The following is a 57,671-nucleotide window of genomic DNA, read 5'->3' on the forward strand; positions in this document are numbered from 1 at the left end:
TCGGCAAAACCGATGTCTTTTGGCTTAAACCATAAAGTGGTCATATGAATACCGACGACGAAACCGGCTCCGACGATCGACATAAATAAGCGCGAGACGAATAGCTGGGTTGCCGAGTTACCAAACGCAAAAAACCACGTCGGTATCGCCATCACGACCATCAGGATAGAAAACACACGCCGCGGACCAAAACGGTCCAATGCCATGCCGACGATAACCCGCCCAGGAATCGTTAGCGCGACGTTGGCGATTAAAAATAATTTGATGTGGTCAGGGGTCAGATAGCTTTCTGTCTGTAGCATCGATGTTGCCAGCGGTGCCATATTAAACCAGACATAAAAGGTGAGGAAAAAAGCAATCCACGTATAGTGCAGCGCCCTGATATCACGGCGCTCAAGCTCAAGTAATTCTTTGGCATGCATAATAATGTCCCCATTATAAATTCTGATGCTGGTAATGGATACAAAATAGCAATAATGGGGCAGCATCACCATTGAGCGAAAGCAGTATAGGGCGTAGTTTGTATACTACTTATGGACAGGGCGACCGTTAATGGGGCGGCGATCGCATTTAAGGTGTTACATTTTTATAGATAGTCAAAACATACAAAGCTAGTAAAAGCTTTTAAAAGGTGCTATTTTATATTAATGATAATTATTCTCAATTGCGCACTTAACTGCATATTGGTTTTAAGGCAGATTGAGATAAAAATCTATACTCAGCAAACCAGCTAAGGAGTTATCATGAGTTCTGATACCCAAACCAATCCTAATCCCGTCATTCCAAGCCATTGGAAAATCAAACGTTCGACACACTTCTTCACCAAAGATAAAGTACCCAATGCTTTATTGACCCATCACAATACGGCTGAGGGCGTTTACGGCCAAATCTGCGTCATGCAAGGTACGGTGACTTTTTATGGTTTCGCTGACGAAGCGGCCACTGAGCCAGAAAAAACAGTCGTTATCAACGCCGGACAGTTTGCGGTCAGTCCACCGCAATATTGGCACCGCGTAGAGTTAAGCGATGATGCTCAGTTTAATATCAACTTTTGGACAGAAGGCGATACTGGCAATAAATCGATGTTTAACAGCTCGAAAATCCATAGTAAACCTATCGAAAAGTTATTTGATAAACCAGAGGAATCTTAATATCCAGCGTTATAACCAACTAGCGTTATTAGGCTATGACAAGCGCTTTTGTCGTGGCACAATAACGTTAAGTGTTTATATGATGAATATCTACCTCTAGGAATCGAGTATGTCACCTTCTAGCAATCAGTCTACCCATAAAAATACGGGTATCGATACCAATACTGAATCGCCAAGTTACCGAGCTGTTATCAAATCACTTGCTGATACCAAGACGTGGTTATTTGTGCCAGCAACGCGCATAGATCGGGTAGAAAAAGCCTTTGCTAGCGGGGGAGATGCAGTGATTGTTGATTTAGAAGATGCGGTTGCGCAAGCAGACAAGGCCCAAGCTCGTGCGGCATTAAAAGCCTACTATGCTGTTGAGCATGAGGCGCAAGGCTATCGCCCGATTTGGCTACGTATCAATCAAGCGAGTAGTGCTGAATTTGCCAAAGATTTGGTGCTATGTCAGCAGTTGCCAAAGCTGGCAGGCGTCCTATTAGCAAAAGCGGAGCAGGCAGCAGATATAGAGAAAGTTAACCAAGAAACGGGTCTGCCGGTGATTGCGGTGATAGAAAATGCTATTGGTTTATACCGTGCCAACGACATGGCAAAAGCGCGTGGTATGGTGGCATTTAGCTACGGCTTTTTAGACTTATGTAACGATTTGCAGGTACAGGTGGGCACAGCATCAGCGGATATCATCGCCAATCAAATTCGCTATCAGCTTATTTTAACCTCAAAAGTCCATCAACTGCTCGCACCGATTGATAGCGTGTATGTGGACTTTAATGACAGCGCGGGTCTGCACAAACGCGTACAACTATGGTCGCAAATGGGCATGTCAGGCATGCTTTGTATCCATCCTAAGCAAGTCGATATTGTTAAAGAAGCCCTGCAACCAACTGAGAGCGAGATTGAATTTGCGCAGCGGGTAGTCGCAGAATACGAAAGCAGTGGGCAAGCCATCTTTAAGATAGACGGTAATATGGTCGATGCGCCGGTGATTGAGCGCAGTTATCATCTGCTATCAAATCGTCTGAGTAATTAATAAGTGTTCCTAATAAAAAACTAGACAACTTTGAACTGACCCCCATAAGTCGGACACAACTTTTGGGGGTCGGTTCACTTCCATTATCTGGTTTTTTTATGTTTTTGCATTAGGTATAAGTAATATTTGGTTATAAATGAAGGACTTCACTCGTGATTTGATAAAAGTGAACCGCGCAGTTTATAAGAAACATAAGAATAAGCAAAAATAACTCTTAACATTCATATTAAATGAATGTTAAAATGTTTCCAATTTGATGCTAGATGTAAATATACATCAAATAGGTTTAGCGCATGAAGCGATAAAATCTATTCATTAACTCTAATGTCATCAAAGATTTAAGCCTTTAATCCCAGCTTTTATTGTACTTTATTCTTAATCCCAAGACTAAAGTATCACTCAGGCAGCAGGCTTAATATTCACCAGATGATTGATAGATTTATCGTAACAGGCAGCGGTATTAATCATTTATGGAATTATAATTGCGCTTATAAAAATTCATTTAAAATGAATGTTAAGCGTTCAGTTTATCTATCTAGCCAGTAGGAGCAAGATATGGGCGAATATAAAAAGTATTGGTGGGGCTTAATCGCCGTCCTCGTCATTACCTTTACCTTTTTAGGTTGGGGCGGCGTGGAAGTCTATCGCACCGCACCTCCTATCCCTGATCAGTATATTGATAGCAGCGGAAAGGCATTAATCACAGAAGAAGATATTTTAGATGGTCAATCTGCTTGGCAGCGCACGGGAGGACAGCAGCTTGGCTCGATACTTGGACATGGTGCCTATCAAGCGCCTGACTGGACAGCAGATTGGTTACACAGAGAGCTTGTGGCGTGGTTAGATATCCGGGCGCAAGAGTTATATGGACATGATTTTGCCGCGGCAACGAATGATCAAAAAGCGGTACTTAGCGCGCAACTGAAAAAAGAATATCGTGGCAGCAATACCAATGCTAACAATCAAGTGGTACTGTCAGATACGCGTATCGCCGCTATTAATGAAGTCGCGCCTTACTATATCGGTCTCTACGGTAATGAGCCTTCATTGCAAAAGTCGCGTGAAAATTTTGCCATGAAAAACAATACTTTGGCAGATATTGAAGACAGACAAAAACTGACTAACTTTTTCTTTTGGACCACTTGGGTTGCGTCTACCAACCGTCCGGGTACTGATGCGACATATACCAATAACTGGCCGCATGAGCCTTTAATTGATAACGTCCCAACCTCTGAAAATATCATGTGGTCTATCGCCAGTGTGGTGTTCTTAATCGCTGGGGTTGGTTTTCTTATTTGGGGCTGGTCGTTCTTACGTAAAGAAGAAGACGTCAAAGAAGCAACGGCAAGTTCTGATCCATTAACCAAAGTGGCGTTAACACCGTCACAAAAAGCCTTGGCAAAATACGGTGTACTAGTCGTTGCTCTATTCGTATTTCAGGTATTTATTGGTGGCTTTGTCGCGCACTATACCGTTGAAGGGCAAGAGTTTTATGGTATCGCCGTATCCGATTACTTCCCGTATTCGTTAGTACGTACGTGGCATATTCAGGCAGCACTATTTTGGATTGCTACTGCTTTCTTGATGGCAGGCTTGTACTTAACGCCACTTATCAATGGCGGTAAAGACCCCAAATACCAGAAATTGGGCGTAGACATCCTTTGGGTGGCATTAATACTCGTGGTTGTAGGCTCATTTGTTAGTCAGTACTTTGCGATTGCCGGTATTATGCCTGCAAAATACAACTTCTGGTTTGGTCATCAAGGCTATGAATTCATTGACCTTGGTCGCTTCTGGCAGATTTTAAAATGGGTTGGTATCTTATTCTGGTTGGTATTGATGACCCGTGGCTGTTTACCAGCGCTTAGAAGAAAAGAGGGCGGTGATAAAAATTTATTGGCCATCTTCTTTGCATCAGTCGTTTGCGTGGGTTTATTCTACGGTGCAGGCTTGTTCTACGGCGAGCGTACCCACTTAACCATCATGGAATACTGGCGCTGGTGGGTGGTACATTTATGGGTAGAAGGCTTCTTTGAAGTATTCGCCACCGTCTCACTCGCATTCATTTTCTACAACTTAGGCTTGGTCAACAAAAAAATCGCCACCGGTTCTGCCATCGCTTCAGCAGCCCTATTCATGCTTGGCGGTGTCCCAGGTACGTTCCACCATTTATATTTCTCTGGTACAACCACACCAGTCATGGCAATCGGCGCGTCATTTAGTGCTTTAGAAGTGGTACCTTTAGTGGTGCTAGGCTATGAAGGTTATGAGCATTGGTCTATGCAGCGTCAAGCGCCATGGATGAATAAGCTTAAATGGCCTATCATGTGTTTCGTTGCGGTCGCGTTCTGGAATATGTTGGGTGCAGGGGTGTTCGGCTTTATGATTAACCCACCAGTCTCATTGTTCTATTTACAAGGGTTAAATACTACCGCCACTCACTCACATGCTGCACTGTTTGGGGTCTATGGCTTCTTAGCAATCGGCTTTGTATTACTGGTCATGCGCTATATCCGTCCTGATTATGTGTTTAGTGAAAACCTTATCAAAACTGGTTTTTGGGCACTAAATGCAGGCTTGGTATTGATGATTGTCACTAGCTTATTACCGATTGGTATTTTCCAAGCGCACGCGTCAATGACCGAAGGTCTATGGTACGCACGTAGTGAAGGCTTCTTACAACAAGATTTCTTAGTAACACTGCGCTGGATTCGTACCTTTGCTGACGTGATCTTTATTACTGGTGCGGTTTGTGTGGCACTGCAGGTCGTCAAGTTTGCTTTTGCCAAACCCTCACATGCAAACTATCAACCTGATAGCCCTGTAAATTCAGATAACTTACCAACCAACACCGTACATTAAAAGGTAAAAATAGTAAAATCAATTAAAAGCAAAAGAAGCTCTGCAATGGCAGGGCTTTTTTGTGGCTAAGCAAGAAGGAGTTTGATACTGACCTCAAAGTAATAGCCGTCTTTTACCGTAATAGCTATTTTACCATTGTGGGCATTGACAATCGCATGCACAATTGACAAACCTAAGCCCGACCCTGCATGCATTGATAGAGTTTTATGATGGCGATAAAAACGCTCTGATAATTTATCCACCTCTGCTTGCGTCATCGGGGCGGTTAGACGGTTAGTAAAGGAGATTTGCAGGTATGAGGCTGGCATGCCTGATGAAGATAAAACCTGCCTATTTTCTGCAACCTTATCCGTAACAATTTTGCCATTAATATGAATAATACTATCACTGGCGGCATAATAAACGGCATTGGCAATTAAGTTAGCAAACAACCTTTGCAATAGGCTTGCATCGCCAAGTATGGTTTTAAAGTCACCTGTTTTTTTAAAGGTGATAGCGCGGTCTTCGGCTATCCATTCATAATACTCCATCATCTTAGTCAGCAGTAAATCGCTATCTACGCGGTTAAACTGCGAATGAATCAAGCCTTTTTGCGTTTTTGCCAGTAGCAGCATGTTGTTAATGAGGCTCGATAGTTGCGCTAAGGTGTCATGCTGATGATGCAGCTGCTCGATATACTCATTGCTGGCTCGCGGTTTGCTGAGCATGACTTGGGTTTGGGTGCTGAGGGTGGCAAGCGGCGTGCGCAGCTCGTGGGCGATATCGTCTGAGAAGCGCGACAACGTTTCAAAGTTATGCGCGAGCTTAACCATCATTGCATTATAGGATTCTGCAAGCGCTCGCAATTCACTGGGCATATCCGCTATCACAATTCTATCGTCGAGCTGGTCGGCATTGATACGGCTCATTTTTTGCCGAATGGTCGCAAGCGGTGCAAAGCCTAAATGCACACTAAAAGCGGCGATAGAGACTAAAAGAAAGGTAATGGCGATTAAGATAACAATCAGCTGACGGTTAAATTGCGCCAAATACTGATGATGAACATCGACGGGTAGGGCGATGAGTGCTAAGCGGCTGGCGTGCTGAATGACAATAGCGCGATAATGGCGGTCGTTAATTTTTAGATCGAACGGCTGTTCGTGATGTTTTTGCCACAACGCTTTGACCGCGCCATGATGACTCGACTGATTGATAAAACCAGTTGGCACACTGATAAGCACTTGCCCGTTATTATCGGTAATCACGGTTTTGACTTCATAGTCGATACTAGCGTTCTGTAAAGCGAGCGTCTGCTGAGAAAGTGGCTTTTTCTTAGTGTTACTAGTGTCAACTATGCTATTGCTATCCATATACTGGCGTAAATTAAACGCCGCATGGGTCAAAATCTCCGCATCCATTTGTTCAAAATGGTCATTAACCGAGCGCTGTATCCAGACATACAGAAATATCTGAGTGACGATGACGCACAAGCTTAAAAGCAGGATAGTGCGCCACAATAAAGATAGGCGACCATCCGTCGCAATCGGCGTCATACTATTTAATGATCGTAACATTATCGGCGCTGTCATTGGCATCATCATCTATATCTAGCCGATAACCCATGCCGCGCACCGTATGAATCAGCTTGGTATCGAAATCGTCATCGATTTTAATCCGCAAACGCCGTATCGCCACGTCGATCACATTGGTGTCGCTATCAAAATTGATATCCCAGACTTGCGAGGCAATCACAGAGCGCGGTAGCACCTCACCTTGGCGCTCAAGAAAAAATTGTAGTAGCGCAAATTCTTTAGCGGTTAGTTTAATAATCTGCTCGCCGCGTGTGACGGTACGCTTAGCAATATCCATTTTTAAATCGGCAATTTGTAGCACTGTGTTGGCGTAATCGGTTTGATTGATGCGGCGCAATAGGTTTTTGATTCTGACCAATAATTCAGCAAAGGCAAAGGGCTTGGTCAGATAATCATCGCCGCCGATTTCTATGCCTTTTACGCGGTCGCTTAAATCATCTTTCGCGGTCAAAAACAGCACTGGCGTCAGTTTGCCCGCCGCCCGATAATTGCGTACCAACTCAAAACCACTCACATCAGGCAACATCACATCCATGATGACCACATTAAAATCCTCAGTCATCAAAGCATGATAGCCACCAAGTCCTGTGGTTTGGTGCTCAACAATAAAGCCTGCTTCACTCAAACCTTTTTTAATATAATCACCAAGTGACAGCTCATCTTCGACCAATAGTATTTTCATAGCGTAATCGTGCCCGTTATTTATAATTTTTATGCGATTGCATCATATACAAGTTGCAAACCTCCAATCATAGAGCAATGCCAGCGCTATGCCTATGCCAGATGGCTAAGATGACAACATTGTCATCTTAGCGTCATCTCATTGTCAGGCTGATACTGCTATCATTTTTGGATAAAAATCAACAAGATTAATTTGCGCTATATAAAGCAATGCGTGCAAACAAAGACAGTACAAACCGAGTATACGCGGATGTTGAGTCTGCTAAGCAGTGGTTATAAGCTCATAAATACAATGAAAAACCTTTTAGTCATTGGCTAGCCTTTAAATAGCCTAAGCAATATAAATTAATAAAAAAAACATAAACAACGTAGCGGGAGACTACCTTATGCAGCATTCAAAAGAAGAAAAAATGAACCCGTATATCAGATTTTCATTGATGATTTTAACATCGACCATCGTCATGTATATCATGATGTATTTTAATACTTATCAATGGGATCACGTTTATTTTAGCGAAACCAGAGCTTATATGGCGCTATATATGGGCGCCGCTATGTCGGTCATCATGTTGGCGTTTATGAGCCATATGTACAAAAAAACCAAAGTCAATCTTATGATTTACGGGCTGAGCATCGTGATGTTCGCCGTCGGTCTTTGGGGCGTCAGATCCCAAGCGACCGTTGATCAAGTTGACTGGATGCAGGCGATGATACCGCACCATTCGATTGCTATCTTGACCAGTACCCGCGCCGATATCGACGACCCGAGAGTGCGTAAACTTGCCGATGATATCATCGAGGCGCAAGAGCGCGAAATTGGCGAAATGCAAGAGCTGATCGAAGAGCTTAAATAAATTAAAGAAATACATTAGCTTAGACGCTTAAAAACCCTAGAAGTTAAAGACCTTAGTTCTTAAAGCGCTAGGGTAAGTTAAGAATTCACTAAATATTTTAATAAATGCTCTTAGTTAAATGGCTGTATTTAACGCAGTCATTTAGCTATTTTTTTTCGGCAAATTTTCCTTAATTTGCCATTTTTATGCTTTATTTAAATAAAGGATACACCATGAAAATTATTAACCATTCACGCCTAGCATTGCTTAGTGCTAGTATCAGTGCTGCCTTGCTCATCAGCGCCTGTCAGCCTGCAAATGAAGGGGCTGCTAATAAAAACGCTGCGCCTGCTACAGAAGAAGCAATCGTCACTGATACGACAACCGACACAGTAACCAGCCCGCACGCCAATCATGATATGGCAGCGATGAGCACAGATACTGAGCACATGTCGGTGACGCATAAAGCGTACAATGATTCGATGGTAAAAATGCACGATGCGATGATGGTTGGGATGAATTACAACGATCCCGATGCCGCGTTTGCCCAAGGGATGCTCGGTCATCATGTCGGTGCGGTTGAAATGGCGGAGATTCAGCTAAAATATGGTACGGATAAAGAGATGCGTCAGCTAGCGCAAGAAATCATCGACGCCCAACAATCTGAGATTGAGCAGATGCAAAACTGGCTGGCCAGTCATCCTGATGCAGCTGAAGCCATGCCTGATACCAAAGCCATGCAACAAGCCTACGCTGATGGGATGGATGCTATGCACGATGAGATGATGGCGGGTATCGCGAACCCTAAACCTGATATGGCGTTTGCGCGCGGTATGTTACCGCATCATAAGGGGGCCGTTGATATGGCGGAAGTAGAACTAAAATATGGCAAAGATGCCGAAATGCGTCAGCTGGCGCAAGCGGTTATCGACGCGCAGCAGGCTGAAATTGAGCAAATGCAAAATTGGATTGCCAAAAATGGCGGTTAGTATTTTTATATAAAATGCGATGTTGGTTTAATATAAAAAATCTGTTCCTTAAATTAAAAAATCCAGCTAAGTAATCTTAGCTGGGTTTTTTTACGAATGATAATTTCTTAGATTTTAAACAATGATGGCATGCTATTAGACATTTTTACCATGCTGCTTTTGCTGAATGTCTTTTGCCAAGTTATAGCATTCATTGATATGGTCGGTGGCGATTTTTTTGAAAATCATATAGCCCATGGTCGCGGCGACCATTTGTCCACCTAAAGGAATGAACTTAGTCACTTGTTTGGCGGCAATACGACCACCGAAACCTTGGACGGTCTTTTTCACGATACCACGTGTCGCCATTAGTCCTGCAAAATCAACCGTACGGTCTTTTAGCGCTTGCCAATGGATGGCGCGTGATTCTAAATCAACGGCAGATTGACGCCCTTCAATCAGTCCAAAACGCTCACTGATCTCAGGTAGCAGGACGGTCAGCATGCTGGCATCAACTGCCACATCAAAAAATGGAATAGGTACAATAGCGACACCAGCAGAAAGCTTGGCGCGTTTTTTGACCAATTTTTCGCAGTCTTTTTTGACTTTATCTAGGTCTAAATTAGGGTCGATGGTATTAGGCAGTTTTTCAGCGGTTGGGGTGGTTTTCATAACGCGTCCTTAAAATGTTTAAAAAACAGAAAGTCATTAATATAGTAAAAGCAAATATGGCAAAAATGATGAGTATCTTATAATTTTCAAATAAGTCATCTTCGCATAACTCATCTTGAATGTTTACCATTTTATGGCTTTATAAGCGCCATACAATCATTGCTTTGTAGCAAAATGCAGAAAATTGCAGGCTCTCTGCACCGTTTTTGTAAATAAAGGGCAGGTTGGCAAGCAAGAGTTTAAAAATTCGTCATCAGTAACCTTTATTTTTCCTACATGATACGTCATATAAATTACGCCATAAGGTATAATTGGGCAATCGCCAAACCTAGACGATAGTGCTAAAAATTCCCATTGTGGCTATGTGCCAAAGTCAGTAGAATAGCACCATGCTAAATTTAACCCCCCGTTATACCTGCACTCGCATCGACGAGTTGCCCGCCGCGTTGCAACCACTGGCCGCCCAATCATTTACCCTTGCTAGGCTTTATGCCGGTCGCGGTATCACTGCGCCTGATGAGCTTGAAACAGGACTGTCTGGTTTATTACCTGCTGAAATGCTGCATGGCGTCACCGAAGCGGTGCGTTTGTTAGATGTCGCCATCGACGAAGGTCAGCGTATATTAATCGTCGGTGATTTTGATTGCGATGGGGCAACCAGTACCGCATTGATGATGCGCGCGCTGACAAAGATGGGCGCGGTGGTTGATTTTTTAGTACCTGACCGTTTTAAATATGGCTATGGTCTAACGCCAGAGATTGTTGAATTAGGTATCAAAACTTATAAGCCCGACATGATTGTGACGGTCGATAATGGTATCTCAAGCCATGACGGCGTGGCGCGGGCGCAGGCTGATGGCATCACTGTCATTATTACTGATCATCACTTAACCACCAAAGAAACACCGCCCGCCGAAGCAGTGGTCAATCCCAATCAGCTTGATTGCAACTTTAGTAGTAAAGCCTTGGTTGGCGTCGGCGTGGCGTTTTATGTGCTCGGACGCTTGGCGAAACTGCGCCGCGAAGCAGGCAAGTCTAGCGTGCAAGTCAGCCAATATTTAGATTTGGTCGCGCTTGGGACGATTGCCGATGTGGGTGTACTTGATAAAAACAATCGTATTTTAGTGCATCACGGTCTAAACGCCATTCGCCAAGGTCGCTGCTCGCTTGGGATATTGGCACTGCTTGAACAAGCAGGTCGCGACCCAAAACAATTACAGGCGCAAGATTTTGGTTTTGTTTTAGGTCCGCGTATCAATGCTGCGGGGCGCATGGATAATATGCGCATCGGTATCGAATGCTTATTGACCGATGACTGGAGTACCGCCCAGCGTTTGGCTCAAGAGCTTGAGCAGCTTAATCGTACGCGCCGTCATGTCGAAGGTGAGATGCGCGCGCAAGCAGATAGCATTGTGCAAGCGTTAGCTACTGCTGACTCTAATGCTAAGAATGATGCTGACGAGAGCGATGAAACTCTTATCCAGCCTAAAACTGAAAAGTCGGCTATTGATAATCAAAACCGCAGCATCATTTTATATCAAGACGATTGGCATCAAGGGGTTATCGGTATCGTCGCTGGTCGTTTAAAAGAAAGTCACTATCTGCCCAGTATCGTTTTTGCGCCAGCGGATACAGAACGCACGGGTGACGACGATGCCATCAAAGGCTCGGCGCGCTCTATCGCAGGCGTGCATATTCGTGATGCGATTGAGCAAGTGGCCGAACGTTACCCTGATTTAATCAGCCACTTTGGTGGTCATGCTATGGCGGCAGGTTTAACCATTAAACGGCGTCATTTCGATGGCTTCGTAACCGCGTTTAACGAAGTGATGGCGCAGATGGATGAGGAAGTCTTTGCCGAGCAGAAATTTACCGACGGACCCTTGCAAGCGGCTGACTTTAGCTTGTACTTTGCAGAGCATCTAGCGAATGCCAGTATATGGGGTCATGGCTTTGCGCCGCCGATATTTGACGGCGTATTTGAGGTATTGAGCTTTAAGATATTAAAAGACAAACATCTTAAATTGTCGTTACGTTATCCTGAGGTGCAATATCCAATTGAAGCAATCCAATTTAATTTTGATAGTAGTGCTTGGGATTACCGCGCCGAAAAAGTGCATGTATTATTTCAGCTAGACATTAACGAGTGGAACGGTAAACAAAGCTTGCAGTTGATGGTCAAAGATTTGACGCTGGTAAAAGAGACAGTAGAGGAAAGCGAGTAGTTGCTAGGCTTGAATACTTTAATATTTCCATTCAATGGTTGGAAATTGCCAGTCATAACGAATGGCAAGCATACGCAAAGTAAAAATCGTCGCCATTGCTGAGATATCGGCAATCCAAGCGCTTACGCCAAGATTGTGCAGGGCAAAATAAAGAATGCCGCCCGTTAAAGACGCACTGATATAAATCTCTTGCTGTAGCACCAGCGGAATCTCATTACAAATCATATCGCGGATGATGCCGCCGACAATAATCGTAATCACCCCGAGTAATAATGCCACCGGCACATTGGCGCCCATACTATCAGCAACCTTGATACCGATTAAGGTAAAGGCTGATAGCCCAATAGTGTCGGAGAGCTTGAGGAATTTATCAACGCGCCTAGAGTTGGGGTGAAAGAATATTTGCATCACCAATGACGAAACAGTAATAAGCGTCAAATAACTCATGTCCACCATCCAAAACAGCGGATGACGATCCAAAATCACATCGCGCACCGTACCGCCGCCGATGGCAGTCACAATCGATACCAGTAAGCAGCCAAAGACATCAAAATTCTTATGCTTGGCCAATATCGTCCCTGAAATACTACAAGCGATAATCCCAATCATATCAAACAGATAAATGAGTGAGCGCGGGTCAAAAGTAGTCATCAATTCAGAATCTAAAGCGATGGTGAGCATACATTTTTCTCATTAAAGCCCTTATATTAAAACATCAATATCAAAGCACTGCTATTTTTTGCCCATGAGGTTAAGCGGTAAAACAAATATTCAATCGACCAAACGAATAGAAGGCAGATGCCAATCGAATTTAAGCGCCAGCATACGTACGAAAAAGATGATAAATAGCATCATAAACTCATTGGTAACCGCATCAACGCCCCAGTAATCAAGCGCCAAATAGCTCAAGGATCCTGCAATACTAGCGGTGATGTAAATCTCACGCTGTAGCAGCAGTGGTATCTCATTACAGATAATATCACGCAATAAACCACCGATAATCGCCGTCCAAACTCCCATCATAACCGCAATAACTGGCGACATATCTTGCGCCAACGCCACTTTAAAACCAATAACACTAAAGGCCGCCAGTCCAATCGCATCAAAAAATTTGAGCGCTTTATCAATCTTATGATACAGATGAAAGAAAATTTGTAGAATAAGCGAGGTGATGGTAATGACGATGACATAGTTGAGGTCAGTCATCCAAAATAACGGATGGCGATCGAGCGCCATATCACGCAATGTACCACCGCCAATGGCATTGACCATAGAAACCAAAATACAGCCCGCAATATCAAAGCCTTTATGCTGCGCCAGCAAAGTGCCCGCGATGGCGCAAGCAACGACACCCACCATATCTAATAAATACAGCAGAATATCGGGGAAAATAAAGTGATTTATCATGACTTATTTTAGCCTCAACCGTCTTTTGCAAATAAAATCAGCCCTAGAATAATTAGCCCAATACCGACCAATCCCATTACTGATGGTATGGCATTATCCAACAATAGTATACCGCCAATCAAAGCAAAGATTACCTCGCTGGCTTGGGTCGAGTCAACGCCTGCGACTTCGCTTGAAGTCACCGCTTGCTCACGCGCATAAAAAAATATGCTCGTCGCCGCTACTCCAGCCAGTAATGCTACTAGCAAAGTATTAAATAATTGGGTGGTTGCAGGTGGTTCAGGCTGGATAAAAGCGCCTAAAATTAGCCAAAATGGAAAACTACCCAAGGTCATCAGCCAAACCTTGTTAAAGGCATTTTGTAATAAGCTCGTCTCGATAGCAGGAATGCGGGCAATGAGGTTTTGTAAAGCAGAAGTTTGGTTAGCACTAATAGTGCTACTGGTATTTAAAGAAATACTGCTGTGTGCAGCGTTAGAGGCAGCAGCAGATAAGTCATAAGCTTCTGAGACAAGTGCTTGGTTACTATGCTCGTGATGACTTTGTTCACTGTTGAGTTTCTTATCTTCTGTTACTTGTTGCTTTTTAGCCTTATCTTTATGAGGATAGTGTTTGCGTGAGTTATGGGAAACTTGCCAGACCAGTTGATTGCCGATTGGGTAACTAAAAGCCGCAATTAGCGCAGGTAGGGCACCGTAAAGTAGCATTTCTGCCATCGGCGCGCTATCAATGTCGGCAAGGGCAGAGGCGCGCAAGCCTTCGCTGACGTTGACCAATACTACCCCGATAAACACCAAAAAGGCATAAATAATAAATTTCTTATCAAACCTTTGTCCGAATGCCAATAGTACGAGCAAACTGGTTACGACGGTAAACATAAAGGTAGCAGCAACGACCCAGCCTGCCACGTGGTCGCCTGCATAGCAAATACCGGTATAAAATACCCCAAAGCCAATACTGCCGGTAAGACACCAAAAGCGCCAGTGCTGACGAAAAATGCTCGCAAGCGCTTGAATACGTCCAAAGCCATGTTGCAGGATAATAACGGCGCTGATAATCAGCCACATAAAGACATAGCGTAGGCTCGCTGACCAAAACCAATGGCCGCCAGCATTACTCATCAGCTCATTTAAAATAAATGTCGAGCTAAAGAACGCCCCCGCCAATAAGCCCAGTAAAATCAGTTTGACCATGTATGCGTCCTTGCAGTCGGCTGGTTAGCTATAGTCAGAGCACTTTTAAACCGCTACGGTGTTACCCGCCCTAGATGTACTCAATGTACTATCTGCGGTCGGTCGCCTTGTAGCGATTCTAAAATTCCTTGGCTATATTTAGAGGATGTTTAGTTTGGAATTTTTGTTGTTTGCTTATTTGAACTATTGATTTGTCCAATTTGCGCGAAGCTCATTCAATTATTTACCTTTAGCATCGGCCCAAATAATCTTATGCAGTTGTAATTGGAAGCGGACGGGAAGGGCGTCTGCCAGCATCCATTCAGCCAGCTCGCGTGCCAATACTGGCACATCGGGGCTGCTCAATGCTTCACTAGCAGCGACTTCTTCTGCGACAGTAAACATCGGTGAAAACCAAACCGTACCGACCAATTTATCAAGTTGATGCTCAAACAGTGTTGCCTTTGCCCACTCATAATCGGCGCGATTCATAATGACAAATTTGATTTGGTCGTGCTGGGTGAGATAGTCGAGGTTTGACCAAAGATTCTTATCGACTTCACCTGAGCTTGGCGTTTTCAGATCCATTACTTTGCTGACCGCAGGCGGTACATTTTTTACCGTCAGCGCCCCTGCGGTTTCAAGTGAAATCTCATAACCGTCATTTAACAAACGTTGCATCAATTCAACGGCGTTTGGCTGCGCTAACGGCTCGCCGCCAGTCAAGCAAATACGCTGACAAGGATAGCTTTTGATGGTCGCGACAATGGCTTCTAGCGATTGCCGCTCACCGCCACTAAAAGCGTACTCGGTATCACAATACACGCAGCGCAACGGGCAGCCAGTCAGGCGCACAAATATCGTCGGCAAGCCTGAGGTCAGCGCTTCACCTTGCAGCGAATAAAAAATCTCGGTCAAACGTAGCCCTGCTTCGGGATCAGTGACAGGAATTGCCGAGGTGCGTAAAGATAACTCACTCATAATATGTCAAATACAGATAAAGATTGATAATGCGGCGCGCATTGACCAAATAAAAAAGGGTTTAGTAGTTTGTTTAGCGCTAATATTTCTAGCGCCCAAACGAGGCAAGGATTATAACGTAATGTCTTGTATTAAGTTAAACTTAAACTGATATTGAACATTAAAAAAGATGCTGAAATTGGGTTTCAACATCTTTTTGATTGCCTGATATCTATGGAAGCTCTAGGAAAATTACATCACTAGGCCAAACGTAATAACTCATTGACCGAGGTTTTGGCACGGGTTTGCGCATCGACTTTTTTCACGATAATGGCAGCATATAAGCTGTGAGTGCCGTCTTCTGATGGCAAGCTACCGGGTACAACGACCGAGCCTGCTGGTACACGGCCGCGATGAATCTCGCCCGTTTCGCGGTCATAAATGCGCGTTGATTGCCCGATAAACACGCCCATAGAAATTACCGAGCCTTCTTCTACTATCACGCCTTCAACGATTTCAGAGCGCGCGCCGATAAAGCAATTGTCTTCGATAATCGTTGGATTGGCTTGCAGCGGCTCTAAGACACCGCCGATGCCAACGCCGCCTGATAGATGCACATTTTTACCGATTTGGGCGCACGAACCAACCGTAGCCCACGTATCTACCATCGCGCCTTGGTCGACATAAGCGCCAATGTTGACATACGATGGCATTAAGACGGCACCTGCTGCGATGTATGAGCCTTTACGAGCAACCGCTGGCGGTACCACGCGTACGCCAGCTGCTTTAAACTGCTCTTGAGTCCAGTCAGCAAACTTCGTCGGCACTTTGTCATAAAACTGCACGTGTTCGCCCGCCGCCTGGACATAGTTATCGTTTAAACGAAATGATAATAATACCGCTTTTTTAGCCCATTGATTGACCACCCATTCGCCATCTTTTTTCTCAGCAACACGCAAGCTACCGTTGTCTAATTGTTCAAGCACTTCGTTGATAGCGTCGCGTATGTCTTGTGGCATGGTTGCTGGGCTATAATCGTTACGATTTTCAAAGGCTTGCTCGATGGTTTGTTGCAATGTCATAAATATTCCTAAAGTTGGTGAAGGGTAAAAAAGATAATAAAAGTGGTCGTTTAAATTAATCAAGCATTTTGTTACTAGGCAGCAGTATTGCTATTTATCCAGTCTACAATATCTTGATAAACTTGCTGTTTATTTTGTTCATGAATCGGCTCATGGCGCATGTGCGGGTAGAGCTGTAGCGTGATATTGCTAAAGTTCTGTTTTTCTAAACGGCTGGCAATTTTGCGAATACCTTTGCCCATATCGCCGATCGGATCGTTCTCGCCACTGACCAGTAACATCGGAAAATCTTTGGCAATGGTCGTTGCCCAGTTTTTATTGAGACCCGCTTCCATTAAGCTAAACAAGGTTAAAAACCCATTGTTGGTAAAATCAAAGCCCGTCAATGGATCAGCTTCATAAGCTTCGATAGCTTGAGGGTCTTCATTAAGCCAAGCAAATTCTGAAGAAGAAATACGGTTATCAAGCTTGCTATTGAGTACCTTATTCATCACATTGGCAAAGACTGGGTTTGGCTTTTTAGGCGCCACTTTTGCCAGTACTTTATTAATAGGTAATAGCACTTTGGTTAATGGATTGGCATCAGCGGTACCCATTAAGATGGCCCCAGTAAAGTTCTGCGCGTGATGTTTGAGGACATTGCGCACGATAAACGAGCCCATCGAATGACCCATAACGAAATGCGGCACATTAGGATGTCGCACCTTTAGACTGTCCGCCATGATAATAACGTCTTTTAATAACGATTGCACCGGATGTTCTTCAGCAAAAAAACCCAAATCATTGGCTGATTTGACCGTCTGTCCATGACCTAGCTGATCGTAAGTGGCGACCGCAATACCGTTATCTGTTAAAAACTGCGCAAGCTCTGCATAACGACCGCTGTGCTCGGCCATCCCATGCACAATCAATAGGGTAGCAGTAATCGGCGTGGTATTATCGCTTGGCTCAAAAAAAGTATGGTGCAAATAATGGGTGTTGTCAGAGGAGGTGATTTGCTCGGTGTTACTCATAAACGAATCCTAATATTGATATAAAAGAGACAGAAAAAACTTTATAGTCAAAATTATAGGAATTTGACTATAAAGCATTAAATTTTTTCTTAGTATGCTGTCATTATAGTTTTACTTTGTCGGGCGCTGATAGATTATTTTACCTTCTTTAATGGTAGTGACCACATGAATATCTTTAAGCTTATCTGCATTTACCGTCAATGGATTGGCATCTAATATAACCAAATCAGCGAGCTTACCTTTGGTTAAGGTACCTTTGCTATTTTCCTCATAATACTCATAAGCGGCATTGGTTGTGATGGCTTTGAGCGCTTGATAAGGGGTTGCGCGCTCATTGGCGCCGATAATCTTGCCTGAGCGCGAGGTGCGATTAACCGCTGACCAAACGGTAAATAACGGATCGACAGGCGTCACGGTATCGTCAGAATGGTTGGTGTATTTTAACCCCATTTTATCCGCTGTCGCTATCGGACTTAAAAAATCAGCGCGTTTTTTGCCTAAATTCTGCACATGCACATCACCCCAAAAATAGGCATGATTGGTAAAAAATGACGGTAACATCTTATATTTTTTAAAGGCTTCTAGCTGATCGGGGCGCGCAAACTGAGCATGAATAGGCACCGTACGGCGATCTTTATCAGCGGCTTGTCCCGTCTTTTTGACTGCATATTCATGGGCTTTGATAATCATATCTGTCGCGCCATCGCCATTATTATGGATAAACAGCTGGTTATCGTGCTTATAAGCCTTGGCAAACATCTCATTGAGCGCATCTTGGCTGATACTCGGCAAACCGCGACAGTCTTTTTTGCAGTCTGGCACTGGCGTCAAATAAGGTTGACTTAAATAAGCGGTTTTACCTTGCGGCGAGCCATCAGCTATGATTTTAGTTCCTTGAACTTTAAAACCGTTTTGATAGGTCTTCCAAACAAAGTCTTTGTCCGCTAAGTTTTCATCTAAATCACTGCTACCTGCTAATGCGACTAAGTCGATTTTCAGCTTGCCAACATCGGCTTGTTTTTGGAAAAACTGAATAGTATTACGAGCTGTTGAACCGTTGTGGGCGGTAGTCAGACCATTTTTGGCATAATAATCTTGGGTTTGCTCAAAAAACTTAGCTTGATTGGGCTCTAATACCTCTAGCATTCGCCGCATAAATGGGTACATAGCGGTTTCTTGGACGAGACCATTTGGCTCGCTAGAACCCTTAACCCGTGCAATATTACCACCTTCTGGGTTTTTAGTATCTGCGGTAATGTTCAGGGCTGCTAAGGCTTGGCTATTGGCGACACCCATATGACCGCTGGTATGTTGCAGGTATACAGGGTTATTAGGCAATACTTTATCGATATCTGCTTTGTTTGGATGACGACCTTCTTTTAATTGACTCTCATCATAACCCCAACCGTAGATCCATTCACCATCGGCGATGTTATTGTCCTTTTTATAGTCTTTTAAGGCTTGTAGTAATTTATCCATACTATCTATCTTGCCAACTGGCGGCGGGTTTAAATTTGCCTGACCCATGGTGTTTGACACCATATCAAAATGACTGTGCGGATCGATAAAACCCGGTAGCAAGGTTTTGCTGTTTAAATTCACTTGAGCGGCATTTTTATATTTTGATTGCGCCGTATTTAAATCACCAACATAAGCAATTTTGCCAGCCTGCGTGACCAAAGCTTCGACCATCTGCGGTTGCTCACCTTCCATGGTAATGATATTGCCATTGTAATAAACCGTTGCTGAATCGCTTGTTTGTTCTGTATTTGGCTGTTTTGAGGTGGTTTGCAGGGCAGTACAACCGATCATACTCATCAGTCCAATACTCAGTAACGTCGGCTTAATAATACCTATAGTCATGGCGCTATCCCTAATAGTTTTTTATAGTTGTTTTCACATAAATAAGAGCTCTAACCAATGTAGCGATAAAGCTTTAAAGGGTCAATGTTATTTATGAATTTATCGTTGGCTAACAATATAGCAGGTTTAATATAAGGTCGATAAACAACTAACCAAGGACAATACTAAAGGCTAAGCTTATTTTTTTATAAAGTAACTACTTGCTGCAAGACTGGTAATAGAAGAAGAAAAGAGAAAGGTTTTTGCTATTTATAGGCTTATGAAATAAAACACCAGCCATAAAAAAACCCCCATCAAAGTGATGAGGGTCTTGGCAAATGCCATAATCGAATCAAAAATGATTCAAAAGATTTACAACTAAAATATGGCTCTCCAACCTGGGCTCGAACCAGGGACACACGGATTAACAGTCCGTTGCTCTACCAACTGAGCTATTGGAGAATAAGCGGTAAGGGTTTTATGACTTACGGCGAGCTTAGAAAGTCTCTAATGAGTTCTTGCTAAGTGGGGCGTATTCTAGCAAAGATAAAAAATACGTCAAGCTTTTTTTTGCAGATTTTAGAAAGATTGCGTTTTTACGTGGTAGATAGAAGGGTTTACATACCTTTTAGTCAAAATCTAATCATAAAACCATGAGAAAAATTATAGGCATCTGAATAAAAAATATCTCCTACACTCACTCTAACGGTCTTTATTTGCGATTTAGCAGAGGCTACTGTATAACGGATATTTAAAATAGACAGGTTTTACGATAACAGCAAGGAATATTATGTCGCAATATAACACCAGCTCTACTGCTAAAAGCGCCCCTTTAAATCATGAATTGTATATGTCGGTGCTGATGACGCCAGATATGGCCAATTTCATCGGCAACGTTCATGGGGGTGATTTGCTCAAGATGCTTGACCAAGTCGCTTATGCTTGCGCCAGTCGCTACAGTGGTAGCTATGTGGTGACGCTATCAGTCGATCAAGTGATGTTCCGCGAGCCTATCTACGTGGGCGAATTGGTCACTTTTGCCGCTAGTATCAACTATGTCGGTAGAACGTCTATGGAAGTGGGGATACGGGTTGAAGCGGAGGACGTTCGCGCCCGTACGATACGCCATACCAATAGCTGCTATTTTACCATGGTAGCGATTGATGATAACGGTAAACCGACGCCTGTGCCTGCGCTTGAGATTAAAAACGCCATGCAACAGTGTCGTTTTGACGCAGGCTTGGCGCGTAAAGAGCTACGCATGCAAAGCTCGCATCGCCCGAGCTGCGACATCAATCAAATGATTGGCGAAAGTCTAGGCGCTGATAAGATGACGGATAAAAGCGGCAACGACAATGATATGATTGGCGAGCTTGCTCAGCATAGCAATGCCAAATAAGGCGCATTTTACCTAGCAAAATCATCAATACTTAAACAAAGTCTCACGAAAACCTTACTGACCAGTGGTGGCTATTTGGTTAAATTTAATGATAAATAACGCAGTTAAAAATAGTTAGCGCTCATGGCTTAACTTTTTTGATGGCTGTTTTACTTCATTATATTAACCATTTATTGAGCCTCATATGAGTTCAAAAAACACTGAATCATCAAACATTCCTTCCAAAGATCAGCCAGCACCGCAAACCGTTCGTACCCGCGGTGCTGGCAGTGCGCGTTCTATTGCCAATTTGACCAAAGATACTAGCAATTCTAAAGACGGTATCAATCCTAACCTCAATTTCACTAACGTCACAAGCCCCGAAAACATTCAGGAGGACAAGAAGCAGGAAGACGAGAAATCCTCGTCGCTGGTTACTGTGCTCATTGCCGTAGGAGCGAATGTTATTATTGCCATTGCCAAAACCGTTGCGGCATTTATGACTGGCTCTGCTTCTATGATTGCTGAATCAGCGCATTCGTGGGCAGATGCCGGTAATGGCACTCTACTCATCGTGGCGGAGAAAAAAGCGGTCAAACCTGCCGATAACAGTCATCCGTTAGGCTATGGTAAAGAGTCATACGTATGGTCGATGATTGCCGCTTTTGGCGTTTTTATGGCAGGCTCGATTGTTTCTATCTATACCGGTATCACCGAGTGGAATGCGCCTGAAACAGAAACCAATTACACCATTGGCTTTATTATTTTGGCAGTGGCGTTTGTGCTCGAAGGTTTTTCTCTAGTGCAGGCGTATTTACAAAGTAAAAAGCATGGTCAGGCTATTAATGTCAGTGCGTTAGGTTATGTGGTGAATACTTCAAACCCAACGTTGCGCGGGGTATTTTTTGAGGATTTGGCAGCGGTCATAGGCTTGGTGGTCGCAGCAGCAGCGATGGGTATGCATGCCTATACAGGTGAGCCATTTTGGGATGCCCTTGGTTCTATTATCGTGGGCATATTATTGGGTATGGTGGCTATCTTTTTAATCAATCGCAATCGTGATTTTTTGGTTGGCTATAAAGTCTCAGAAAAGACCCACTGCTATATTTTAACGGAACTATTAAATCATCCTGATATCGACAGCGTCTCTTATTTACACTTAGAGTGGGTCGGACCCAAAAAAATATTTATGGTGGCAGCGGTCGATATCGCTGGTAATCAACAAGAACAGCAAATCGCGCAAAAATTTGAAGATATTGAAAACCAATTCCGCGCCAATCCATTATTTCAAGAAGCGATTTTGACATTATCCGTTCCCAATGCTGAGGTTTTACGTTTACCGGATGAGCAGTGTGCTTAATAAGATTTGCCGCATAATAAATAATCGTCACCTATAGTAATAAGAGTCTTATATGAAAAATTACCTAAAATCTTCCAAAAAAAATACCAGTCGGCGTCCTACTAGCATCAATCCATTACTTACTTTGGTGGTGACAACGCTTCTATCAGCACCTATCGTCAATGCCAATGCAGAATTGATTGTCCATAGTGAGCCAAATAGGGTTAGTAAGGGCACCAATAATATTGCCAAGCAGCAAATGAACAATCAAGCACCAACTGATGTGTCTATCATTAAACTGATGCAAGTGATGCATATCGACGAGCAGATTCAGTCTATCGTCAATGGTCAACAAGCGGCCATCGATGCCATTAATACGCAAACCAAAAACCAGAATCAAAGCAGTAATCAGCGCGCCAGTGACCAACAGTTAAATAAGCGCCAACGCGATCTACAAGAGCAAATTCAAAGCGTGTTAGGGCAATATGCTAAGATTATGACTGAGGGTATCGGCAATGCAGCCGACGCACAAACTTTGACGCAAGCTTATATCAGTGCCGCTAAGACTTACTATACGCAGGCTGAAGTCGATGCCCAGATTAAATTCTACGATACGGCAGTAGGGCAAAGTATCCTTGCCAAGCAGCCACAAATTACCGCGGCTTTTTTACAGCAATCCTTGCCTGAAGATACCAGCGAGACTGAAGCGCAATTAAGCGAGCTATTGCCGCAAACCAGCGAGACTGAAGCGCAATTAAGCGAGCTATTGCCGCAAATGAAGCAGATTATTAAAGGCGTATTTTAAAGTCATTATTTTTTAATCTAATTCTAATCCGTTTTAATACGCGTCTTTAAAATCAATTTTTCTAAACCTAATATAGTCAGTTCAAAACAAAAGTGTTATGGCTAGGACAAACATCATAAAATAATTTGGATAAGTCATTTTCCATCCACCCTTGGCGTAGAAACTTCACTTGAGCCCATTTTTTCTCAATAGGGTTCAAGTCTGGGCTGTACGGCGGCAGCCATAGGATACGATGACCATGCCTGTTCAGTAATTTTTGGATACGTCTACTTTTATGAAACCGAGCGTTATCCATGACAATCACGCATTTGGTTTTAAGACTTGGTATTAGCGTGTGTTTGCACCAATCGTAGAATATGCCGCTGTTAATGTTGTGTTCAAAGTAATCCAGTGCAAATAGCATCTTTTTATATAGAGCACCAATGACGTTGGTTCGCTTTTTACCTTGCCAGTTGTAGCTGTCGATACAGGGTTTGCCTATCGGTGCATAACCATGAGGACGAATGATCTGGCTTTCAAAACCGCTTTCGTCCATATACACAATGGGATAACCTTGCTGTTTAAAGTTATCAAGCTTACTCTGATACGCCGCTCTTTTTATTGGACACGCTTTTGGATGCTCTAAGGTCTTTTTTTTGACTGATGCCTAGGCGTTTTAAAGCCTCACAAATGGCTGGGGCAGTACAGTTGAACCGTCTTGCTCTCTCATAGTGATAGTCATCAGGGTAACGCTCAACGTCTTTACGTAGTGCATCATCTGGTATTTTTGATGGCGTAACATTGCGAGTGCTCTTACTATGCAGCCGTTTCTTCCACTTTTGAATGGTGGTTGGACTAATGTCATAAAAAGAGGCTGCCTCGGCAAAAGTCATGCCACCTGCTAAGCTTTTAAGAACTTGTTTGCGATAATCTAGTGAGTAAGTCATGATAACTGAGTATATCTATTGAGTTATTTTATCTTATAACACTTTTATATTTAATACACTATAGTAGTTTATAAGACTAAATTCTTTAGGCATAAAAAAAGGTCACCCTATAAGTGACCTTTTTCAAACAACATTTACTTATAAAGTTTTTCAGTCGCTGTTACTTTTTCTTTGGGGCATTAGCACCGATGAACCAAGCGTCTTTATCGACAATACGGCTTACTTCGGTCAACAAATCCGCCGTATCTTCATCCCCTGCATCACCCGCGGTATCAATACCTTCACGCAGTGAAGCAGCGATGGTTTTATAGCGATTGGTAAGCTCGCGTACGTGCTCATCAACTTCTGTGATATCAGTTGGATAAGTCTCTAAGATAGAGTCTTCGACCACACGCTTAGAGATACCGTTGGCTTTACCGCCAAGGATAACGATACGTTCGGCAACTGTATCAAACGCTTCAGTCAAACGCTCATAAGTCTCGTCTAGTAATTGATGTACGCCAATAAAGCCAGTACCTTGCAAGTTCCAATGGCACTGCTTGCTGTCCATACTTAGGTCAATCAGATTGGCTAAGTTAGCGTTTAACAATTCAACCATTTTTTCAGCGGTTTTATCATCAATACCACTTGCGTAACGTTCTCTCATAATTTACTCCATTATTTTAAGTTTTTATTAGTTGTTGGATTAATTTTTAAGCGTGTTGTTGCTTGTACTTATCGCTTCTTAATACTGCTTGTTCATTAATTCAGTACCCATAGTAGCAATTTATGAGCGCGATTGAACCCCTAGGTTTTAGGCTTTGTTAAGTGGTCGTGTAATGACTTTGTTAATCGTGAAAAGCTTTGTAAATTTAGCTGCCATTCTGTGCCTTTCCTATAAATAATAGACGTTAAATAAATAGTAGTCGTTTTAAAATTACCGTTAATAGCGCAAATTTTAGCCGTTAAATATGTGTGTAAGTAGAAAATGAAACCCATGATTATCCTTTAAAAACTGGGATTTAGACCCCATATTGTTATAAATCTAAACTCTTATAACCTTTTATAAATGTTAGGAAGAAAGCTATTATGCGAATGCCTGAACCGCGCTCGTCGCGTCAGTTAAACCAATTGGCCACTCAGCTGCAAGGCGAAGCTGAAATCAGTGGTGTCAATGCGTCTGGTACGCAAATATCAAGCCGCGCCTTTGAGATGGTCACCGACTTTGAGCCGGCAGGCGATCAACCACAAGCAATCGAAAAGTTAGTCAAAGGCATCAAATCAGGCATGGATGAGCAATTATTACTCGGTGTGACCGGTTCTGGTAAGACTTATACCATGGCAAAGGTCATCGCTGAATGCCAACGTCCAACCATTATTATGGCGCACAATAAAACCCTTGCCGCCCAGCTCTATGGCGAATTTAAAGCGTTCTTTCCAAATAATGCGGTTGAGTATTTTGTCAGTTATTACGATTATTATCAGCCGGAAGCCTATGTTGCGGCGAGTGATACCTTTATCGAAAAAGACAGTGCCATCAACGACCATATTGACCAAATGCGCCTATCAGCGACGCGGGCGCTACTTGAGCGCCGTGATGCGATTATTGTGGCTTCGGTCTCCTGTATTTATGGTTTGGGCGATCCGGAAAGTTATTTAAAAATGCTTTTGCATGTCGTCGTCGGTGACAAAATCGATCGGACGGCGACCATTAAGCGTTTGGTTGAAATGCAATATAACCGTAATGAGTTAGATTTTGGCCGTGGTACCTATCGCTTGCGCGGTGAGCTGTTAGATATTTATCCTGCGGAATCTGAGCAGCTAGCGGTGCGCGTGCATTTGTTTGATGATGAAGTGGAGAAAATTACTTGGTTTGACCCGTTAACCGGCAAAACCGTCCGAAGTGTGCCGCGTATTACCATTTATCCGAAATCGCATTATGTGACCCCGCGCAATAAACTGGAAGCAGCAAGTCATACCATTCGCGCCGAGCTTGAGCCGCGTCTCGAGTATTTTCGCGACAATAATAAATTGGTCGAAGCGCAGCGTCTAAAAGAGCGTACCCAGTATGATCTTGAGATGATTCAGCAGCTCGGCTACTGTAATGGTATCGAAAACTACTCGCAGCATCTGTCGGGTCGTCCGTCAGGGGAAGCACCGCCGACTTTGTTTGATTATATTCCAGAAGATGCGCTGTTATTTATCGATGAATCGCACGTGACGGTTTCGCAAATTGGGGCGATGTATAAAGGCGATAGATCGCGTAAAGAAAACCTCGTCAATTATGGTTTTCGTCTGCCAAGTGCAATGAATAATCGCCCGATGAAGTTTGAAGAGTGGGAGCGTATTAAGCCTAAAACCATCTATGTTAGCGCCACGCCAGCACAGTATGAGCTTGAGCATAGCGAGCAGGTGGTCGAGCAAGTCGTGCGTCCAACCGGTCTGATTGACCCTGAGATTGAGATTCGTCCAGTATTGACGCAAGTGGATGATGTGCTATCTGAGATTACCAAACGCCGCGAGCTTGATGAGCGCGTTTTGATTACGACGTTGACTAAGCGTATGGCGGAAGATTTGACCAGTTATCTTAAAGAATACGATGTCAAAGTCGCTTATCTGCATTCAGATATCGATACGGTTGAACGCATGCAGATTATTCATGAGCTGCGGACAGGCGTCCATGATGTGCTGGTCGGCATTAATCTCTTGCGTGAAGGTTTGGATATGCCAGAGGTATCATTGGTGGCAATATTTGATGCTGATAAAGAGGGCTTTTTGCGTTCTGAGCGCTCGCTGATCCAGACCATTGGCCGTGCTGCCCGTCACTTAAACGGTAAAGCAATTTTGTACGCTGACCGCATTACGCCGAGTATGGAAAAAGCGATAGAGGAGACTGACCGTCGCCGCGAAAAACAAGTCGCCTTTAATCTTGAGCACAATATTACGCCAAAAGGTGCGCGCCGTAGTATTACCGATAAAATTGATACGGGTGAAAACCTCGATGCCAATGACAATCAAGTAATCCCTGTAAAAAGCAATCTGCCTGATGTCGATATTAGCATTTTGCGCAGTCCTGATTTACTGGCCAAAGAAATCAAACGCCTTGAGAAACAAATGCAGCAAATGTCACGAGATTTGAAATTTGAAGAGGCAGCAAAAACGCGTGATAAAGTATTGGAATTAAAAGCGCATTTGATTTAATGGTTTAATTCCGACTGAATGTAGACGTAGAAAGGTGAGTTGCATAGGCTGCAGCTCGCCTTTTTTTATGGGATATTTAAAGTTAAACGTACTTCTATCTAGGTATATTAATAACTAATAATTTGCTATTAGATAACTTGTAATTATGAGAAATGCCACTTAAGATGATATGACGCAGCTGCATGCGCTTTATCATTCATGGACGACTTAGGCGGATTACCTATCATGCATAATACTATCGATAACAACAGTCATAAACTACTCAAGCTAGACTTCAATGAAAACTCTTTGGGCATGGCCGACTCTGCTAAAGAAGCCATCGCTAATGCTTTGGCTGGCGGCGCTCGCTATCCTGATAAACATCGCGCTACGCTGCTGAGCAAAGTAGCGGCTATCAACGGCGTATCTGAAAATCAGGTTTTATTGGGCAATGGCTCAATCGAGAGTATCAGAGCAGTGGTGCAAATGCTGCATGACAAAGCATTAAAAACAGATACAAGGTTTCAGCTAATCATTCCAGACCCAACTTTTGGCTGTGCAGAGCTATATGCACGCTCCTTAGGTATTCCAGTAGTCAAAGTGCCATTAACGCGCGATGATTATGATTTAGACTTTGATAATCTAAAAAAAGCTGCCGCTACATTTGACGGTATCAGTCTTTTTTATTTGTGCAACCCTAATAATCCAACGGCTATCATTACCGAAACGGATACGCTCAAAGCGTGGATAAAAAATGCGCCAAAAAACCACTATTTCTTAGTGGATGAAGCCTACTTTGGCTACATCACCGATCCCAGTTTTGAGAGTGGCGTTGAGTGGATAAAAGAGGGGTTATCCGATAACTTGATTGTCGTGCGCACTTTCTCAAAATTATTTGGGCTAGCAGGCTTGCGCGTCGGTTATGCGATTGCCAATCCACCGATGATTGCAGACATTGGTTCTTTGATGTCTACGGATAATATCAACATGTTAGGTGCGGTTGCAGCAATAGCAACGCTAGAAGACGAGACGTTTTTGGCGCATAGCTTACAAACCACCAATCAAGCAAGAAAAATGATGGAGACGACGCTTGATGAGCTGGAACTGCGTTATTTGCCCTCGCAAACCAACTTTATTTTTTATGAAGTCAATGGCGATGTACAAACCTATATTGATCGTATGCTCGAACATGGTATTGCCGTTGGTCGCGAGTTCCCTTCGATACTAGGTTTTAACCGCATCACACTTGGCACACCCGAAGAGATGACAGTCGTTATTAAGACGTTACAGTTATTTCGTGAAAAAGGCTGGGTATAATTACGCACAATCGTATGATTGGATTTACCAAAAAAGAAGGGACGCTTAGACGGCGTCTTTTTTACCAACATCAAACGCAGTTTTACATATTCTGTCTTAAAAAGTATCCGTACACCTTATAGGATAAGTTAATAAAGCACGATTTATCATAAGTAAATATGCGAGACGCATACCATAAAGACCATAAGAATAGACGTGCTAAAGGTTTTTAAAATTTTAAGACAAAGGGTGTATGTATGTTTGATATCAAATCTTTTTTTAAGAGAGAAGTAGAAAAAAAGCTCATGGATGTGGATGATTATATTTTTATGCCTGAGCGTATCGAGATGGCGCTTGAAGGCGGAGAGTTAAATTGTGTGTTAAATAGCGATGGCCGCGTCGATATTTTTTATAGTAAGCAGGGCGTGACAGAAGTCAGTTCGGCATCGCGTAAGCATCCTTTTACAGCGTTTGAGACCGAGTTATATCATGGCGTTTATGATGATGTCATCCATGCCTTAGTCAAAGAAGTGAATAAGATAATTGATGGCTCATCTAAGTATTTTCATCGCAGTAAAATATTGCCATCGACCGCGTCTTTACCCGTTCGTCCAACGCCTAGCAATGAGCTATAAATTGACCAGTCATAAGTACGTCGGTATTTTATAAATCCCATTAGCTAAATAAGCAATAAAAAAGGGTAAGTCATATGATTTACCCTTTTTTGTTGGCTACTATTTTTTACCTTAAGTGTGCAAAGTACTGTGCGGAGCGTATTGTGTTAAGCACCGCTTAAAGCGGCAGACTTTTTCACTGCAATGGATTTGTCAGCAGCAGAGAGGGCAGCGACGTTAGTAAGCGGGCGCGATTGACTGCCGTCAATCAAGTGGTTGGTTTGGGTTTGAGTAAGCAAACTTTTTGCAAATCTAACGCTATCATCTCGTTTTTTTAAGGTGTCCGTGTAATACCATTCACATTGAAATGTCTGCTCGGTGATATCAAGGAGCATATAACCACGTTCGGTCTGATTGTTAAATTTCTGATGCGGGTTTAGCTCAACCCCAGCGGTTTCAGGAAAGGGCAAAGACGTCAATGCCGGACAGACGAACTCTACGGCTAAAGAGCCTTTGCCGGTTAGAGGGTTATAGCTACTTGCTTCAAAAGGGTTTTTTGCAATATCAAAAGCAAAGGAAGCATGATAATCCCCAGTTAAGACAACCGTGTTGGAGATATTATTTTCTTCGATAAAGTTGAGCAAACGTGTGCGTGCACTGGCATACCCATTCCAAATATCGCCAGAATTGGTGGCATAAGTGCCTTTAAATGGCGCTAAAATAACTTGTTGGCCGAGCACTTGCCATGTTGCTTGACGGCGTTTACCCTCTAGCATCTTTAAATAAAGCCAGTTTTCTTGTTCAAGACCTAATAGTTGGCGTTCAGGCTCGTTACTGGCTTTGGCATCAAGCTTTTCGCGCCCAAATATGCGCGTATCTAGCATATTTAAATCGAATAATTTACCAAATTCAAAACGTCGATAAATACGTAATTGACTGTCTAGCTCGTTGCTACTGTCATCGCGGATAAGCATCCACTCATGATAAGCGCGCACGGCGGACATTTTGCGTTCTATATAGCTGCCTTTACTCTCAGTATGAAAGCCTGCGCCACCTTTCCATGAATTGTCTGCGATTTCGTGATCGTCCCAGACAGCGATAAACGGATGCTGACGGTGACATTCTTGCAAATCGATATCGGTACGGTAGCAAGCATAGCGGCGACGATAATCGTCTAAACTAATAATCTCGTTTTTTGGGTCTAACGGTCGCTCTTCTTTTAAATCGTTATCGCGATAAAAGCCTTCTGGATACTCATAGATATAATCACCTAAATGTATGACAGCAGAGAGGTCGGCTTGCTTGGCGATATTGGCATAGCCATTAAAGTAGCCAAAGCCATAGTTTGAGCAGGAAACCACTGCTAAGCGCACACGATCAACTTCGCTTGCTGGCAAGTCTGCTTGCGGTATGGTGCGTGTGCGACCGATAGCAGAGCGATAGCCCAGTGCTTCAAAAGCATAATAATAAGTGGTATTGGGTTGTAGGTTTTTAGGGTCGACCTTTACGGTGAAGTCGGATTGCGCTGTCGCTATTGCGCGACCTTGAGTAACGATGTTTTTCAGCGCTGGGTCTGTTGCCACCCTATAAGCAACAGGAATACTGGCGGCTTGGATACTACCGTCATTGGTAATTCGTGTCCATAGTATGACGCGATCTTGGAGCGGGTCACCGCTGGCAATACCATGCACAAAAGGTGCTGCGCCTTGATAGCCTAAATCATCCAAGTCATCTAAACCATCGATGTTATTTGGTGGCCTGACGTCATCATCATCTGATGAACAAGCACTGAGCTGAGTCAACACAGTACCGGCTATCGTTACCTGACCACCAAGTTTTATAAATGCACGTCTTTTCATCAGTCATCCTTGACATGGGTTAAAGATAAATTCCATTTGTCATTCACAATAGTAAATAATCTATATGAATAAGTTGGGTTGTGCAACGAATAACCCAACTTATTTCGTGAAATAGACCCTTTAGCCAAGTCGCCGATTCATCTATCTATTTGTCACCTACTTATTTAACAATGCTACCGTAACAACTCTGCAGCGTTTTCGCCACGACTCTAGTGACCAGTTGGGTGCGATAGTCGGCATCTATCGCCGCATTGCCAAGTTCAACGAGAGACACTTGCTGCGGCGCTTGCTCGCTGACGCAGCCGCAAACTCGACCTTTTATCTCTTCTTCTTGAGCGTCCGTCATTGCCACACTAGCAATGCGCCAAGCATTTTGTTTTTCAATCTGGCTGCGACATTGGTTATCAATAGCCGCTTTAAAAATATTCATCCCAATCTCGTTTGCCGAACCGATGGCCGTGCCAGCGTTGGTATTCATATCAGAAGTGGCACAGCCAGCTAGGACAAATGTAGTAAGGACGATGCTCGAAGCAAATAATTTTTTCATAAGTTTTCCTTTAAGGTTTGTCGATTCTATTGATGTTATTAGCGATTATATGTAATAGAAACCAATTATAGTAGTGAACAATTATAGATATCTACGTATTAGTAAAAAAGATAATTATTGGCAGTCAGTCTTCTTTTAACTATTATTTGCTCAAGCAATAATCACGCGTCGGCTTCGCATGGCAAGAATCAAAGTTATTTTAACAGTTAAGGGAAATGTTAGTAGAAGTTTACAAGGTCTATAAAGTCTGTTTAAATGGTCATAAGAATATGAAACTTAGTGCTGCACAGCGAAACAATAGCTGGTCTAATAATTTTGGTTTAGCAAATTTGAAGAGGTAAACTACGACTCATGAGTGCTGATGTTTGCTATCGCATAAAACAAGATAGCAATGTATGACACCTCATGCTTTAATTACATGGATCCTTTTGATCGTATCAATGGGACGCTACACTTTTCAAAAATTAATATAGTATACCCCACTCTCAACTTATTTTTCTAAGGTATTGGTTTACTTACTTTTTAAAATTTCAGTTAAAACAATTAGAATTTTAAATTCTATAAAAATCAAAAGCCTACGATAAGTTGAGATTGACGTATAGTATATAAAGCTTACAATTCAACACGGATTAGTTACTATTACAGTGACATGGTTACGTAATATTTTATAAATCCAATTCGCTTTATTTTATCAAGGATGAAAATAATGACGTTTTTTAGTAAAACTCCTCTACTAGCTGCAATTGTTGCCTTAAGTATGACGATGGTTGCCTGTTCAGACAACACGGCGACTGATACCAATGATAGCGCTACCACTGACAATACTGCTGCTTCAGCGGCGAGTGATAAGCTTGAAACCAAGTTTGTCACTATCGCAACAGGGGGCGCATCAGGTCCTTATAATATTATTGGCACCTCTTTAGCAGAAATCTACGCCAAAACCTTTGGCGTTAATGCTAAGACCCAAACCACAGGGGCGTCAGTAGAAAACGTCAATCTACTCACGCAAGGTAAAGTCGACATGGTGCTAGCACTTAGTGATGTCGTCACCAATGCGGTTGAAGGCACTGAAGACTTTAAAGAACCGATAACCAATATTCAACAAGTTGCCGTTCTATATCCAAATGTGATTCAGATAGTCGCTTCAGAAAAATCTGGTATCAAAAATATCGAAGATTTAAAAGGTAAGCGTATTGCGGTTGGTGATCAAGGTTCTGGAACGGAAGTCAATGCTCGGACGTTGTTAGAAGGTTTTGGTATCACTTATGATGATATCAAAGTCGACTATCTAGGGTTTGCCGATGCAGCCGATGCGATGAAAGCGGGTAAGATTGAAGCGGCGTTTTTTAGTAGCGGCTTACCAAACTCTTCACTGTTAGAGCTAGAGCAGGGCATCAAATTGCAGCTGGTCACCATCAATCAAGATAAGCTTAAACAAATTATCGAAAACAAGCCTTACTTTAAGACGTTCGAGATTCCTGCTGGAACATATGGTAACGATGCCGCCATTCCAACGACTGCCGTGATGAATGCGTTGTTGATTCGTTCTGACATCTCTGAAGAGGATGGCTATAAACTGACCAAAGCGCTGTTTGAAAACTTGGATGGCCTAAAAAATGCCCACCAAGCAGCTAATGATATCAGCTTAGAGACTGCTCAAGAAGGAATGGTAGCTCCTATCCATCCAGGCGCTAAGAAATACTATGAAGAGCAATCAGCTAAGTAAACGCTTAAGTTTAACAATCGGCGCAGCAGTGACTGTTGCGCTAGCGGTTTTAACATTCTGGGTAATTTTTACCCGCCAGTCTGTCATCGAGGTGCGCGTCAATGATGTTGCTGAATCTGATAAAAAAGTATGTTATTTCGTTGAGCCCAATTTTCAATTGCGCTGGATTCATTCTGTAGAAAAGCAATGGTGGGAGGAGCAATATGTTCGTGAGAATCAAGGTTTATTGCTAACCACTACTTATCTACAAGCTTTTGGGGCGGGAACCCCATCTACTGAAAATGTCGCTCCCATAAAAAAACCAGGCTATGTTGGCTATCAAATCAACGAAAGACTCCCGAGTCTCAACTGGGTAGTTTCAAGGCGCACCAAAGGTGAGATTGATTATGCAGGTCATCGTATTTTAATTCATCAATGGGTGCCTGATTATTCTGCAGTAACTATTACGCCTAAATCGTATAGTCTAATAGATAGATTTAATAAGGATTTTTGTCATGAACTCTCAAGTGATGGATCACAATAGCGGGACTACTGTCTCTAGCGATGAGGCTAAGTTGTCTAAGCAACCGGGCTTTCATGATAGCACTGATATCGATGACGACGTTGATCCTAACCTCACACAAGCAATACTAGAAAAGTACGACCGAGAGTCAATTACGCGTCATATCACTCAAGGGCCAGTAAAATATATTATCGCTGCGATTTGTATTTTATATTCACTTTTTCATCTATATATCACTTTTAATCCTATGCCATCATTGTTACAGCGTTCTGTGCATGTAGGTATTGGTTTTGCATTGATTTTTCTGATTTTTCCAGCCAGTAAGAAGAGCAGCCGCAAGCGGGTGGCTTGGTACGACTGGGTTTGGTTCGTGTTATCTTTATCTGGAATGGCGTATCTTATCTATGAGTATCAAGATATTGTGACCTCACGCGGCGGCATAGCCAATCAAACGGATGTATTGTTCTCTATTATCACGGTGATTTGTGTACTCGAGGGCAGTCGGCGTATTACTGGTTGGATATTACCGATATTGGCGTCAATATTTTTGTTATATCCATTTATCAGTCATATGAATTTTATGCCTGATCGGCTACTCACTCGTCCTTATGATTTTGGCGATATTTTTGGCCAATTATTCCTAAAGACAGAAGGATTGTATTCAGTTGCAATCGGTGCCTCGGTCACATTCATCTTTCTATTCATTCTGTTCGGGGCATTCTTGGCACGCTCTGGAATGGGGCAGCTATTTAATGATTTGGCACTGGCGCTCGCAGGCGATAAAAAAGGCGGCCCAGCAAAGGTAGCGGTTATCTCAAGCGGTTTTATGGGCAGTATTAATGGCTCAGCTTTGTCGAACGTGGTCAGTACGGGCGCATTTACCATTCCCTTGATGAAAAAGGTTGGCTATCATAAAGATTTTGCGGGCGCTGTAGAGGCAAGTGCATCCGTTGGTGGTCAAATCTTGCCGCCAATTATGGGTGCCAGTGCTTTTATTATGGCCGAGACCACAGGACTGCCATATAGTACGATCGCTCTGGCTGCCTTATTACCTGCTATCTTGTATTATCTGGGCGTCATCGCGCAGGTGCATTTTCGTGCAGGCCGCCGTGACTTAAAAGGTATGGCGAAAGAGAGTCTGCCACAGGTAAAAGAGGTGTTAAAGGCGCGCGGTCATATGCTGCTGCCGATTGTTTTTCTGATTTTTTTATTGATTAAGAATGTACCGGTAGGGTATGCCGCTGCCTATACCATTGGCTTTACTGTTGTCATCAGTATGCTACGTAAAGAAACACGCATGAGCTTTAAAGACATTTTGGGCGCGCTAGAAGACGGTGCGCGCCAGTCGTTAGCGGTCATGGCGGCCTGTGCGGTCGTAGGGATTATTATTGGGGTAGTCAGCTTAACGAGTTTTGGTACGGTAATGACCTCTTCCATTGTTACTTTAGGAGCAGGCTCATTATTGCTCACCTTGATTTTAACCATGCTGGCGTCGATGGTTTTAGGAATGGGATTACCATCGATTCCTGCATATATTATTACGGCAACGATGGCGGCGCCCGCATTAGCAGGATTTGATATTCCTATTTTGGCGGCGCATATGTTCGTATTTTATTTTGGCGTATTTGCCAATATTACTCCGCCAGTCTGCTTGGCAGCCTTTGCTGGCGCTGGTATCTCTGGTGGCGATCCTATGAAAACAGGGTTTCTGTCATTGAAGTTGGCACTGGCTGGATTTATCGTTCCATTTATGTTTATTTATAATCCTGCAATGTTGATGATTGACCCGACAGGTCTTGCGGTTACGGCAAAAGAATTCCCATTGCCACCCATCATCGATATTGTTACGGCTGTTGTGACGTCTGTGATTGGTGTAATTGGCCTTAGTGCAGCGTTAGAAGGGTATTTTAAAGGCAGTATGAATACAATCACGCGTATCCTTTTGGCAATTGGTGCTTTACTGCTGATTTATCCGGGTCTTATCACAGGTTTGATAGGCGGTGCCATGATCCTTGGTATCGCGTTGTTAAATATGAAAAACAGTAAAACAGCAGTCCAACCTCTAAATGTTTAACGTTATTTAGGGATTGAGTGTATAAGCATAAAAAAAGGGCGAATAGTAACTATCTACTATTCGCCCTTTATATATTTTAAGATTCGTCATCCTACTTTGATATAGTGACGAATATTACTTAACAGCCAAGTTTACCTTCTGCTTCAAGCGCTTTTTTGCTGCGGATAGGCGCTGGGCAATCTTCGCCATAGTATTGACGATCGGCAAAGTAGCTTGAGCGTACCATTGGGCCGGCCCAAATGCTAAAGAAACCAATCTTTTTGCCATAATCCATATAGCGCTGAAATTCATCTGGATGGACATAACGATCAACAGGCGCATGGTCTTTACTGGGTTGCAGGTACTGACCGATGGTAATCATATCGACGTCATGGGCTTTTAAATCATCAAGCAGCGCATAGATTTCTTCTTCGGTCTCACCCAGTCCAACCATAAAGCCGCATTTGGTGGCGATATCAGGGCGGCGCTCTTTATAGATTTTAAGCAAATCTAATGAATGCTGATAATCAGAACCTGGACGGAAGGCTTTATAGAGACGCGGCACGGTTTCGATATTGTGGTTAAAGACATCTGGCGCGGTTTCAGTCAATAAGTCTAAGGCAATCTCCATACGCCCACGGAAATCTGGCACCAGTATCTCAATCAAGCAATTTGGGCTTAGCGCGCGCGATTCATTTAACACTTCAACAAAATGTCCAGCACCGCCGTCTTTTAAATCATCGCGGTCAACTGAAGTAATCACTGCGTATTTTAGACCCAAACCTTGAATGGTCTCGGCGGTATGGCGTGGCTCGTCTTTGTCCAATTCATTTGGGCGACCATGACCGACATCACAAAACGGGCAGCGACGGGTACAGATATCACCCATAATCATAAAGGTTGCCGTACCATCAGCGAAGCACTGCGGCAGATTCGGGCAAGCGGCTTCTTCACAGACGGTATAAAGCTTTTGCTCACGCAGAGTGGCTTTGATACGCGCTACTTCCGCAGGTGACGACATTTTAACCCGAATCCAATCAGGCTTTTTCTTTGCCTCGACGGTCGGAATCACTTTAATTGGGATGCGCGCTACCTTGTCGTAGCCACGTAGCTTTTCGCCTTGGATGGCTTTTTTTGGTTTTGCACGGGCAGCGGGGACGTGGGTTTGTACGGCGTTTGTCATAATCAAATGTTCTCTTAACCCTTGATAGGATAAGGGTTTTTGGCATTATTAGAATGTTTTATGGATGCAGCTATTATAGCAGATAATGGCTCAAAGTTTTTTGGGCAATCTTGTTAAGACAATCAAAAAAGCTACTAGCGCTAAATAAGGTTTTATCACTAATAAGACTACTATGAAGCGCACCTTTACCCTAGTTTTATTTATTGATATCAATGTCCATGTCATTTAGCACATCTATGGCTGCGCGAAACGCTTCTTGGGTGGCAGGCGCGCCGCAATAAGGCAAGCTGTGCATCAGTACTTCTCGAATTTCAGCGACACTGGCGCCATTATTAATCGCTCCTCGGATGTGTCCCTTGAGCTCATTTGGGCTTTTTTGCGCAATTAAAAAAGCCATGGTAATTAAGGAGCGATATTTGCGCGGTAGTATGGTGTCGTCTTGCCACGTGCTGCCCCAAGCGTGTTCGATAATCCAGTCTTGCAGCGGCTGGGTAAATGGGGTCGCCGAATCGAGCGAGCGTTTGACATGTCGCTCGCCCATCACTTCGGTACGAACTTTTAGACCGTTTTGATAATTGGCATTATCGTCCATCTTATTATCCTTAATATTTATTGGCAAAGTGTGTTTTATCAAGTCGCATATAAAAATTCGCTAACGTAAAACATCTGATAAGTTCTGAGGTTGTCAGAGTATAGCAGGCACACGGTTTTTATTTAACCGCGTCAATCATATTGGTTATGGCACTATTTTTATAATAAATGTCCAATATGGCGTTATTCTGCGCCTTTTCGCGGCTCAGCCATTAACATTTTGAGCGTTTTGAGCTATGATTGCACGGATAATTATTCAATGCAGTACATCGATGTAGGCTGTCATCCTGACTACTCACGTGATGTACTGGTCACCAACCGACGAGGACGACTATTGTGTTAGAAGCTTATCGTAAACATGTCGCAGAACGTGCTGAGCTAGGGACTGTACCACTTCCATTAAATGAGAAGCAGGTAGCAGAATTGGTAGAGCTACTTAAAAACCCACCAGCGGGCGAAGATGCGTTCTTGATGGACTTGTTAGAAAACCGTATTCCTGCCGGTGTTGACCAAGCCGCTTATGTTAAAGCTGCATTTTTAGCTGCTATTGTTAAAGGCGAAGCGACTTCACCACTTATCAGCAAGAAAAAAGCCGTTGAAATTTTAGGCACCATGCAAGGTGGTTACAACGTTCAGCCATTAGTTGCCGCGCTTGATGACGCGGAAGTCGCACAAGAAGCTGCTGATGCGTTAAAGAAAACATTACTCGTATTTGACGCGTTCAATGACGTGACCGAAAAAGCCGAAGCTGGCAATGCTATTGCTAAAGAAGTGGTGCAATCTTGGGCCGACGCGGAGTGGTTCTTAAGCCGTCCTGAAGTACCAGAGAAAACTACTTATACCACCTTTAAAGTCACTGGCGAAACCAACACTGATGACTTGTCACCAGCGCAAGACGCGTGGAGCCGCCCCGACATTCCATTGCATTCATTAGCCATGCACAAAAACTCTCGCGACGGCATCTTTGCTGACGAAGAGGGTGTTGTTGGTCCAATGAAGCAAATCGAAGCGTTAAAAGAAAAAGGTCATCCACTTGCCTATGTTGGTGACGTGGTTGGTACCGGTTCTAGCCGTAAGTCTGCAACCAACTCTGTATTGTGGCTCATGGGCGAAGACATTCCGAACGTACCAAACAAACGTGGTGGTGGTCTAGTATTAGGTAACAATATCGCTCCTATCTTCTTTAACACTATGGAAGATTCTGGCGCCTTACCAATCGAAAAAGTGGCCGTTGATAACCTAAACATGGGCGATGTGTTTGACATCTATCCGTATGAAGGCAAAATCACCAAGCACGACTCTGACGAAGTATTGTCAACCTTTACGCTAAACTCGCCAACCTTGCTTGACGAAGTGCGCGCAGGCGGCCGTATACCACTAATCGTTGGTCGTGGTTTGACCAATCGTGCTCGTGAATATATGGGTCTTGGTCATTCAGACGTATTTGCTAAGCCAGAAGAGCCAGCTGATACCGGTAAAGGCTTTACCCTTGCACAAAAAATGGTTGGTAAAGCGTGTGGTCTAGAAGGCGTACGTCCGGGCATGTACTGTGAGCCAAAAATGACGACGGTCGGCTCGCAAGATACCACAGGTCCGATGACCCGTGATGAGCTAAAAGATTTGGCATGTTTGGGTTTCCAAGCGGATCTTGTGATGCAGTCGTTCTGTCATACCGCAGCTTATCCAAAGCCAGTTGACGTTGAAACTCAGCATACATTGCCTGACTTTATCATGAACCGTGGCGGCGTCAGCTTACGTCCTGGTGATGGTATCATTCACTCGTGGCTTAACCGTATGCTACTTCCAGATACCGTTGGTACTGGTGGTGACTCGCATACGCGTTTCCCAATGGGTATCTCGTTCCCAGCCGGTTCTGGTTTGGTTGCATTCGCAGCAGCAACTGGTGTGATGCCACTTGATATGCCTGAATCTGTTCGTGTCCGCTTCGTTGGCGAACGTCAACCTGGTATCACGCTACGTGACTTGGTCCATGCGATTCCTTATCAAGCCATCAAAGAAGGTTATTTGACCGTTGATAAGAAAGGTAAAATCAACGAGTTTAACGGTCGTATTTTAGAGATCGAAGGTCTAGAAGACTTGACCGCTGAGCAAGCGTTTGAATTGTCTGATGCGTCAGCTGAGCGTAGTGCTGCTGGTTGTACCATTACTTTGTCTGAAGAATCAGTGACTGAGTACCTAAACTCGAACATCACCTTGCTTAAATGGATGATTTCAGAAGGCTATGGCGATGCGCGTACCATCAGCCGCCGCGTTGAGCAAATGCAAGAATGGCTAGCGAACCCAAGCCTCATGCGTGCTGACGAAGATGCAGAATATGCTATCGATATGACTATCGATATGAGCGAGATCAAAGAGCCAATTCTTTGCTGCCCGAACGATCCAGACGATGCTAAAACATTGGCTGACGTCGCTGGTGATACCATTGATGAAGTATTCATTGGGTCATGTATGACCAACATTGGTCACTTCCGTGCTGCGGGTAAACTGCTACAAGACGTACCAGCGGGAAGCCTCAAAACTCGTCTATGGATTGCGCCACCGACTAAGATGGATGCGCGTCAGTTGATGGAAGAAGGTTATTACAACATCTACGCTCAAGCCGGCGCTCGTACTGAAATGCCAGGTTGTTCACTATGTATGGGTAACCAAGCACGTATCGCACCGAAATCTACGGCCGTTTCAACGTCTACCCGTAACTTCCCGAACCGTCTTGGTCAAGGCGCGAACGTTTATCTCGCGTCTGCAGAGCTTGCAGCGGTAGCAGCGGTACTTGGTAAATTGCCAACCAACGACGAATACCAGCAGTATGCTGGCATGCTAAACAGCATGGGCGATGAAGTTTATAAATACATGAACTTTGATCGTATGGAAGACTATACTGAAGAAGCGGATAAAATTAACGTTGCTCAGTTGACCTAGTTTTTCATTCGAAAGCTTCTTAATTTTTTGAAAACAAACCCCGTATCGTGATGATACGGGGTTTTTTACATGTTTGAAAAATATGAATAATGGTTTGCAAACTTTTATTGAGTGCTTATAATCAAAGTCGTTGATTAAATGTTTTAGTTGGCGATTCTACCGTTAAAGGTGAGTGATAATAAATCCTATGGAAAATAAAAATATGCTTGATAAAGTAACGCCGCCACCTTTACCAAATTCTGGGATGGTTAATAATCATAGTGCTGAGGCAAACTATGGCATTATGGACTGGTTTAAAAAAGGTCTAAGGAATTATGCCAATTTCTCTGGACGTGCTCGGCGTAAAGAGTATTGGTATTTCGTATTGGTGCAAATGGGATTGGTCATCATAGCGATGATTTTAGATGCGATTATCTTCAATTCAGAAATAGGGTTATTTTATATTGTTGTAGCGCTTGGTTTGTTCTTGCCGGGCTTAGCAGTGACTATTCGCAGATTGCATGATACTAGCCGTTCAGGATGGTGGTTTTTGATATCTATTTTGCCATTGATAGGCTCTATTATCTTACTGGTATTTTTAGCGAGCGATACCAAGCTCGAAATCAATCAATGGGGTCCGCCAGCAAAATAAGCTGCGACTGGTTTCTCTCATTATCTTATGTATAATATAGGGGCAGGCGGAAACCGTGGCTCTGCACTCTTTTCTCATTTCTATCTCGGGACGGACCGATACTTTACTAAGCAACTTTTTGTTTATACTTAAGTGCTAAGTGCTTTGGAGTCTTGGTTGATTACTTTACCCCCACTCAAACGTCGTATTGTCTATGTGACCATCTTTGAAATTATCGCTATTATTGCTTCTACCTTTGTGCTCATGAAACTTAGCGGCAGCGATGCGGCAGAGTCGTTACCCGTTGCGGTGATGGTGTCATTAGCCGCTGTGATTTGGAACTTTTTATACAATACGGCTTTCGAAGCGTGGGAACGGCGCAAGCAGGTTAAAAAGCGTACCTTATTAATCCGCAGCGCTCATGCGATAGGGTTTGAAGGTGGCTTGGTATTGATTTGCCTGCCACTTTATATGATTTGGTATGACGTTGGTTTAATCAAAGCATTTATGATGGAGGCGGCGTTACTGCTATTTTTCTTGGTTTATACCTTTGTATTTACCTTAGGTTTTGACAAGATATTCACCTTACCACATTACGATAAGAGTGCTTCTGCTTCTTCATAAATACAGAAATTAATCTTATTAAATGATCAACAGAAAGACTGCTATTAAATTAGGCAGTCTTTTTGTTGATAGTACAGAAGGTAGCGTTAGAAGCTTTTATTTACCTTGATAAACGGGCTTACGTTTTTCCATAAAGGCGGTGATGCCTTCGGCAAAGTCAGCGGTTTTTGCCATCATGGTTTGTTGGTCAACTTCCATATCGAGCGCTTCATTTAAACCTGAAAAAGCATGTACGTTAATCATATGCTTCATTGATGCCAAAGCTTTACCGGGTAAATTACTTAGGCGAGTTGCCAATGCCAATACGCTGGCGTCAAGCTCATCTTTGCTTACGACGCTATTGACTAAGTTTAGACGCGCGACATCGTCGCTAGTAAGCTTATCACCCAGCATCACAAGCTCAGTGGTTTTCGCCGCGCCAATCAATTGATTGAGCAAGTAAATACCGCCCGCATCTGGAATCAAGCCGATATTGACAAATGCTTGCACAAATTTAGCATTGTCAGCGGCAATACGGAAATCACAGGTTAATGCCAAGTTCATCCCAGCACCCGCGACGGCACCTTCTAATTTGGCAATAATGGGTTTGTGAATATTCCGTAGCTTTAAGCTTACCTCAGCCACTTCTCTGAGCATAAAATCAAGCTTTGCCACAAGTGCTTCTGATTCCATGCCATTCTCTAACATCTCACCGATATGACCGCCGCTAGAGAAATTATTGTTTGATCCTTGCAACACGATCACGCGTACGTCGGCATCTTGATCAGCCTTATCAAGCGCATCCATAATCGCGCCTTTTAATGGTGTGCTAAAGGCATTTAGCGTCTTAGGGTCATTCATGGTAATGGTGGCAATATGATTTTCGCTGTGATATTCGACCAAAGGTTGTGACATGGTTGGTTTCCTTAGTAAGAAGTTCTAGATAAGCATTGCGGATAACAATGAAGGTTATAATGGACAAAGTTGTAACAAGTCATGCAAGCTGATTACTATAGCAGCTTGTTATGATTATAAAAGCGGGTTTTGTGGGCGCTAAAGGCACGGACAAAAATGTTTGAGTTTTCCTTATTTTGTCTTATATTTGATTTAATAAATATATATTATCTGCCGTGCAAAAATAACGCTATGAAGTATCCGCTTGGTGCATTATGCTAAATGGCAGTAATGTTAAGGATTTCGTTAACCAAACAAGCAATCAACAAGCAACAAGCAACAAACAAGGAGGTAATTATGCCAATGATAAATGTGAATAACGTTGATATTTATTATGAAGACAGCGCGCCGGAGGATAAGCAAAAGCCAGTGATGGTCTTTGCGCATGGGCTACTATGGAATACGCGGATGTATGATAAGCAAGTGGAGTACTTTAAATCTGGCTGCCGCTGTATTGCGTTTGATTTTCGTGGGCAAGGTCAGTCGGAGATTACCAAATCAGGCTATGATATGGAGACGCTGACCGAGGATACGCTAGCATTGTTGGATGCGCTAGATATTGATAAATGCCATTTTTTAGGGTTATCGATGGGTGGTTTTGTCGCTCAGCGTATCGCGCTAAAACGTCCGGAGTTAGTGTTATCGCTGACCTTACTTGAAACGTCAGCAGACCCTGAAGACCCAAAAAACGTCCCGCAGTATCGCAAATTGATGAAGGCTATCCGCTGGCTGGGTATGAAGCGAGTCAGTCAAAAAGTCATGCCTATTATGTTTGGCAGTAGCTTTTTGAACGATAAGTCGCGTAAGGCTGATCGCAGAGCGTGGCTCACGATGTTACAAGGCAATCGTAAGGGCGGGGTCGTTAAGGCGACCACAGGTGTCATTGAGCGCTCGGGCACTTACGATCAGCTAGGCGAGATTAGCACGCCGACATTGATTATCGTTGGTGATGAAGATGTGGCAACGCCTTATTCAAAAGCGGAGCGCATGCATTTTGCCATTAAAGGCTCAAAGCTTGCGGTTATTAAAGGCGCTGGACATACAGCGACGGTAGAAGAGCCTGAGCAGGTTAATAAAGTGATTAATACCTTTTTAGCCCACTGTGTCTAACTTTGAGCGAGACTGGAACCAGTTTTGAATCAGACATAGCAATTAATAAAGTATTTATACGAAAAAAAGCCGTTAACTTAAATAGGATAACGGCTTTTTTATTGAAACCATTTAGCAGATTAACGTTAAAGCGGCAGTTTTAAAAAATACTATAAAGCAGTCAGGCTAACGTCTTTATTTATAAGCGGGTCGTATAGTCGCTATTAATATCATCAAGGGTGCCAAAGACCTCAGCGCGATTGACGATTTCGGTGGCCCATGCACGGTGCGTGGCAGGCTCAAGCATGGTATCGTTATATTTAAAGACCGCCTTTGCCTCGCTATGCAAGATTGCCTGCGCTTCATCCAAGGTGCTCAGCGGCACGCAATACGCCTGCTGTACCAACGCAATCTGGCTTGGGTGAATGACCGTTTTGCCGACCAGTCCTAAGTTCACATCACGCATCAGCTCTTTCATAAACAGCGTTGGCTGCTCTAAGTATTCAAATACTGGCGCGGTAAGATAAAAACCATGCGGTACAAAGCAGCCAAGCAGCTGATAGGCGAGCGTACCAATCGGGGTATCATAAACGATGCTATTTTTAGGACGGCGTAAACGCAGTGCGGCAAATAAGTCGTTACCACCGATACGCAGGGCAAAAACGGGTTGACTGAAGGCTTCTTTAAAGCCAATCGCCAATTCTTGATTGTGATGCGGGTTAAAGAGCGCTGCTGTCTCAAGCGTCGGCATCAATAGCTGCTCAGTGCTTAAATTCTGAGACGCCATACGCCAATTAGACAAACTATACATATCGACTTTTGGCATGACAAAACCGTCGACCAAATCAATATGCGCAAAATCTGCCAGCTGCTCTAGCATCGCCGGATGACGCGGACGAATAAAGACTAGTGGTCTGGTTGGTTGATTGGTGTGCGCTTTTGATTGAATGCCATTTTTTTTTGTTGGGTCATTAATGCTATCGACATGCGCCGCCCACGTATGTAGCAGCGTTTGTAGACGTATGAGCGCCAACTCAACATCGCTATGGCTGACCGCATCTTCTAAGCAGATAATAATACTGTTAATCGTCGGCAATTTGTCGCGTGTAATGACTTGCCAAATATCTTGCCGCGTTGCAGGCATATAAAGGCTAGCACCCAATTGATACGGATGATGGGTAAGCGGTTTGAGCATCGCATGACGCTCGGTAATTAGGTGGGCATAAGACTGATTGTTGTTATAAAGGTTGGACTCGTTGTGCGGTATATCGGACATAGTTGGCATCGTAAATAGTGATAAATGAATGGTTATAGCAAAAAATCATAGCGTAAGGACGTATGATAAAAACAGCGCTGCTGATGCAGGATTGATGCATTTCTTTCGTAATACATCAATACATTAATAAATCATGGACGGTTTGTTGACCGCTGCTTGATCAGCGTAATCGCTTGATAGGGGAGTATTTTAGCACCTAATACCGTGATATTGATATCGCGCTCGCTACATAAATGGCGCAATAATACGGTATCTGGGTGATCGGCGGTGGCCAGCAAGATGCGCTCAGGATCACGGCGTAATATCGCCCGTGTCGCCTCTGCAATGGTCGGCTTAATACGATTACGATTGTCAATGTCATAATCAATTGCCAACGTATCAATTAAATCCGCAGTCTGATAGCGTGGTTGCTTGAACGTTTGCAAGTATTGTGGAGACGTAGACAATGCAAGCCGCGTGCTATCAATATGATCAACAAAGGCTAGGCTATGGTCTACCGCAACCAAGTTATCATAAAAAACGCTACGATGTAGCCCCGATTGCGGCTCGGTATATAAACTGCGTGATATCAGCCCAGATACGGTACTGTTCAATAACCCCGATGGAATCAGCCAATCTTCCTCGCTTGCCGCTAACCAAGCAACGCTTGCGGGGTCAGCAAGGGTTAATAGAGGAATAACATTCTCACCCTGATGGAAAATATTGGCAAAATTTGGATGATTAGGGTTGCTAAAGATATCTAAGCTACGAGATAGCTCTTGATAAATCGCTCCTTTGCCCGTCCAGCCGTCGACAAATACGATGGCACTGTTTGGATGAGCATCCAATATCATCTGCAGCGCGACTGGATCAAGGCCGCGATCGCGAATGATACTGATACCATAATGCACACTTGGCAACGCATAGCTGCTATCAGCTACTAATGCACGCTGCAACAATACGCCAATGGGTAAACCTGCGCGTACCAAGCTGACTAATATTAATGGACGTTCAGTACTTACCGTTTGCCAAAAAATATGATGTAGCGTATAAGCCAAGTTAGCAATATCAGTTGCGGTTCTCGTGGTACCTTGCGCTAATGCCTGCTGATACAATTGCTCATGCATGGCAGTCGGCGTATGCTCTAGTGTCAACATATCAGAATAATGGCGCTGTCCACTTTGGATGAGCGCTTCTTTCTGGCTCACAGGTACATCGGCAACGGCGTCTTTATCAACGATATCAAGCAGCACAGTCACATCGCTGGCAAGATAGCTGCCTGAGCCATATTCCTGCATTTTTCGCATATTAGGGTTCGTTATAGGATGGGTCATAAGATGGTTTCTACTTAAAAAAATGAGTTCTACTACTACTACTATTGTTATTATTTAAAAACTATTACGAGCTAAAGCGCGCATGTAGCTGACCATGATTGGGCATGCCATACCAGTCAAGTAGTTGCAAAAATGGCAAATCGGCCAAGCTATCACCAAAACCAAAACTTGGACGCTGATGGTCTAAATGCTGGACTAATAAAAACTGTACCGCATGACGTTTATGAACCGCGTGCGGCAATATCGCCAGATTATTCGCATTCACATGCACATAAAAATCTTGCTCAAAGTCACGTATTAACGTTGGCAACTTTTTAGCGAGCTCTACTAACGCTTGATGGTCCTTTTGCGCATGCTTAATAGCCAGGTAAATAGTCAATTTTTCATTAGCAGAACCATTATTAAAGTGATCGATATGTGGTGTAAATAACAGCTGGCTATTGTCATTTTTACTGTGATTGGCAAATAATTGGCTAAGCTGCTGCAATTTATCCTGTAGTGGTGCAAGCTGACTATGCATACGCTGTTGCCACTGAGCTTGTAGCGTGCCGTCTCTAGCAAGAATAATCGCACCGTGGGTTAAGACTTGCCAACTGTCAAAAGGCAGCTTAACGCGTTTAATTTCACTGCGATCGCGTGCAGTGACCACTATCAGCTCAGTACTAGTAAGCAGCCAATTAAAGAATGCGGCTTGACGCTGACTCATAAAGCTTAGTGGCTTGCCTTGCTTGTTAATAGTCGCGCAAACTAAGTTTTTGGCTTCAGCAGTAGGTAAATCCCACGCATCGATTTTACGTTGGGTTTGAAAAAGTGTATCGTCCAAATCCATCAGCGCGTAGGGTTTGATAATATCGGGATTGGCTTGAAAAAATGGGCTAGTCATAGTATTTGCCATAAAAGCGTGCGTAAATGTGAAAAGTAAAGTAGGGTTTAAAGGATAGTTTTAATAGGACAGCCTTTGTAAGCTAGCTTTTATAAAATAGCTTAAAGTGTCGGACTCACCACCAGCACATTATCCAAATCTTTCCATATATCATCGACGCTATCCGCCGATGTTTCCACGCACAAGACAATCAAGTCCCAATCGCTAGGCTCAACATTATAAGTAAAGTTCGTCATACCAAGCCCATAGTTATCGCTAAAACTGAGCATCGTGGTAATCGCGCCACCAAGGGCAATCGGTGAGCGGGTTAAGGCGCTAAACTTAACCGTAGCGTTTTGAGCTTGTGTCTCAAGCCATTCCGCTAATAAAAACGGCAACCAAACAAACTCATTACTGCCCAATACTAAAATCCGCTTGGGCAACTGCTTTTTATCAAGTTGTCGTTTCTCAAGCTGTTCTTTCTCAAATTGGGCTTGCTGATTAAAAACGTTAAAAGCAGTTTGAAACTGCAAAAGGTAATTATCAAAACCATCGGTACTATCTAGCGTTGGAAAGCGTCCCCAATTGCCAGTTTCACCTAGCGTATGGTTGCCAGCCTCAGTGGTATCGACAGACGGCATGGTAATCGGCTCAGGATTGGGCGCATCGGTCCATTGCCATGCACCAGATAACAAGTGATGACGATGAAAGTCAATATTTGGCAATCGAATGGCAATCGTGTCTTCGGCAGAATCAGATTGGTTCTGACTTAAGGACCAATCTACCAATGTCGTTAGATGCACTTGTTCTAATTCGGTCAGTCCTGCGTTACGAAGGGCGGTGACGACATTGACGCAAGTATTGCCCGTTGACGCTTCATCATCAACCATAATCAAGGTTTTGCTCGCTAGTAGCTGCGCTTGCGTTACTTTATCTGCACTTTGATAAATCAGATGCTGGCTGGCGTGACTGTGGTCTTCGCTAAACGTGGTCAATAAAGAGTGGCTGCTTTTGTCATGATTGCCATCATGTTGCGCATGACGCGTAGAATTTAACAGTAGCGCATTGGGGTAACGCGTTTGTAGCGCTTGATGTACGCCCGCAGATAAGCCAACGGCAGTTTCGGCCATACCAATAACCAAAATGGGTTCAGGCAAATCATCTGGTACTAGGTTTGCCAAATCAGTAAAAGCATGACGCATGGTGCTAGGCGTGACTGGAATATGGCGACCTAAGACTTTTGAGACAAACAAAAATGCGCGTTTAGGGTTAATGCGCTGCGCAAATCCAAGCAAGTCTTCTAGCTCGTAGTTTTTACTGTCACCGCTAAAATTGGTTTGATAAGTTAAATCAAGAGTGCCGCGTGGTAGGGTGATGGTCGTACTGTGTTGCTTATTTGGCATTTATTTTCCTTCGGTCTTGCAATTTGTTAATCGTTATTTTTACTTACTCAGTAGCATCTTCTTCAATCTTTACGCTAACCATAATTGAGCGTACTTGGCAGGGAATGATTTGCTGTGCAATATCCACAAGCTTCGGTTTATCGGTTAAACCAAGCCAATAGCCAAACCCAACTTGGGTTAAATCGAGCCCGCTATGGGTGGTGTAACCGATACCCCCAGAGGGGCGACTATTAATCTCAAGTACGCGGTGCTGCCTGTCATCGTCGGCCTTGGTTTGTACGCTGACGATACCATCACAGCCAAACGCTTTAATCAGTGGAGTAACCACATCCATGACCGCTTGCTCGTAGCCGATATGCTGGATTTTACCCGTTTTATAGCGGGTAACAGCTGCCAATACTTCGCCGTATTCACAGACGACATCGATAGAGTATTCTTGCCCTGACAAATAAGGCATCAGCAACATAGGAATTGGGCGCTCGTGCACCATTAGGCTGTTGGCATAAGCATTGATAAACTGCGTGGTATTGATTTTTTTCTCTTCGGTAAAGTACAAATGTTCAAAGCTATCGTATCGTGCGTCAGCTTCCTTGTCGGTATCAAGTCGCCAAAACCCTTGAGCGAAAATACCAGTGACCGGTTTGACGCATAAAGGCTGATGACCGTGCCTAGCAAGGAGTGATTCAAGCTCTGCGACATTATCAAAGCGCCACGCTTCGGCGACGGGAATATCATGCTCATGACACTGCTGCATAAAGGCAAACTTATCATCTATCGCTTCTAACGCCGCCACACTTGTCGCGCCAGTCAATAAACGAATACCCGCCGCGTCAAATGCTTCCCGCTGCGCTTCATAATCAATGCCATTGCGCCCCGTGAGTAGCACTTTAACGTTATTATTTTTGGCTTGCTCTAAGACAAACTGCCAACGCGGCATTACTGGCTCAGCAGACTCAAGCTCTGCTTGCTCATCGCTATCTGTGGCACTTGCAGACGGCTCAATATATACGCTATCGGCAAATTCAAAAATCTCAGGTCTATTATGACGGTGTGAAGCAATAATGTTAAATGGCGTCTCAGATTGGGCTTTTAATGCTTGTAGGCTGGCGAGCATATCACGCTGGCTTGACTGACCTTCCGCTAACCAAACGGCAGATGGCGTAGTAGACGTTGTGTGAGGGCTTTGGTTAGCAGGGGATTTCATAATTCTCTCAGCGTTATTAAAATTTATAGAGTGCAACAACTAGAATTGAGTCTTGAAGAGGGTCAGTCGTTCAGCGCGTTATCATATTACCTAAAATAGAGGCTATTATATACAAATGCTAAGCGTTATAAATGCTGCTAACAAAATAGCATTAAGGATTTGTAAAAATGTTTTTGCCGGCTGGTTAACGCTTTGTTGAACGGGCGTGCGCTGTAAAAATCAGCTGTTATCCATGCTACTATAGTGCGATAGTCAACAGCATCCATATCAACAAATAATAAATAACCTAAAGGATAAATGATGAGTCAACCTCAAAAACTGATTGCTGGTGCCAATGCGCCGCTGCCAACCGATAACATTAGCATCCGTATTTTAAGCCAAAGCGCCATCGATTGCGCCGCTTATCGCCTGACGACTGACGGTAAAGTACGCGGCGATGGCGACATGATATTTTATGGGCAGACGCGTAGCGATGATGGCAGTGTAAGCTTCCGTGGACATGATAGCGATGGATTTTTTGATATTAATTTACCTGCGCAGCCAGCGAGTATCGACAAGATAGCCCTTGCGTTTTCTAGTGCGCAAACACTGGCGCAAGTCGGCGATGTGGATGTTCAAGTCTTGCAAGGCAGCCAAGTGCTGATGACTTGTCAGTTAAGTGCTGCTGGACGTAATGAAAAAGCCATTATCCTTGCAGAATGCTACCGTCGCCAAGGTAGCTGGAAGTTCCGTTTTATCGCCCAAGGTTTTGAAGGTGGTCTAAAGCCCTTATCTGAACATTTCGGTGTAGAGATTGCTGATGAAGCGCCAGCTCAAGCTCAACCAATCAATACGCAGAAGCCAATCAACACGCAAAAAGCGGGTAGTGCGCCGCAAACAACTACGCCGCCGCCAATTCCTAGCGCTGCTCAAAATCCGTCAATCAATCTCAGTAAAATCACCTTAACCAAGAACCAAACTAGCATCAATCTAAAGAAACGCGATGATTTTGGTAAAATCTCTGTCAACCTCAACTGGAATCAACGTCCAGATAATAGTACACGAGCGCCTAAAAAAGGCTTGCTTGGTGATCTGTTCAAACAGCATAAAGCTAGTGGTATTGACCTTGATGTCGGAGCGATGATTCATCTGAAAAATGGTGAAAAAACGCTGATTCAGGCCTTGGGCAATCGCTTTGGTAATTTACAATCAGCGCCTTATGTGTTGCTCCGTGCCGATGATAGAACCGGACAAGTCAGTGGCGGTGAGTGGCTCGATATCAACGGGCAACAGTGGTCGCAGATTGAAGAAGTCTTTATCTTTGCTTTTATTTACGAAGGCGTACCAAATTGGGCGCAAACCGATGGCGTTGTGACCATTCATGTGCCAGATCAGCCGCCGATTGAAACTCGTTTGACAGAAGGCACAGGTAACTTGCCCATGTGTGCGATTGCGCGTCTGGTCAATCAAAATGGCAGTATTAATGTTGAGCGGATCAATCAATACTTTAAAGGTCATCAAGAAATGGACAAAGCCTTTAATTGGGGCTTCAGCTGGAAGCGTGGTAGTAAATAAGGCTTTTTGATAATAAAGTATAATTTAAAAAAACAGCCCGTCTATTTATATAGACGGGCTGATTGCTTATAGATTACTAAAACTCTTAATTAAGATTGCTTAACCTATTTACGCATGCGGCGTGATAGCAGGCATCAAGTCATGGAAAGTACGACCAGAAGCAGTTTCGCCAATGGCATGCATTTTCCACTCGTTATTATGACGATAGACTTTTGCCATAATCATTGCGGTGTGTCCACCTTGCGCTGATAAATTGTAGCGGGCAACTTCCTGATTGTTATTGGCATTGACGATACGGCAAAAAGCGTTTTCTACCGTTTCAAAGGTCTGACCAGTAAAGCTATTAACGGTAAATACTAACGATACTACGTTCGCTGGCACTTTTGATAAATCAACGTTAATGACTTCGTCGTCGCCGTCGCCGTCACCTGTGCGGTTGTCGCCAGTATGGACGATGCTGCCATCTTTTGATTTTAGCTGACTGAACCAAATCGCATCGACCGCTTGTTTATTGGCATCAAACATAATGCATGAAGCGTCTAAATCGATCGAGTCGCCGCCCGTACCGCCGCCAAATAACTTGCCTAAGAAGCCGCCTTTTTTCTCTTGTGGTCCTTGAAAGACGTCCCAGCCTAAACCCAATTTTACTTGCGTAAGCTCACCGCCAGCTTCTTTGCTGAGGGAGATTTTTTGACCCTTTTGTAAACTAACTGCCATGGTAAAATCCTTATAATAATTGTGAGGGGATTAATGAATTTTTAGTGTTTGTTTTTAGTTCTTCATTTCTGCACTGCTTTAGAGCTTCAATCTTGGCGATGACTTTAATGATAGAATGCAACTTCAATTATAAAATATTATCTAAAAAACCACCGCTGCCACCGCGACCGCCTGAGCTCGTACCTAAGATGCTTTGTAACCAGCCTTGATAGCTGTCACGATTACGTGAGCAGATGATAACTTTGCCCGTTCCTGAGAAGTTTAAAACCATGCCTTCACCACTGGTGACCGAATTGATAATATTGCTCATGATGCCTTTTTTCTTACTGGTCGAGACTGACAGCTTATAATCAAGGTTTGAATCCCAACAGACCACATGGCCATTATCAATGATGACGTCTTTATCAGGCGTCACATCAATCTCAAATAGCGAACCAAAACCAGAAACGACAACTTGACCTTTACCTTGGGTTTGCATCACCATAAAGCCGCCGGTATCACCAAAGACCGCACCGCCGAGGTTACGCTGGATATTGGCTCTGATGTCGATGCCCGTTTGTGCGGCAACGAACGCGCCATCGCTCAAGGTGTATTGCTGCGCACCGCAATCGATGATTTGCATATCGCCATCAAGCGTCGGGGCTAGCAGACAATCACCTTCACCATTGACCGCTTCAATCTGCTGTTGAAATAAGGATTCATCGTTGGCAAAGCGGCGCATCAGTGATTGCATAAGACCGCCCTGTAGCTTACCTTTAAGCTCAAGGTTCGACTCCATCATCACCATGGCATTGGCTTCACAATAAATCGAATCGCCTTTTTTTAAGTTACAATGCAAAAAAGGTTCAATGGTGCCGATTAAGCTAAACGTCGCTGCCATGGGGTGTAAATCCTTATTCTAATATCTTGAATGTTTTTTTATAAAAAATGAGCATCTGTAATTTAAGCCTACCAATTACATTTAAAGCCATCAAATGCTTTAGACAGGCACACCTGATGGCTTATTGATTATTGCAATCAAATAGTCGATTGCGATAGTAGTCTTACAAATATCTTATAGAGCGTTAAACGTTGACGCCATAAGAAGAGGCTAATGGGCCTAGACCACCACTAAAGCCTTGACCAACAGCGCGGAATTTCCAGTCGCCGTTATGACGGTATAACTCACCAAAAATCATCGCTGTCTCAGTGCTACCATCTTCTGATAGGTCATAACGGGCGATTTCGGCTTGACCATTATCATTGACTACACGGATATAAGCGTCGCCAACTTGGCCAAAGTTTTGGTTACGCGCTTGACCTTCATAAATGATGGCGCAGATAGCGACTTTACTCACATCTGCTGGAATACTAGCAAGATTGATTTTGATTTTTTCATCATCACCGTCGCCTTCGCCCGTACGGTTGTCACCTGTGTGCTCAACCGCGCCATTGTCCGACTTTAGATTGTTAAAGAAAATAAAATCTTGGTCATTACGCACTTTGCCTGCTTCGTTTACCAAAAAGGCAATGGCGTCTAAGTCAAATTCTTGACCATCAGTAGCGCGTGGATCCCAGCCAAGACCAACGGTAATGTTGGTTAAGCCTGGGGCTTCTTTTGATAAGTTTACGTTGCCGCCTTTTGTTAAGCTAATAGCCATATAAATATCCTTTGGATTAATAATTAAGTGGATTTGATTTTATAAAATAAAAATAGGGCAGTCATGCTATTTACGCGTAAGTATTTCAGCGCAAAAGGTCAGTAAATCGACCTGTACGCCATAACCTGCCTATCATTACGTTTTACTATACTAAGCGTTTGCTTACTAAGCAAGGTGTATTTTGTGTGCCTATCTGACAGTTATATTTTTGCTTATATAAGAGGATGTTACGAGCATGTCTGACCTATTTTAGCTATTTATCTTATTATCATTTATAATAGCGCGCTCAGGTTCCCTCCACCCTGACTCAAAAAAAGGCCTCCTTTATGAATACCTGTATCATTTCGACCAATCCCGCTTCATCCATTCGTTATAGCCGTGCGTTGTTCTGGCTTGTCAGCCTGCATATCTTTATCATCGCCATTAGTAATTATTTAGTGCAAATACCGGTCGGGCTATTTGGCTTTATTACGACATGGGGGGCGGTCACTTTTCCTTTTATATTTTTGATTACAGATTTGACCGTACGTATCTTTGGTCAACATCTCGCTAGACGCATTATTTTCTTTGCCATGCTGCCAGCGCTCGCCATTTCTTACTATTTTTCGGTCGTATTTGCTGATGGACAGTTCGTCGGTCATGAACATCTGCTCGATTTTAATTTATTTGTCTTTCGCATTGTCCTCGCCAGCTTTAGTGCTTACGTCATTGGACAGCTGTTAGATATTAAAGTTTTTAATAATTTACGTCAGCTTAAAACGTGGTGGATTGCGCCTCTAGCATCGACGTTTATTGGTAATCTGGTCGATAGCTTCTGCTTTTTTGCCATCGCTTTTTATAAAAGTCCAGATGCTTTTATGGCAACGCACTGGGTTGAGATTGGCGCGATGGATTATCTGTTTAAGATAGTCATGGGTGTGCTTATCTTTTTACCTTTATATGGCGTGATATTGGCAAAATTGCAAAAGATGCTCGCTGATAAGTAGAGCGAAAATCAATAGCCTAAGCTAATCCCTGCTCGCAATTCTATTCTTCATAGCCCCTATAAAAAAACAGGTCATAACCAATAATGATGATGACCTGTGATTTAACAATCTGAATAAGTCTAAGTATTACGTCGACAATTATTGCGTTATTCAAGCGCTTGGCGTTTACGATAATTGAGTGACGCGACAAACGCCCAACCAATAAAGGCAATACCAATCAGACCAGTGATAATCTCTGGTACATGGAATTTCACCGACAATAGCATAATGATGGCTAGAGCGCCGATGGCATAATGCGCGCCATGTTCGAGATAGACAAACTCATCAAGCGTGCCTTTATCAACTAAGAAAATAGTCATCGAACGCACGAACATCGCACCGATTGCTAGACCGAGCATAATCACGATAACGTCATTGGTAATCGCAAAGGCGCCAATCACGCCGTCGAAGCTGAATGAGGCATCAAGGACTTCTAGGTATAAAAAGCCGATAATACCACCTTTCATAATCGCGCTAGTTGCTGCTGCACCTGAGCCAGCTTCAGCGTTTTCTAAGTCTTCTTCAAGGTCGCCTTCTAGCATACCCGAGACCACTTGGACGCCAAGATATACCAAGATACCCCAAACGCCAGCGATTAGGACCGCGGCTGACTGCTCAGGGTTGGCAAATGATACCGCAATCATCAACACGATAAGGGCGACAAACACGCTCATGGCATCGACTTTACCCAGTTTGACCAAGCGGCTCTCAAGCCAATCAAACCAATGTACTTCTTTATCATCAAAGATAAAGTTTAAGAACACGAGTAATAAGAAGATACCACCAAAGGCTGAGATTTCAGCATGGTGCGCCAATAGTCTGGCTGAGTATTCTTTAGGATCGTTTAAGGCCAAATCGACCACTTGCATAACCCCAAGGTCAGCCGTCACTGCTACGATAACGATTGGGAATACCAAGCGCATCCCAAAGACAGCAACTAAAATACCAACGGTTAAAAATATCTTTTTCCAAAACTCGTCCCAGCCTTTGAGGACTGAGGCGTTGACCACCGCATTATCGAATGATAATGAGATTTCCATGACGGCCAAAATAGCGGTAATAGATAAGGTGGTTATCATACCGCCTATACCGCCGTGTGAATATCCCCACCATGCCGCGACTGCTAGGGCAATAATGGTGAAGATAAAGTCTAAATAAAAATGTCTCATGACATATCCTGTCTGGTTGCATAAAGCTAAAGTCGGTCTATTATAAACACAAACCACAAAAAAAGTGGTTATTGCTAACCACTTTTTTGCCTAATTTTAAACGAAACTTAAAGCATTACCAGTCTTTTAGCTAGGAATAATTGTGACTATTTTGCAACCATATTTTACTGGCAGAATGGCAAGGGATAGCGCTGCCATATTGCTCTAAGTTTCGGCGGTGTTTATGTCTAGGCATTGTTTTTAGTATGGGCTAAGTTGTTGGCAGAGGTTAATATCGAGTTAGATATTGACGCCATACTGATGACACATGGCTTGTAAGCCGCCTGAATAGCCTTGACCAACGGCGCGGAATTTCCACTCACCGTTATGACGATAAACTTCGCCAAACACCATTGCCGTTTCAACAGAGTAATCTTCTGCTAAGTCAAAACGTACCACTTCTGTGCCTGTTTCTTCATTGACCACACGGATAAAAGCATTGGCGACTTGACCAAAGTTTTGGCTACGAGCAGCAGCATCATGAATCGTGACCGTAACGACGATTTTATCGACATCAGCAGGCACTTGGGTCAGGTTTACTTTGACGACTTCATCATCGCCGTCGCCTTCGCCCGTGCGGTTATCGCCGGTATGTTCGATTGCGCCATTGTCAGATTTTAGCTGGTTGTAAAAAATAAAGTCATGATCGCCGCGTACTTTACCAGCGGTATTTAGCAAAAACACGCTGGCATCAAGGTCGAACTCAGCGCCAGAGGTTGCGCGCTCATCCCAACCAAGACCGATAAGTAGCTTGGTTAAATTTGGGTCAGTTTTGGTGAGCGATAAATTACCGCCTTTATTTAATGATAAAGCCATGAGATTATCCTTGTTATTAGAGTGATTAAGGGTTTGATATTTTGTATATAAATCAAAACGCTAGCAAAAGTGGGATTAAAGCGGTTAAAAATCTGTCGCTTAACGGTTGCTAGTAACGTTCTATCATAGCAACAAAAAATGACCCAATCAAAGCTGATTGGGTCATAGTTATGTGTACGCTAAGACTGACTGGAAAAGACTGGGCTTAAATGCTGCTTTTATATTTAACCAAGCAGCTCTAACGATGGCGAATCTCAAAACTTTGATGAATCGGCTTTTTGATATTAAAATCAAAGCCTATCGTTTGTGGCGTGATATCGATAATGTCGTAGCGTTCGGTTAACTGCTCATCGAGCTCAAAGCGGGTGAAATTGTTTGAGAAATATAACACACCGTCAGAGGTTAAGCGGTTCATCGCGCGGTTGATAAGAGCAGCATGGTCACGCTGGACATCAAAAGTACCTTGGAACTTTTTTGAATTTGAAAAAGTTGGTGGGTCGATAAAGATAATATCAAATTGTTCCGTATTACCCTTAATCCACTCAAAAATATCAGCGGCGACAAATTGATATTTATTGCTGCTGACATTTAAACCATTTAAAGCAAAGTTTTGCTTGCCCCAATCAAGATAGTTTTGCGACAAGTCAACGCTGGTGACTTTTTTCGCGCCAGCCAGTGCTGCGTGGACGCTCGCCGTGCAAGTATAAGCAAATAAGTTCAGCACCGATTTGCCGCGGCTGTTGTCTTTGATACGGGCGCGCATATTGCGGTGGTCAATAAACAAGCCTGTATCGAGGTAATCGGTAAAGTTGACGTACAGATAGGCGCCATTTTCGCGCGCAACATAAAATTTACCGCGTTTTTCGCTACTGCCTTGCTTGCTATATTGGTCATTGCCCGATTGGCGTGCCCGAGTTTTGATAAAAACTTGTTCGCGGTTAATATTGAGCACTTCGCGAATGCCCATCAAGGCCAAATTAAAACGTTTTTTCGCGGTCTCTACCGGA

The 57,671-nt window shown here is 43.5% G+C and carries 51 protein-coding genes and 1 tRNA gene (2 of these 52 cut by a window edge); 21 read left to right on the plus strand and 31 right to left on the minus strand.

Going from position 1 to position 57,671, the window contains the following annotated elements; genetic code table 11:
* Positions 1–422 carry the beginning of an MFS transporter gene (locus JFC07_RS01175; protein WP_191690535.1) on the minus strand. Its footprint begins 1,057 nt before the window's first position, so the window shows 422 of its 1,479 coding nt (coding positions 1–422); its start codon is at positions 420–422; its stop codon lies off the left edge, out of view.
* Between the two features lie 321 nt (positions 423–743).
* Between JFC07_RS01175 and JFC07_RS01180 the strand changes: the two genes are divergently transcribed.
* The 3 genes from JFC07_RS01180 to JFC07_RS01190 all read left to right on the plus strand — a co-directional run bounded on the left by JFC07_RS01180 (position 744) and on the right by JFC07_RS01190 (position 5,046).
* Positions 744–1,151 (plus strand): TehB family protein, encoded by a 408-nt coding sequence (locus tag JFC07_RS01180; RefSeq protein WP_144297173.1) that lies wholly within the window; start codon positions 744–746, stop codon positions 1,149–1,151.
* A gap of 109 nt (positions 1,152–1,260) precedes the next feature.
* Positions 1,261–2,184, plus strand: a complete 924-nt coding sequence (locus JFC07_RS01185) for an HpcH/HpaI aldolase/citrate lyase family protein (protein WP_198327888.1) — start codon at positions 1,261–1,263, stop codon at positions 2,182–2,184.
* Positions 2,185–2,739: 555 nt separating this feature from the next.
* Positions 2,740–5,046, plus strand: coding sequence for a nitric-oxide reductase large subunit (locus tag JFC07_RS01190; RefSeq protein WP_191690539.1), 2,307 nt, complete (start codon positions 2,740–2,742; stop codon positions 5,044–5,046).
* A 65-nt stretch (positions 5,047–5,111) separates the two neighbouring features.
* Here the strand turns inward: JFC07_RS01190 and JFC07_RS01195 are convergent, their stop codons facing one another.
* Both JFC07_RS01195 and JFC07_RS01200 read right to left on the minus strand, forming a co-directional pair.
* Positions 5,112–6,599 (minus strand): ATP-binding protein, encoded by a 1,488-nt coding sequence (locus JFC07_RS01195; RefSeq protein WP_227678203.1) that lies wholly within the window; start codon positions 6,597–6,599, stop codon positions 5,112–5,114.
* A complete protein-coding gene (locus tag JFC07_RS01200; protein ID WP_198327889.1) occupies positions 6,580–7,299 on the minus strand; it encodes a heavy metal response regulator transcription factor in 720 nt (239 codons plus the stop codon). Before JFC07_RS01200 ends, JFC07_RS01195 begins: the two co-directional genes overlap by 20 nt.
* A 385-nt stretch (positions 7,300–7,684) precedes the next feature.
* Between JFC07_RS01200 and JFC07_RS01205 the strand changes: the two genes are divergently transcribed.
* On the plus strand, positions 7,685–8,152 hold the full coding sequence (locus JFC07_RS01205) for a DUF305 domain-containing protein (protein ID WP_225211589.1): 468 nt from the start codon (positions 7,685–7,687) through the stop codon (positions 8,150–8,152).
* Between the two features lie 212 nt (positions 8,153–8,364).
* The gene (gene copM, locus JFC07_RS01210; protein WP_191690543.1) at positions 8,365–9,120 is read left to right on the plus strand and encodes a CopM family metallochaperone; all 756 of its coding nucleotides are present in this window, start codon (positions 8,365–8,367) and stop codon (positions 9,118–9,120) included.
* 135 nt (positions 9,121–9,255) lie between these two features.
* Here copM and JFC07_RS01215 read toward each other — a convergent pair whose 3' ends face one another.
* The gene (locus JFC07_RS01215) at positions 9,256–9,771 is read right to left on the minus strand and encodes a hypothetical protein (protein ID WP_068408032.1); all 516 of its coding nucleotides are present in this window, start codon (positions 9,769–9,771) and stop codon (positions 9,256–9,258) included.
* Between the two features lie 389 nt (positions 9,772–10,160).
* On the opposite strand from JFC07_RS01215, the gene recJ reads away from it, so the two are divergent.
* Positions 10,161–11,996, plus strand: a complete 1,836-nt coding sequence (gene recJ, locus JFC07_RS01220) for a single-stranded-DNA-specific exonuclease RecJ (protein ID WP_191690545.1) — start codon at positions 10,161–10,163, stop codon at positions 11,994–11,996.
* Between the two features lie 18 nt (positions 11,997–12,014).
* Here the strand turns inward: recJ and JFC07_RS01225 are convergent, their stop codons facing one another.
* The 8 genes from JFC07_RS01225 to JFC07_RS01260 all read right to left on the minus strand — a co-directional run bounded on the left by JFC07_RS01225 (position 12,015) and on the right by JFC07_RS01260 (position 19,934).
* Positions 12,015–12,677, minus strand: a complete 663-nt coding sequence (locus tag JFC07_RS01225) for a trimeric intracellular cation channel family protein (protein WP_198327890.1) — start codon at positions 12,675–12,677, stop codon at positions 12,015–12,017.
* 90 nt (positions 12,678–12,767) lie between these two features.
* Entirely contained in the window at positions 12,768–13,403 is a 636-nt protein-coding gene (locus tag JFC07_RS01230; RefSeq protein ID WP_102077838.1) for a trimeric intracellular cation channel family protein, read from the minus strand.
* A gap of 14 nt (positions 13,404–13,417) precedes the next feature.
* Positions 13,418–14,596 carry a multidrug resistance efflux transporter family protein gene (locus JFC07_RS01235; RefSeq protein WP_198327891.1) on the minus strand — a complete coding sequence of 393 codons (1,179 nt, stop codon included), beginning with the start codon at positions 14,594–14,596 and terminating at the stop codon, positions 13,418–13,420.
* Between the two features lie 219 nt (positions 14,597–14,815).
* On the minus strand, positions 14,816–15,556 hold the full coding sequence (gene queE / locus JFC07_RS01240; RefSeq protein ID WP_198327892.1) for a 7-carboxy-7-deazaguanine synthase QueE: 741 nt from the start codon (positions 15,554–15,556) through the stop codon (positions 14,816–14,818).
* 239 nt (positions 15,557–15,795) lie between these two features.
* Complete coding sequence (gene dapD, locus JFC07_RS01245; RefSeq protein WP_198327893.1) at positions 15,796–16,617, minus strand: 2,3,4,5-tetrahydropyridine-2,6-dicarboxylate N-succinyltransferase; 822 nt, start codon at positions 16,615–16,617, stop codon at positions 15,796–15,798.
* Positions 16,618–16,691: 74 nt separating this feature from the next.
* Positions 16,692–17,630, minus strand: a complete 939-nt coding sequence (locus tag JFC07_RS01250) for an alpha/beta hydrolase (protein WP_198327894.1) — start codon at positions 17,628–17,630, stop codon at positions 16,692–16,694.
* A gap of 111 nt (positions 17,631–17,741) precedes the next feature.
* Positions 17,742–19,493, minus strand: coding sequence for an amidohydrolase (locus tag JFC07_RS01255; RefSeq protein WP_198327895.1), 1,752 nt, complete (start codon positions 19,491–19,493; stop codon positions 17,742–17,744).
* 365 nt (positions 19,494–19,858) lie between these two features.
* A tRNA-Asn gene (locus JFC07_RS01260) sits at positions 19,859–19,934 on the minus strand.
* Positions 19,935–20,262: 328 nt separating this feature from the next.
* Between JFC07_RS01260 and JFC07_RS01265 the strand changes: the two genes are divergently transcribed.
* The 3 genes from JFC07_RS01265 to JFC07_RS01275 all read left to right on the plus strand — a co-directional run bounded on the left by JFC07_RS01265 (position 20,263) and on the right by JFC07_RS01275 (position 22,994).
* On the plus strand, positions 20,263–20,871 hold the full coding sequence (locus JFC07_RS01265) for an acyl-CoA thioesterase (RefSeq protein ID WP_144297161.1): 609 nt from the start codon (positions 20,263–20,265) through the stop codon (positions 20,869–20,871).
* Between the two features lie 184 nt (positions 20,872–21,055).
* Positions 21,056–22,210, plus strand: a complete 1,155-nt coding sequence (locus JFC07_RS01270; RefSeq protein ID WP_227678211.1) for a cation diffusion facilitator family transporter — start codon at positions 21,056–21,058, stop codon at positions 22,208–22,210.
* A 52-nt stretch (positions 22,211–22,262) separates the two neighbouring features.
* Entirely contained in the window at positions 22,263–22,994 is a 732-nt protein-coding gene (locus tag JFC07_RS01275; protein ID WP_198327896.1) for a DUF2059 domain-containing protein, read from the plus strand.
* 76 nt (positions 22,995–23,070) lie between these two features.
* On the opposite strand, the gene JFC07_RS01280 is transcribed toward JFC07_RS01275, so the two are convergent.
* From JFC07_RS01280 to dps, 3 genes are all read right to left on the minus strand, one after another.
* Positions 23,071–23,595: an IS630 family transposase gene (locus tag JFC07_RS01280; protein WP_198327936.1), complete on the minus strand. Its 525-nt coding sequence runs from the start codon at positions 23,593–23,595 to the stop codon at positions 23,071–23,073.
* Positions 23,570–23,920, minus strand: coding sequence for an IS630 transposase-related protein (locus JFC07_RS01285; RefSeq protein ID WP_198327897.1), 351 nt, complete (start codon positions 23,918–23,920; stop codon positions 23,570–23,572). The genes JFC07_RS01280 and JFC07_RS01285 overlap by 26 nt, the downstream gene beginning before the upstream one ends.
* Before the next feature lie 160 nt (positions 23,921–24,080).
* Positions 24,081–24,566 (minus strand): DNA starvation/stationary phase protection protein Dps, encoded by a 486-nt coding sequence (dps, locus tag JFC07_RS01290; RefSeq protein WP_068406213.1) that lies wholly within the window; start codon positions 24,564–24,566, stop codon positions 24,081–24,083.
* Between the two features lie 422 nt (positions 24,567–24,988).
* Between dps and uvrB the strand changes: the two genes are divergently transcribed.
* The 3 genes from uvrB to JFC07_RS01305 all read left to right on the plus strand — a co-directional run bounded on the left by uvrB (position 24,989) and on the right by JFC07_RS01305 (position 29,010).
* A complete protein-coding gene (gene uvrB / locus JFC07_RS01295; RefSeq protein WP_144297158.1) occupies positions 24,989–27,100 on the plus strand; it encodes an excinuclease ABC subunit UvrB in 2,112 nt (703 codons plus the stop codon).
* 225 nt (positions 27,101–27,325) lie between these two features.
* Positions 27,326–28,396: a pyridoxal phosphate-dependent aminotransferase gene (locus tag JFC07_RS01300; RefSeq protein ID WP_227678213.1), complete on the plus strand. Its 1,071-nt coding sequence runs from the start codon at positions 27,326–27,328 to the stop codon at positions 28,394–28,396.
* Between the two features lie 236 nt (positions 28,397–28,632).
* Positions 28,633–29,010, plus strand: a complete 378-nt coding sequence (locus JFC07_RS01305) for a hypothetical protein (RefSeq protein WP_102077848.1) — start codon at positions 28,633–28,635, stop codon at positions 29,008–29,010.
* 146 nt (positions 29,011–29,156) lie between these two features.
* On the opposite strand, the gene JFC07_RS01310 is transcribed toward JFC07_RS01305, so the two are convergent.
* The gene (locus tag JFC07_RS01310; protein ID WP_198327898.1) at positions 29,157–30,848 is read right to left on the minus strand and encodes an alkaline phosphatase D family protein; all 1,692 of its coding nucleotides are present in this window, start codon (positions 30,846–30,848) and stop codon (positions 29,157–29,159) included.
* Positions 30,849–31,008: 160 nt separating this feature from the next.
* Positions 31,009–31,395, minus strand: coding sequence for a hypothetical protein (locus JFC07_RS01315; RefSeq protein WP_193031199.1), 387 nt, complete (start codon positions 31,393–31,395; stop codon positions 31,009–31,011).
* 706 nt (positions 31,396–32,101) lie between these two features.
* Here JFC07_RS01315 and JFC07_RS01320 point away from each other — a divergent pair.
* From JFC07_RS01320 to JFC07_RS01330, 3 genes are read left to right on the plus strand one after another with little or no spacing between them, the layout of a single operon-like run.
* Positions 32,102–33,121 carry a TAXI family TRAP transporter solute-binding subunit gene (locus JFC07_RS01320; RefSeq protein WP_193031201.1) on the plus strand — a complete coding sequence of 340 codons (1,020 nt, stop codon included), beginning with the start codon at positions 32,102–32,104 and terminating at the stop codon, positions 33,119–33,121.
* The gene (locus JFC07_RS01325; RefSeq protein WP_193031203.1) at positions 33,099–33,644 is read left to right on the plus strand and encodes a DUF1850 domain-containing protein; all 546 of its coding nucleotides are present in this window, start codon (positions 33,099–33,101) and stop codon (positions 33,642–33,644) included. The genes JFC07_RS01320 and JFC07_RS01325 overlap by 23 nt, the downstream gene beginning before the upstream one ends.
* Positions 33,616–35,697 (plus strand): TRAP transporter permease, encoded by a 2,082-nt coding sequence (locus JFC07_RS01330; RefSeq protein WP_198327899.1) that lies wholly within the window; start codon positions 33,616–33,618, stop codon positions 35,695–35,697. Before JFC07_RS01325 ends, JFC07_RS01330 begins: the two co-directional genes overlap by 29 nt.
* Positions 35,698–35,815: 118 nt before the next feature.
* Here JFC07_RS01330 and lipA read toward each other — a convergent pair whose 3' ends face one another.
* Both lipA and JFC07_RS01340 read right to left on the minus strand, forming a co-directional pair.
* Positions 35,816–36,859: a lipoyl synthase gene (gene lipA, locus JFC07_RS01335; protein WP_068406192.1), complete on the minus strand. Its 1,044-nt coding sequence runs from the start codon at positions 36,857–36,859 to the stop codon at positions 35,816–35,818.
* Positions 36,860–37,055: 196 nt separating this feature from the next.
* Complete coding sequence (locus JFC07_RS01340; protein WP_193031204.1) at positions 37,056–37,451, minus strand: carboxymuconolactone decarboxylase family protein; 396 nt, start codon at positions 37,449–37,451, stop codon at positions 37,056–37,058.
* Positions 37,452–37,786: 335 nt separating this feature from the next.
* Here JFC07_RS01340 and acnB point away from each other — a divergent pair, with 335 nt between their 5' ends.
* The 3 genes from acnB (at position 37,787) to JFC07_RS01355 (ending at position 41,624) form a co-directional block, all read left to right on the plus strand.
* Positions 37,787–40,390, plus strand: a complete 2,604-nt coding sequence (gene acnB / locus JFC07_RS01345; RefSeq protein ID WP_068406186.1) for a bifunctional aconitate hydratase 2/2-methylisocitrate dehydratase — start codon at positions 37,787–37,789, stop codon at positions 40,388–40,390.
* Between the two features lie 187 nt (positions 40,391–40,577).
* Positions 40,578–41,021 carry a DUF805 domain-containing protein gene (locus JFC07_RS01350; protein WP_227678215.1) on the plus strand — a complete coding sequence of 148 codons (444 nt, stop codon included), beginning with the start codon at positions 40,578–40,580 and terminating at the stop codon, positions 41,019–41,021.
* Positions 41,022–41,177: 156 nt separating this feature from the next.
* Positions 41,178–41,624: a PACE efflux transporter gene (locus tag JFC07_RS01355; protein WP_193031206.1), complete on the plus strand. Its 447-nt coding sequence runs from the start codon at positions 41,178–41,180 to the stop codon at positions 41,622–41,624.
* Positions 41,625–41,720: 96 nt separating this feature from the next.
* On the opposite strand, the gene JFC07_RS01360 is transcribed toward JFC07_RS01355, so the two are convergent.
* Positions 41,721–42,518 (minus strand): enoyl-CoA hydratase/isomerase family protein, encoded by a 798-nt coding sequence (locus JFC07_RS01360; protein WP_198327900.1) that lies wholly within the window; start codon positions 42,516–42,518, stop codon positions 41,721–41,723.
* A 336-nt stretch (positions 42,519–42,854) separates the two neighbouring features.
* Here JFC07_RS01360 and JFC07_RS01365 point away from each other — a divergent pair, with 336 nt between their 5' ends.
* A complete protein-coding gene (locus JFC07_RS01365) occupies positions 42,855–43,667 on the plus strand; it encodes an alpha/beta fold hydrolase (RefSeq protein ID WP_198327901.1) in 813 nt (270 codons plus the stop codon).
* Between the two features lie 178 nt (positions 43,668–43,845).
* Here JFC07_RS01365 and JFC07_RS01370 read toward each other — a convergent pair whose 3' ends face one another.
* The 5 genes from JFC07_RS01370 to JFC07_RS01390 form a co-directional block, all read right to left on the minus strand.
* On the minus strand, positions 43,846–44,922 hold the full coding sequence (locus JFC07_RS01370; protein ID WP_198327902.1) for an HpcH/HpaI aldolase/citrate lyase family protein: 1,077 nt from the start codon (positions 44,920–44,922) through the stop codon (positions 43,846–43,848).
* Positions 44,923–45,053: 131 nt separating this feature from the next.
* Positions 45,054–46,208, minus strand: coding sequence for a cysteine protease StiP domain-containing protein (locus JFC07_RS01375; RefSeq protein ID WP_227678217.1), 1,155 nt, complete (start codon positions 46,206–46,208; stop codon positions 45,054–45,056).
* Positions 46,209–46,299: 91 nt separating this feature from the next.
* A complete protein-coding gene (locus JFC07_RS01380) occupies positions 46,300–47,118 on the minus strand; it encodes an HAD hydrolase family protein (RefSeq protein ID WP_198327904.1) in 819 nt (272 codons plus the stop codon).
* A 101-nt stretch (positions 47,119–47,219) separates the two neighbouring features.
* Positions 47,220–48,500, minus strand: coding sequence for a phosphoribosyltransferase domain-containing protein (locus JFC07_RS01385; RefSeq protein WP_198327905.1), 1,281 nt, complete (start codon positions 48,498–48,500; stop codon positions 47,220–47,222).
* A gap of 43 nt (positions 48,501–48,543) precedes the next feature.
* Positions 48,544–49,704, minus strand: coding sequence for an ATP-grasp domain-containing protein (locus JFC07_RS01390; RefSeq protein WP_198327906.1), 1,161 nt, complete (start codon positions 49,702–49,704; stop codon positions 48,544–48,546).
* A 300-nt stretch (positions 49,705–50,004) separates the two neighbouring features.
* On the opposite strand from JFC07_RS01390, the gene JFC07_RS01395 reads away from it, so the two are divergent.
* Complete coding sequence (locus JFC07_RS01395; protein WP_198327907.1) at positions 50,005–51,258, plus strand: TerD family protein; 1,254 nt, start codon at positions 50,005–50,007, stop codon at positions 51,256–51,258.
* Positions 51,259–51,366: 108 nt separating this feature from the next.
* On the opposite strand, the gene JFC07_RS01400 is transcribed toward JFC07_RS01395, so the two are convergent.
* The 3 genes from JFC07_RS01400 to JFC07_RS01410 form a co-directional block, all read right to left on the minus strand.
* Entirely contained in the window at positions 51,367–51,975 is a 609-nt protein-coding gene (locus tag JFC07_RS01400) for a TerD family protein (protein WP_144297141.1), read from the minus strand.
* Between the two features lie 127 nt (positions 51,976–52,102).
* Complete coding sequence (locus JFC07_RS01405) at positions 52,103–52,855, minus strand: TIGR00266 family protein (protein ID WP_198327908.1); 753 nt, start codon at positions 52,853–52,855, stop codon at positions 52,103–52,105.
* Between the two features lie 184 nt (positions 52,856–53,039).
* A complete protein-coding gene (locus JFC07_RS01410; protein ID WP_068408073.1) occupies positions 53,040–53,615 on the minus strand; it encodes a TerD family protein in 576 nt (191 codons plus the stop codon).
* Positions 53,616–53,941: 326 nt separating this feature from the next.
* Between JFC07_RS01410 and JFC07_RS01415 the strand changes: the two genes are divergently transcribed.
* Entirely contained in the window at positions 53,942–54,601 is a 660-nt protein-coding gene (locus JFC07_RS01415; RefSeq protein ID WP_198327909.1) for a 7-cyano-7-deazaguanine/7-aminomethyl-7-deazaguanine transporter, read from the plus strand.
* A gap of 146 nt (positions 54,602–54,747) precedes the next feature.
* On the opposite strand, the gene JFC07_RS01420 is transcribed toward JFC07_RS01415, so the two are convergent.
* The 3 genes from JFC07_RS01420 to rlmKL all read right to left on the minus strand — a co-directional run.
* Positions 54,748–55,809, minus strand: coding sequence for a DUF475 domain-containing protein (locus JFC07_RS01420; RefSeq protein WP_198327910.1), 1,062 nt, complete (start codon positions 55,807–55,809; stop codon positions 54,748–54,750).
* Positions 55,810–56,088: 279 nt separating this feature from the next.
* Positions 56,089–56,664: a TerD family protein gene (locus tag JFC07_RS01425; RefSeq protein ID WP_068408067.1), complete on the minus strand. Its 576-nt coding sequence runs from the start codon at positions 56,662–56,664 to the stop codon at positions 56,089–56,091.
* A 238-nt stretch (positions 56,665–56,902) separates the two neighbouring features.
* A protein-coding gene (rlmKL, locus tag JFC07_RS01430) for a bifunctional 23S rRNA (guanine(2069)-N(7))-methyltransferase RlmK/23S rRNA (guanine(2445)-N(2))-methyltransferase RlmL (protein ID WP_198327911.1) crosses the window boundary here: on the minus strand, positions 56,903–57,671 show its 3' end. The gene runs 1,529 nt beyond the window's last position; the window shows 769 of its 2,298 coding nt (coding positions 1,530–2,298); the start codon falls outside the window, past its right edge; it ends in the stop codon at positions 56,903–56,905.

The organism is Psychrobacter faecalis (genome assembly GCF_016107575.1).
Lineage (GTDB): Bacteria > Pseudomonadota > Gammaproteobacteria > Pseudomonadales > Moraxellaceae > Psychrobacter > Psychrobacter faecalis.

Coding starts and splice junctions, on each gene's coding strand:
- JFC07_RS01185 (WP_198327888.1), top strand. CDS start 1,261: ATGTCACCTTCTAGCAATCAGTCTACCCATAAAAATACGGGTATCGAT.
- JFC07_RS01380 (WP_198327904.1), bottom strand. CDS start 47,118: ATGACTAGCCCATTTTTTCAAGCCAATCCCGATATTATCAAACCCTAC.
- JFC07_RS01305 (WP_102077848.1), top strand. CDS start 28,633: ATGTTTGATATCAAATCTTTTTTTAAGAGAGAAGTAGAAAAAAAGCTC.
- JFC07_RS01390 (WP_198327906.1), bottom strand. CDS start 49,704: ATGAAATCCCCTGCTAACCAAAGCCCTCACACAACGTCTACTACGCCA.
- JFC07_RS01275 (WP_198327896.1), top strand. CDS start 22,263: ATGAAAAATTACCTAAAATCTTCCAAAAAAAATACCAGTCGGCGTCCT.
- JFC07_RS01285 (WP_198327897.1), bottom strand. CDS start 23,920: ATGACTTACTCACTAGATTATCGCAAACAAGTTCTTAAAAGCTTAGCA.
- queE (WP_198327892.1), bottom strand. CDS start 15,556: ATGAGTGAGTTATCTTTACGCACCTCGGCAATTCCTGTCACTGATCCC.
- JFC07_RS01195 (WP_227678203.1), bottom strand. CDS start 6,599: ATGTTACGATCATTAAATAGTATGACGCCGATTGCGACGGATGGTCGC.
- JFC07_RS01395 (WP_198327907.1), top strand. CDS start 50,005: ATGAGTCAACCTCAAAAACTGATTGCTGGTGCCAATGCGCCGCTGCCA.
- lipA (WP_068406192.1), bottom strand. CDS start 36,859: ATGACAAACGCCGTACAAACCCACGTCCCCGCTGCCCGTGCAAAACCA.
- JFC07_RS01215 (WP_068408032.1), bottom strand. CDS start 9,771: ATGAAAACCACCCCAACCGCTGAAAAACTGCCTAATACCATCGACCCT.
- JFC07_RS01180 (WP_144297173.1), top strand. CDS start 744: ATGAGTTCTGATACCCAAACCAATCCTAATCCCGTCATTCCAAGCCAT.
- JFC07_RS01405 (WP_198327908.1), bottom strand. CDS start 52,855: ATGGCAGCGACGTTTAGCTTAATCGGCACCATTGAACCTTTTTTGCAT.
- JFC07_RS01250 (WP_198327894.1), bottom strand. CDS start 17,630: ATGAGTAACACCGAGCAAATCACCTCCTCTGACAACACCCATTATTTG.
- dps (WP_068406213.1), bottom strand. CDS start 24,566: ATGAGAGAACGTTACGCAAGTGGTATTGATGATAAAACCGCTGAAAAA.
- copM (WP_191690543.1), top strand. CDS start 8,365: ATGAAAATTATTAACCATTCACGCCTAGCATTGCTTAGTGCTAGTATC.
- JFC07_RS01400 (WP_144297141.1), bottom strand. CDS start 51,975: ATGGCAGTTAGTTTACAAAAGGGTCAAAAAATCTCCCTCAGCAAAGAA.
- JFC07_RS01265 (WP_144297161.1), top strand. CDS start 20,263: ATGTCGCAATATAACACCAGCTCTACTGCTAAAAGCGCCCCTTTAAAT.
- uvrB (WP_144297158.1), top strand. CDS start 24,989: ATGCGAATGCCTGAACCGCGCTCGTCGCGTCAGTTAAACCAATTGGCC.
- JFC07_RS01360 (WP_198327900.1), bottom strand. CDS start 42,518: ATGTCACAACCTTTGGTCGAATATCACAGCGAAAATCATATTGCCACC.
- JFC07_RS01235 (WP_198327891.1), bottom strand. CDS start 14,596: ATGGTCAAACTGATTTTACTGGGCTTATTGGCGGGGGCGTTCTTTAGC.
- JFC07_RS01365 (WP_198327901.1), top strand. CDS start 42,855: ATGCCAATGATAAATGTGAATAACGTTGATATTTATTATGAAGACAGC.
- JFC07_RS01330 (WP_198327899.1), top strand. CDS start 33,616: ATGAACTCTCAAGTGATGGATCACAATAGCGGGACTACTGTCTCTAGC.
- recJ (WP_191690545.1), top strand. CDS start 10,161: ATGCTAAATTTAACCCCCCGTTATACCTGCACTCGCATCGACGAGTTG.
- JFC07_RS01230 (WP_102077838.1), bottom strand. CDS start 13,403: ATGATAAATCACTTTATTTTCCCCGATATTCTGCTGTATTTATTAGAT.
- JFC07_RS01300 (WP_227678213.1), top strand. CDS start 27,326: ATGCATAATACTATCGATAACAACAGTCATAAACTACTCAAGCTAGAC.
- dapD (WP_198327893.1), bottom strand. CDS start 16,617: ATGACATTGCAACAAACCATCGAGCAAGCCTTTGAAAATCGTAACGAT.
- JFC07_RS01325 (WP_193031203.1), top strand. CDS start 33,099: ATGAAGAGCAATCAGCTAAGTAAACGCTTAAGTTTAACAATCGGCGCA.
- JFC07_RS01340 (WP_193031204.1), bottom strand. CDS start 37,451: ATGGACGATAATGCCAATTATCAAAACGGTCTAAAAGTTCGTACCGAA.
- JFC07_RS01315 (WP_193031199.1), bottom strand. CDS start 31,395: ATGAAAAAATTATTTGCTTCGAGCATCGTCCTTACTACATTTGTCCTA.
- JFC07_RS01205 (WP_225211589.1), top strand. CDS start 7,685: ATGCAGCATTCAAAAGAAGAAAAAATGAACCCGTATATCAGATTTTCA.
- JFC07_RS01270 (WP_227678211.1), top strand. CDS start 21,056: ATGAGTTCAAAAAACACTGAATCATCAAACATTCCTTCCAAAGATCAG.
- JFC07_RS01350 (WP_227678215.1), top strand. CDS start 40,578: ATGGAAAATAAAAATATGCTTGATAAAGTAACGCCGCCACCTTTACCA.
- JFC07_RS01200 (WP_198327889.1), bottom strand. CDS start 7,299: ATGAAAATACTATTGGTCGAAGATGAGCTGTCACTTGGTGATTATATT.
- JFC07_RS01425 (WP_068408067.1), bottom strand. CDS start 56,664: ATGGCTTTATCATTAAATAAAGGCGGTAATTTATCGCTCACCAAAACT.
- JFC07_RS01415 (WP_198327909.1), top strand. CDS start 53,942: ATGAATACCTGTATCATTTCGACCAATCCCGCTTCATCCATTCGTTAT.
- JFC07_RS01310 (WP_198327898.1), bottom strand. CDS start 30,848: ATGAAAAGACGTGCATTTATAAAACTTGGTGGTCAGGTAACGATAGCC.
- JFC07_RS01190 (WP_191690539.1), top strand. CDS start 2,740: ATGGGCGAATATAAAAAGTATTGGTGGGGCTTAATCGCCGTCCTCGTC.
- JFC07_RS01225 (WP_198327890.1), bottom strand. CDS start 12,677: ATGCTCACCATCGCTTTAGATTCTGAATTGATGACTACTTTTGACCCG.
- JFC07_RS01410 (WP_068408073.1), bottom strand. CDS start 53,615: ATGGCTATTAGCTTAACAAAAGGCGGCAACGTAAACTTATCAAAAGAA.
- JFC07_RS01385 (WP_198327905.1), bottom strand. CDS start 48,500: ATGCCAAATAAGCAACACAGTACGACCATCACCCTACCACGCGGCACT.
- JFC07_RS01420 (WP_198327910.1), bottom strand. CDS start 55,809: ATGAGACATTTTTATTTAGACTTTATCTTCACCATTATTGCCCTAGCA.
- JFC07_RS01255 (WP_198327895.1), bottom strand. CDS start 19,493: ATGACTATAGGTATTATTAAGCCGACGTTACTGAGTATTGGACTGATG.
- JFC07_RS01375 (WP_227678217.1), bottom strand. CDS start 46,208: ATGCGAAAAATGCAGGAATATGGCTCAGGCAGCTATCTTGCCAGCGAT.
- JFC07_RS01370 (WP_198327902.1), bottom strand. CDS start 44,922: ATGTCCGATATACCGCACAACGAGTCCAACCTTTATAACAACAATCAG.
- JFC07_RS01320 (WP_193031201.1), top strand. CDS start 32,102: ATGACGTTTTTTAGTAAAACTCCTCTACTAGCTGCAATTGTTGCCTTA.